Origin of the sequence: Dactylosporangium sp. NPDC000555 (assembly GCF_040300025.1) — a bacterium.
Taxonomy (GTDB): Bacteria; Actinomycetota; Actinomycetes; order Mycobacteriales; family Micromonosporaceae; genus Dactylosporangium.
In genome coordinates this window covers 57,672-114,793 of sequence record NZ_JBEPDB010000007.1, presented here as the reverse complement: position 1 = coordinate 114,793, position 57,122 = coordinate 57,672, and the positions used below count along the sequence as shown (strand labels likewise).

General features: G+C 70.6%; 50 protein-coding genes (2 of these 50 cut by a window edge). 26 read left to right on the top strand and 24 right to left on the bottom strand.

What is annotated here, in order from left to right; all coding sequences use genetic code 11:
* Positions 1–1,817, bottom strand: the 5' portion of a protein-coding gene (locus tag ABT297_RS07415) for an ABC transporter ATP-binding protein (RefSeq protein WP_502885517.1). Its footprint begins 67 nt before the window's first position; the window shows 1,817 of its 1,884 coding nt (coding positions 1–1,817); the start codon lies at positions 1,815–1,817; the stop codon falls past the left edge of the window.
* A gap of 182 nt (positions 1,818–1,999) precedes the next feature.
* Positions 2,000–3,340, bottom strand: coding sequence for a PLP-dependent cysteine synthase family protein (locus ABT297_RS07410; RefSeq protein ID WP_350545765.1), 1,341 nt, complete (start codon positions 3,338–3,340; stop codon positions 2,000–2,002).
* A 230-nt stretch (positions 3,341–3,570) separates the two neighbouring features.
* Between ABT297_RS07410 and ABT297_RS07405 the strand changes: the two genes are divergently transcribed.
* From ABT297_RS07405 to ABT297_RS07385, 5 genes are read left to right on the top strand one after another with little or no spacing between them, the layout of a single operon-like run.
* Positions 3,571–4,746: an ABC transporter substrate-binding protein gene (locus ABT297_RS07405; protein ID WP_350545763.1), complete on the top strand. Its 1,176-nt coding sequence runs from the start codon at positions 3,571–3,573 to the stop codon at positions 4,744–4,746.
* 7 nt (positions 4,747–4,753) lie between these two features.
* Complete coding sequence (locus ABT297_RS07400; RefSeq protein ID WP_350545762.1) at positions 4,754–5,845, top strand: ABC transporter permease; 1,092 nt, start codon at positions 4,754–4,756, stop codon at positions 5,843–5,845.
* The gene (locus tag ABT297_RS07395; protein ID WP_350545760.1) at positions 5,839–6,639 is read left to right on the top strand and encodes an ABC transporter ATP-binding protein; all 801 of its coding nucleotides are present in this window, start codon (positions 5,839–5,841) and stop codon (positions 6,637–6,639) included. Before ABT297_RS07400 ends, ABT297_RS07395 begins: the two co-directional genes overlap by 7 nt.
* A gap of 21 nt (positions 6,640–6,660) precedes the next feature.
* The gene (locus tag ABT297_RS07390; protein ID WP_350545758.1) at positions 6,661–7,311 is read left to right on the top strand and encodes a YcnI family copper-binding membrane protein; all 651 of its coding nucleotides are present in this window, start codon (positions 6,661–6,663) and stop codon (positions 7,309–7,311) included.
* Entirely contained in the window at positions 7,308–8,993 is a 1,686-nt protein-coding gene (locus ABT297_RS07385) for a copper resistance CopC/CopD family protein (RefSeq protein WP_350545757.1), read from the top strand. The genes ABT297_RS07390 and ABT297_RS07385 overlap by 4 nt, the downstream gene beginning before the upstream one ends.
* A 29-nt stretch (positions 8,994–9,022) precedes the next feature.
* Here the strand turns inward: ABT297_RS07385 and ABT297_RS07380 are convergent, their stop codons facing one another.
* Positions 9,023–9,685, bottom strand: coding sequence for a response regulator (locus tag ABT297_RS07380; RefSeq protein WP_350545755.1), 663 nt, complete (start codon positions 9,683–9,685; stop codon positions 9,023–9,025).
* Positions 9,682–10,887 (bottom strand): sensor histidine kinase, encoded by a 1,206-nt coding sequence (locus ABT297_RS07375; protein WP_350545754.1) that lies wholly within the window; start codon positions 10,885–10,887, stop codon positions 9,682–9,684. The genes ABT297_RS07380 and ABT297_RS07375 overlap by 4 nt, the downstream gene beginning before the upstream one ends.
* 132 nt (positions 10,888–11,019) lie before the next feature.
* Between ABT297_RS07375 and ABT297_RS07370 the strand changes: the two genes are divergently transcribed.
* Positions 11,020–12,036 carry an alpha/beta hydrolase gene (locus ABT297_RS07370; RefSeq protein WP_350545751.1) on the top strand — a complete coding sequence of 339 codons (1,017 nt, stop codon included), beginning with the start codon at positions 11,020–11,022 and terminating at the stop codon, positions 12,034–12,036.
* Positions 12,033–13,124: an acyltransferase family protein gene (locus ABT297_RS07365; protein WP_350545749.1), complete on the top strand. Its 1,092-nt coding sequence runs from the start codon at positions 12,033–12,035 to the stop codon at positions 13,122–13,124. Before ABT297_RS07370 ends, ABT297_RS07365 begins: the two co-directional genes overlap by 4 nt.
* A gap of 6 nt (positions 13,125–13,130) precedes the next feature.
* Here the strand turns inward: ABT297_RS07365 and ABT297_RS07360 are convergent, their stop codons facing one another.
* From ABT297_RS07360 to ABT297_RS07340, 5 genes are all read right to left on the bottom strand, one after another.
* A complete protein-coding gene (locus tag ABT297_RS07360; RefSeq protein WP_350545851.1) occupies positions 13,131–14,291 on the bottom strand; it encodes an epoxide hydrolase family protein in 1,161 nt (386 codons plus the stop codon).
* Positions 14,292–14,301: 10 nt separating this feature from the next.
* A complete protein-coding gene (locus ABT297_RS07355) occupies positions 14,302–14,637 on the bottom strand; it encodes a hypothetical protein (RefSeq protein WP_350545748.1) in 336 nt (111 codons plus the stop codon).
* Between the two features lie 87 nt (positions 14,638–14,724).
* The gene (locus ABT297_RS07350; RefSeq protein ID WP_350545746.1) at positions 14,725–15,480 is read right to left on the bottom strand and encodes a GNAT family N-acetyltransferase; all 756 of its coding nucleotides are present in this window, start codon (positions 15,478–15,480) and stop codon (positions 14,725–14,727) included.
* Positions 15,477–16,001, bottom strand: a complete 525-nt coding sequence (locus ABT297_RS07345; protein WP_350545744.1) for a flavin reductase family protein — start codon at positions 15,999–16,001, stop codon at positions 15,477–15,479. Before ABT297_RS07345 ends, ABT297_RS07350 begins: the two co-directional genes overlap by 4 nt.
* Before the next feature lie 367 nt (positions 16,002–16,368).
* A complete protein-coding gene (locus ABT297_RS07340; protein ID WP_350545743.1) occupies positions 16,369–17,838 on the bottom strand; it encodes a ketol-acid reductoisomerase in 1,470 nt (489 codons plus the stop codon).
* Between the two features lie 74 nt (positions 17,839–17,912).
* On the opposite strand from ABT297_RS07340, the gene ilvY reads away from it, so the two are divergent.
* A complete protein-coding gene (gene ilvY / locus ABT297_RS07335; RefSeq protein ID WP_350545741.1) occupies positions 17,913–18,800 on the top strand; it encodes an HTH-type transcriptional activator IlvY in 888 nt (295 codons plus the stop codon).
* A 7-nt stretch (positions 18,801–18,807) separates the two neighbouring features.
* Here the strand turns inward: ilvY and ABT297_RS07330 are convergent, their stop codons facing one another.
* The 3 genes from ABT297_RS07330 to ABT297_RS07320 all read right to left on the bottom strand — a co-directional run bounded on the left by ABT297_RS07330 (position 18,808) and on the right by ABT297_RS07320 (position 21,770).
* A complete protein-coding gene (locus ABT297_RS07330; RefSeq protein ID WP_350545740.1) occupies positions 18,808–20,031 on the bottom strand; it encodes an LCP family protein in 1,224 nt (407 codons plus the stop codon).
* 216 nt (positions 20,032–20,247) lie between these two features.
* A complete protein-coding gene (locus tag ABT297_RS07325; RefSeq protein WP_350545737.1) occupies positions 20,248–21,249 on the bottom strand; it encodes an LLM class flavin-dependent oxidoreductase in 1,002 nt (333 codons plus the stop codon).
* Complete coding sequence (locus tag ABT297_RS07320; RefSeq protein WP_350545734.1) at positions 21,246–21,770, bottom strand: nitroreductase family protein; 525 nt, start codon at positions 21,768–21,770, stop codon at positions 21,246–21,248. The genes ABT297_RS07325 and ABT297_RS07320 overlap by 4 nt, the downstream gene beginning before the upstream one ends.
* 382 nt (positions 21,771–22,152) lie before the next feature.
* Here ABT297_RS07320 and ABT297_RS07315 point away from each other — a divergent pair, with 382 nt between their 5' ends.
* Complete coding sequence (locus tag ABT297_RS07315; RefSeq protein WP_350545732.1) at positions 22,153–23,145, top strand: alpha/beta fold hydrolase; 993 nt, start codon at positions 22,153–22,155, stop codon at positions 23,143–23,145.
* A gap of 55 nt (positions 23,146–23,200) precedes the next feature.
* Here the strand turns inward: ABT297_RS07315 and ABT297_RS07310 are convergent, their stop codons facing one another.
* A complete protein-coding gene (locus tag ABT297_RS07310) occupies positions 23,201–23,497 on the bottom strand; it encodes a VOC family protein (protein WP_350545731.1) in 297 nt (98 codons plus the stop codon).
* Positions 23,498–23,791: 294 nt separating this feature from the next.
* Here ABT297_RS07310 and ABT297_RS07305 point away from each other — a divergent pair, with 294 nt between their 5' ends.
* From ABT297_RS07305 to ABT297_RS07295, 3 genes are all read left to right on the top strand, one after another.
* Complete coding sequence (locus tag ABT297_RS07305; protein WP_350545729.1) at positions 23,792–26,374, top strand: pectate lyase-like domain-containing protein; 2,583 nt, start codon at positions 23,792–23,794, stop codon at positions 26,372–26,374.
* A 108-nt stretch (positions 26,375–26,482) separates the two neighbouring features.
* The gene (locus ABT297_RS07300) at positions 26,483–27,124 is read left to right on the top strand and encodes an ABC transporter ATP-binding protein (protein ID WP_350545726.1); all 642 of its coding nucleotides are present in this window, start codon (positions 26,483–26,485) and stop codon (positions 27,122–27,124) included.
* Positions 27,121–28,635 carry a DUF6297 family protein gene (locus ABT297_RS07295; RefSeq protein ID WP_350545724.1) on the top strand — a complete coding sequence of 505 codons (1,515 nt, stop codon included), beginning with the start codon at positions 27,121–27,123 and terminating at the stop codon, positions 28,633–28,635. Before ABT297_RS07300 ends, ABT297_RS07295 begins: the two co-directional genes overlap by 4 nt.
* Positions 28,636–28,707: 72 nt before the next feature.
* Here the strand turns inward: ABT297_RS07295 and ABT297_RS07290 are convergent, their stop codons facing one another.
* Positions 28,708–29,208, bottom strand: coding sequence for a YfbM family protein (locus ABT297_RS07290; protein WP_350545722.1), 501 nt, complete (start codon positions 29,206–29,208; stop codon positions 28,708–28,710).
* A 776-nt stretch (positions 29,209–29,984) separates the two neighbouring features.
* On the opposite strand from ABT297_RS07290, the gene ABT297_RS07285 reads away from it, so the two are divergent.
* Complete coding sequence (locus tag ABT297_RS07285; protein WP_350545720.1) at positions 29,985–31,586, top strand: methyl-accepting chemotaxis protein; 1,602 nt, start codon at positions 29,985–29,987, stop codon at positions 31,584–31,586.
* Positions 31,587–31,667: 81 nt separating this feature from the next.
* Here ABT297_RS07285 and ABT297_RS07280 read toward each other — a convergent pair whose 3' ends face one another.
* Both ABT297_RS07280 and ABT297_RS07275 read right to left on the bottom strand, forming a co-directional pair.
* Positions 31,668–31,850, bottom strand: a complete 183-nt coding sequence (locus ABT297_RS07280) for a hypothetical protein (RefSeq protein ID WP_350545718.1) — start codon at positions 31,848–31,850, stop codon at positions 31,668–31,670.
* A gap of 48 nt (positions 31,851–31,898) precedes the next feature.
* Entirely contained in the window at positions 31,899–33,290 is a 1,392-nt protein-coding gene (locus ABT297_RS07275) for a metallophosphoesterase family protein (protein WP_350545716.1), read from the bottom strand.
* A gap of 236 nt (positions 33,291–33,526) precedes the next feature.
* On the opposite strand from ABT297_RS07275, the gene ABT297_RS07270 reads away from it, so the two are divergent.
* From ABT297_RS07270 to ABT297_RS07245, 6 genes are all read left to right on the top strand, one after another.
* Positions 33,527–34,045: a signal peptidase II gene (locus ABT297_RS07270; RefSeq protein WP_350545713.1), complete on the top strand. Its 519-nt coding sequence runs from the start codon at positions 33,527–33,529 to the stop codon at positions 34,043–34,045.
* Between the two features lie 104 nt (positions 34,046–34,149).
* A complete protein-coding gene (locus tag ABT297_RS07265) occupies positions 34,150–34,485 on the top strand; it encodes a PadR family transcriptional regulator (RefSeq protein ID WP_350545711.1) in 336 nt (111 codons plus the stop codon).
* The gene (locus tag ABT297_RS07260) at positions 34,473–36,428 is read left to right on the top strand and encodes a hypothetical protein (protein ID WP_350545709.1); all 1,956 of its coding nucleotides are present in this window, start codon (positions 34,473–34,475) and stop codon (positions 36,426–36,428) included. The genes ABT297_RS07265 and ABT297_RS07260 overlap by 13 nt, the downstream gene beginning before the upstream one ends.
* Before the next feature lie 463 nt (positions 36,429–36,891).
* Positions 36,892–37,857 (top strand): ABC transporter ATP-binding protein, encoded by a 966-nt coding sequence (locus tag ABT297_RS07255; RefSeq protein WP_350545706.1) that lies wholly within the window; start codon positions 36,892–36,894, stop codon positions 37,855–37,857.
* Positions 37,854–38,627 (top strand): ABC transporter permease, encoded by a 774-nt coding sequence (locus ABT297_RS07250; protein ID WP_350545704.1) that lies wholly within the window; start codon positions 37,854–37,856, stop codon positions 38,625–38,627. The genes ABT297_RS07255 and ABT297_RS07250 overlap by 4 nt, the downstream gene beginning before the upstream one ends.
* Positions 38,624–39,409 (top strand): ABC transporter permease, encoded by a 786-nt coding sequence (locus ABT297_RS07245; protein ID WP_350545703.1) that lies wholly within the window; start codon positions 38,624–38,626, stop codon positions 39,407–39,409. Before ABT297_RS07250 ends, ABT297_RS07245 begins: the two co-directional genes overlap by 4 nt.
* A 34-nt stretch (positions 39,410–39,443) precedes the next feature.
* Here the strand turns inward: ABT297_RS07245 and ABT297_RS07240 are convergent, their stop codons facing one another.
* Positions 39,444–41,117, bottom strand: coding sequence for a methyl-accepting chemotaxis protein (locus tag ABT297_RS07240; protein WP_350545701.1), 1,674 nt, complete (start codon positions 41,115–41,117; stop codon positions 39,444–39,446).
* 239 nt (positions 41,118–41,356) lie between these two features.
* Here ABT297_RS07240 and ABT297_RS07235 point away from each other — a divergent pair, with 239 nt between their 5' ends.
* The 4 genes from ABT297_RS07235 to ABT297_RS07220 all read left to right on the top strand — a co-directional run bounded on the left by ABT297_RS07235 (position 41,357) and on the right by ABT297_RS07220 (position 44,980).
* Positions 41,357–41,956: a TetR/AcrR family transcriptional regulator gene (locus tag ABT297_RS07235; RefSeq protein ID WP_350545699.1), complete on the top strand. Its 600-nt coding sequence runs from the start codon at positions 41,357–41,359 to the stop codon at positions 41,954–41,956.
* 86 nt (positions 41,957–42,042) lie between these two features.
* Complete coding sequence (locus ABT297_RS07230) at positions 42,043–43,221, top strand: acyl-CoA dehydrogenase family protein (protein ID WP_350545698.1); 1,179 nt, start codon at positions 42,043–42,045, stop codon at positions 43,219–43,221.
* Positions 43,218–44,249, top strand: coding sequence for a phosphotransferase family protein (locus ABT297_RS07225; RefSeq protein ID WP_350545696.1), 1,032 nt, complete (start codon positions 43,218–43,220; stop codon positions 44,247–44,249). Before ABT297_RS07230 ends, ABT297_RS07225 begins: the two co-directional genes overlap by 4 nt.
* Entirely contained in the window at positions 44,246–44,980 is a 735-nt protein-coding gene (locus ABT297_RS07220) for an SDR family NAD(P)-dependent oxidoreductase (RefSeq protein WP_350545694.1), read from the top strand. The genes ABT297_RS07225 and ABT297_RS07220 overlap by 4 nt, the downstream gene beginning before the upstream one ends.
* Before the next feature lie 159 nt (positions 44,981–45,139).
* On the opposite strand, the gene ABT297_RS07215 is transcribed toward ABT297_RS07220, so the two are convergent.
* The 6 genes from ABT297_RS07215 to ABT297_RS07190 form a co-directional block, all read right to left on the bottom strand.
* Complete coding sequence (locus ABT297_RS07215; RefSeq protein WP_350545692.1) at positions 45,140–45,973, bottom strand: mycofactocin-coupled SDR family oxidoreductase; 834 nt, start codon at positions 45,971–45,973, stop codon at positions 45,140–45,142.
* A 20-nt stretch (positions 45,974–45,993) separates the two neighbouring features.
* Positions 45,994–46,830, bottom strand: a complete 837-nt coding sequence (locus tag ABT297_RS07210) for a mycofactocin-coupled SDR family oxidoreductase (protein ID WP_350545691.1) — start codon at positions 46,828–46,830, stop codon at positions 45,994–45,996.
* Positions 46,827–47,849, bottom strand: a complete 1,023-nt coding sequence (locus ABT297_RS07205; RefSeq protein ID WP_350545688.1) for an ABC transporter permease — start codon at positions 47,847–47,849, stop codon at positions 46,827–46,829. Before ABT297_RS07205 ends, ABT297_RS07210 begins: the two co-directional genes overlap by 4 nt.
* 8 nt (positions 47,850–47,857) lie before the next feature.
* Positions 47,858–49,336: a sugar ABC transporter ATP-binding protein gene (locus tag ABT297_RS07200; RefSeq protein WP_350545849.1), complete on the bottom strand. Its 1,479-nt coding sequence runs from the start codon at positions 49,334–49,336 to the stop codon at positions 47,858–47,860.
* Between the two features lie 85 nt (positions 49,337–49,421).
* On the bottom strand, positions 49,422–50,735 hold the full coding sequence (locus ABT297_RS07195) for a sugar ABC transporter substrate-binding protein (RefSeq protein WP_350545687.1): 1,314 nt from the start codon (positions 50,733–50,735) through the stop codon (positions 49,422–49,424).
* Positions 50,736–50,865: 130 nt separating this feature from the next.
* Positions 50,866–51,936, bottom strand: coding sequence for an alpha/beta hydrolase (locus ABT297_RS07190; RefSeq protein WP_350545685.1), 1,071 nt, complete (start codon positions 51,934–51,936; stop codon positions 50,866–50,868).
* 190 nt (positions 51,937–52,126) lie between these two features.
* On the opposite strand from ABT297_RS07190, the gene ABT297_RS07185 reads away from it, so the two are divergent.
* The 3 genes from ABT297_RS07185 to ABT297_RS07175 all read left to right on the top strand — a co-directional run bounded on the left by ABT297_RS07185 (position 52,127) and on the right by ABT297_RS07175 (position 56,384).
* The gene (locus tag ABT297_RS07185; RefSeq protein WP_350545684.1) at positions 52,127–54,088 is read left to right on the top strand and encodes an alpha-ketoacid dehydrogenase subunit alpha/beta; all 1,962 of its coding nucleotides are present in this window, start codon (positions 52,127–52,129) and stop codon (positions 54,086–54,088) included.
* Positions 54,082–55,647 (top strand): AMP-binding protein, encoded by a 1,566-nt coding sequence (locus ABT297_RS07180; RefSeq protein WP_350545681.1) that lies wholly within the window; start codon positions 54,082–54,084, stop codon positions 55,645–55,647. The genes ABT297_RS07185 and ABT297_RS07180 overlap by 7 nt, the downstream gene beginning before the upstream one ends.
* A 158-nt stretch (positions 55,648–55,805) precedes the next feature.
* Positions 55,806–56,384, top strand: a complete 579-nt coding sequence (locus tag ABT297_RS07175; RefSeq protein WP_350545846.1) for a helix-turn-helix domain-containing protein — start codon at positions 55,806–55,808, stop codon at positions 56,382–56,384.
* A 114-nt stretch (positions 56,385–56,498) separates the two neighbouring features.
* Here the strand turns inward: ABT297_RS07175 and ABT297_RS07170 are convergent, their stop codons facing one another.
* Positions 56,499–57,122, bottom strand: partial view of an NPP1 family protein gene (locus ABT297_RS07170; protein WP_350545679.1) — the 3' portion only. Its footprint extends 129 nt past the window's final position; only the last 624 of its 753 coding nucleotides appear in the window; the start codon falls outside the window, past its right edge; it ends in the stop codon at positions 56,499–56,501.

Here is a 57,122-nt window from a genome sequence, read left to right as displayed (position 1 = left end):
GACCACAGCGCGGCGTACAGGCCGTCGCGGGCGAGCAGATCGGCGTGGCTACCCTCCTCGACGATCCGGCCCGCGTCGAGGACCACGATGCGGTCCATCCGCGCGATCGTGGACAACCGATGCGCGATCGCGATGACCGTGCGGCCCGCGAGCATCTCGTCCAGCGTGTCGTGGACGGCCGCCTCGACCTCGGAGTCCAGGGCGGACGTGGCCTCGTCCAGGATGAGCACGGGCGCGTTCTTGTACAAGGCTCGAGCGAGCGCGATGCGCTGCCGCTGGCCGCCCGAGAGCGTCACGCCGCGCTCGCCGACGTGCGCGTCGTACCCCTGCCGGCCCTCGGTGTCGCGCAGCGCGGCGATGAAGTCGTCGGCCGCGGCCCGGCGTGCCGCCGCCCGGACCGCTGCCTCGTCCGCGGGTGACCTGTCGCCGGGATCTGAGACGCCATGCGCGATGTTGTCGCGCACCGAGCGATGCAGCAGCATCGTCTCCTGGGTCACTACGGCGATCTGCCGGCGCAGGCTCTCCTGGGTGACCGAGGTGATGTCCTGGCCGTCGATCTCGATCGTGCCCGCCTCCGGCTCGTGGAACCGCAGCACGAGGTTGACCAGCGTGGACTTGCCCGCGCCGGAACGCCCGACGAGTCCGACGCGCTCGCCGGGCGCGACGTCGAGCGATATCCCGTTCAGCCCGCCACCGTCCGGGCGGCCGTAGTGATGGCTGACCCCGGTGAGCCGGATGCGGCCGCCGCGCACGACGAGTGGGCCGGCGCCGGGCCGGTCGGCCACGGCCAGCGGCTGTGAGATCGTGCGCAGCGAGCGCCGCAGCGCACCGACCGCGCCGAACACCGACGACACGCCGTCGAGCAGCCATTCGGCCATCGCCGTGATCCGGAAGCTGAGCGCGAGTGCGGTGGCGATCAGGCCGATCGGCGCCGCGCCGGACTGCCACAGGACGATGCCGTAGCCGATGAGGCCGACCATGAGCAGGCTGTTGAGGGTCATCATGCCGGCGTTGATGGTCACCTCGACGCGCTGCACGTCCAGGTGGGCGCGGCGAGCGGCGGCGAGGACCCGCTGGTTCTCCCGGTCCTCGCGAGCCCGGTCGGCGAACAGTGCCATGGTGTCGACGTTCGCGTACACGTCGACGAGCAGCCCGGTCAGCGCCGAGTTGGCATGCTGCAGCCGGTCGGAGGCGTCCCGGTAGCGGGGCACGACATACGCCATGAGCGCCGCGTACAGCGCGATCCAGCCGGCCAGCGGCAGCAGCAGGCGCGGGTCGATCGAGGCCATCAGCCCGAGCGAGCCCAGGACGTACGCGGCGACGAACGCGAGCGCGTGGATGGTGTTGTAGACGGCTCCGGTGGCCGCGGTCGCGCCGTCACGCACGTACGTGGCGACACGTCCCGCCAGTTCGCCGCGGAACCAGCCGACGGACTGGCGCGACACGTACCGATGCATCCGCCACAGCGCCAGCGTCAGCGCGTTGGGCCGGAACGCGACGTCGTCGAGACCCTCGCCGACCAGCTGGACCAGCGGCCGGACGACGAGGACGAGCAGCGCGACGGTCACGAGTTCGGCGCCGTGGGACTGCCAGAGCCGCGCCGGCGACGTGGCGGCGAGCGTGTCCACCAACCGGCCGGCGTAACCGATGAGCCACACCTCGATGCCGGCACCGATGACGGTGAGCACGAGGCTTGCGGCGATCACGCCGCGCAGCGGCCTGAACGCACGGAACAGGAAGGCACGCACGCCCGATGGCGGCGTGCTCAGATCGCGTTGGTCAAACGGGTCGACGAGGTTCTCGAGCAGGCGGAACAAGCGAGACAAGGATGCTCTCCCAGGAGGACAAGAACGATCGGCTGATGGACGGAGAGGTGCCTGCGGTCCTCATCGCTTGATCTCCTGAGTGTCGTCGTTCCTTGGGCGTGGGGGAGCGTATCCAAGTCCGCCGGTCGCGGCATCCGATTTCGGTACCGCGAGGTGAGGGGACGGAAGCTGAGTCAGGCGGGCCGGGGCAGGATCGCGCGGCACCGGCCGTCGGCGAGGACCGCGAACCAGTCGCTGTCGACACGGGCGAGAGCGGCATCGACGGGTTCACCGATGCCGGCCGTCGGCAAGGCGGCTGCGATCAGGGGTGCGATCGACTCGCCTCGCAGCGAGTCGCGCCACAGCGCGCCGACGACGTCGCCGGCCGCCCGGGACGGTGCGCTCGACGAGCGGTCGAGGACGACGAGCGCCACCTCGGCGCCGGTGCGGTCGAACACCTCCCGCGCCTGGGCCACACTCGCCGTGGCCGGCACGGCGGCCGGCTCCGGCGCGTCGGCCACGAGGTCGCCGAGCACCGGCCGGGTCCGGTCACCGTCGAGGAACCCGTTGCGCAACAGCCAGTCGTCGTCGAAGTACTTGGAGAGATAGTTGCGGCCGGAGTCGGGTGCGACCACCACGACCAGGTCGTCGGGGCCGAGACCGCGGGCCACCCGCAGCGCGGCGGCCACGGCCGCACCGCCCGACGCGCCGACCAGCAGGCCCTCCCGGCGGGCGAGAGCACGGGTCGCCGCGATCGCCTCGCGGTCGCCGATCCGCTCGATCGAGTCGAGCACGTCGGTGCGGTACGACAGCGGCCAGACGTCCTCGGTCGTGTCGGGGTGCAGGTAGTGGCCGATGCTCTCGACGTAGTACGGACTTCCGTCACCGCCGCCGTAGGTCGAGTGTTCGGGGTCGGCGCCGATCACGCGCACCCGGCCGTCGCTGACGCGTTTGAGATGGGCGCCCGCACCGGAGACGGTGCCGCCGGTGCCGATGCCGGCGACGTAGTGGGTGACCCGGCCGCCGGTCTGCGCCCAGATCTCCGGGCCGGTGGTGTCCACATGCGCCTGTGGGTTCGCCGGGTTGTCGTACTGGTTGGCGAACCACGCGCCGGGCGTCTCCTCGGCGATGCGCCGCGCGATCTGGCTGACGTGTGCGGGATCCTCCCGTGCGACGCCGCCGGCGGTGACGATCACCTCGGCGCCATACGCGCGCAGCACGGCGAGCTTGTCGGTGCTGGTCTTGTCGGGCACCACGGCGATCGCCCGGTAGCCGCGCTGCGCGGCGACGATCGCGAGCCCGATGCCGGTGTTGCCCGACGTGCCCTCGACGACGATGCCGCCCGGCCGTAGCGTTCCGTCGCGCTCGGCGGCCAGCACCATGTGCAGCGCCGCGCGGTCCTTGATGCTGCCGCCCGGGCTGAGGAACTCCGCCTTGAGGTACACCGGCGTGCTGATGCCCTCGGTGACCCGGTTGAGCCGGATCAGCGGCGTGTGGCCGACCGCGTCGAGGACCGACTCGTAGACGTGTTCCATCGCGATGGTGACCTCCCGGGCCGGCTGGGCTTTCCTATCAAGGATATAGGCAAGATGGGATTTGCCCCACCCCGCCCGTGTGACGATATCGGTCCATGGCTAAATATATATTTAACAGATAGGAATAGTTGCCCTTTCGGCGCGACGCGCGCTACGGTCCAGATGTTCCGGGCCGCCACGCGGCCCGTGCAACCACAAGCGGTCCAGCGCGGCATAGAAGGTGGTCCACGATGACGGATAGCCCTCCGCAGGAACCTCAGGAACCTCAGGAACACGGGCCGGAGCAGCCGGATCCCACCCCGGTCGGTGACGCTCTCGTCGAGGCCAACGTCGACCTCGACGCACCGCAGGGCGTCTCCCGCCGGCGCTTGCTCACCGCCGCCGGTGTCGGTGCCGGTGTGCTGATCGCGGGTGGCCTCGCCGGTTGGGCCTTCGTGCGCAGCCGTGACAAGGACGCCAGCTCGGCCGACGGGCTGACCGTGACCAAGTCGTGGGCCGACCGCGAGCTCGCCATCACCACTCCCAGTGGCGTCTGCGAAGCACCGCTGGTCATCGCCTACGAGAAGGGCTTCTTCCAGCAGGCGGGTCTCAACGTCGTACTGAAGAAGACCGGCACCGACGAGGACACCACCGCGGCCGTCGGTTCGGGCAAGTACGTCGCCTCCAACGGCATCTTCTTCAACTACCTCGGCCCGATCTACAACGGGACCCCCGTCAAGCTCAGCGGTGGTCTGCACCACGGCTGCCTGGACCTCTACGTCCGCAACGACGGCTCGGTGCCCACGGTCGCCTCGCTCAAGGGCAAGAAGATCGGCGTCAGCAACCTGCAAGGCTCGGCGACCAACTTCTTCTCCCTCGACCTGCTCGACGTCGGCATCAACTCCAGCCCGTCCGCCAAGCAGGTCGAGTGGGTCGTCATCGAGCAGGCCCTGCTGCCCCAGGCGCTGAAGGACGGCAAGGTGGACGCCATCGCGACGGGCGGCGGCTTCCTGCCGATCATTCAGGGCGTCCAGGAAGGCTGGGCGAAGGAGCTCTCGAACAACCGGGACATCAGCGCCAACGCCAACCAGCCCTGTTGCGCAGTGGTGCTCAACAACGAGTTCGTGAGCCAGGATCCGGTCACCGCCGGCAAGCTTGTGACCGCCTGGGTCAAGGGCTCCCGATGGGTCGGCGCCAACCTCCAGGAGACCGCCGAGATCGAGTCGAGCAAGAACTACGTCGCGGGCAAGCCCGACGAGATCCTGCAGGTGCTCAAGACGCTCACGTTCGACCCGTCGCCGAAGAACCTCCGCGAGTCCCTGCAGCCGGGCATCGCGAAGTACGTCAAGACGGGCTTCCTGCCGGCCGGCGTGGACGCCCAGGCGCTGGCCGACAAGGCGTTCGTCGACCTCGGCCTGAACTTCTGAGACGACCGTGGCCGCCGACACCACCACTGCCGCCCCGGCCCCGCTCAAGGCCGAGGCGACCGTCCAGGGCGCGGTCCGCATCCATGCCGCCCTGGAGAAGGTCACCAACCCGGCTCGGGTCAACCCGATCCTCATCGGCGCCGGCATCCTCGCCTGGATCGTCTTCTCCGTCGTCGCGACAGTGGTGCCCAACAGCGACAAGCTGCCGATGCGCGACACCCAGTCGATCCGGGCGACCACGACCTTCACCGTCATCGCCGGCCTCGTCGTGGCCGCGGTGTGGGTGGCGATCTGGGCCCTGACGGCCGCGCGCGGGCGCACGGGCGCCTGGGCCGTCGACCGGGTGTCGCACGGCGCCGCCTGGCTGTTCGGCTCGGGCATCTGGGTGCTCTTCTGGGAGATCTCGACGGCCAAGACGGTCGTGCTGGCGCCGCCGTACTTCGCCGCTCCCCAGCAGATTGTCGACCGGATGTGGGCCGACCGGGGGATCCTGTCCGAGAGCCTCGGCAACTCGCTCCTGCTGCTCGCCTGCGGCTACGCCGTCGGGCTGGTCGCCGGCCTGCTCACCGGTGTGGTGATCGGGTGGTTCCAGGCGGCCAACTACTGGGTGCACCCGATCCTGGTGTTCCTCGGCCCCGTGCCGTCGCTGGCCTGGGTGCCGATCATCTTCGTGCTCTTCCCGACGGCGTACTCCGGCGCGGTGTTCCTGATCGCGCTCAGCGTGTGGTTCCCGATCACGGTGCTGACCCGGGCCGGGATCCTCAGCGTCCCGCGCTCGTACTTCGACGTCGCGCAGACCCTGGGGGCGCGCAACTGGTTCCTGGTGCTGCGGGTCAGCCTTCCGGCGGCGCTGCCGAGCATCTTCACCGGCGCGTTCATGGCTCTCGGCGTGTCGTTCGTGACCCTCACGGTCGCGGAGAACTTCGGCGTCAACTCCGGCCTGGGCTGGTATCTCAACTGGAAGAAGGGCTGGGGCGACTTCCCCGCGGTGTACGCCGGCATCGTCGTGCTCGTGATCGTCTGCGGGATTCTGCTCACCCTGCTGTTCCGCGCCCGCAACTGGGTGCTGCGCTGGGAGAAGGAGCTGACCAGATGGTGAGTGCGGGCACCGGTTCCGCGATCGACATCGTCCACGTGACCCAGGCTTTTCGCAGCGGTGGCCGGGACCTGCCGGTGCTCGACGACGTCTCGCTCTCGGTCGAGCCGGGCGAGTTCGTCGCCCTGATCGGTCCGAGCGGGAGCGGCAAGTCCACCCTCATTCGGTTGCTGGCCGGGCTCGACAAGCCGCTGTTCGGCACCGTGAACGTCGGCGGCCGCCGCGTCAGCGGCCCCGATCCGAGCCGGGCGCTGGTCTTCCAGGATCCGACGCTGCTGCCGTGGCGCACCGTGCGCGGCAACGTGTCGATCGGCCCGCAGGCGCGCGGGCTGTCCACCCGGGAGTCCCGGCACCGGGTCGACGAGTCGCTCGGACTTGTCGGCCTCACCGAGTTCGCCGACGCCTGGCCGTCCCAGCTGTCCGGCGGCATGGCGCAACGGGCCGCGCTCGCCCGCGCACTGGTCAATGACCCGTCGGTGCTGTTGCTGGACGAGCCGCTCGGCAAGCTCGACGCGCTCACCCGCCGGGCGTTGCAGAACGAGCTGCAGCGGCTGTGGCGAAGCCGCGGGTTCACCGCCGTGCTGATCACCCACGACGTGAGTGAGGCGCTGACCCTCGCCGACCGGGTGGTCGTCTTCTCGCCGCGCCCGGCCCGGGTCCGGCAGGTGATCGAGGTCGGCCTCGACCGTCCACGGGACCAGTCCGACGGCGCGTTCGTCGCGCTCCGGGAACGGATCCTGGGACTGTTGGACGAAGAGGCGACGACATCGCCCGACGAGCTCGCGCCCGCCCGCTGACCGTCTACAAGGGAACGATCGATGTACAGGTTCGTCTTTGTCGTGTCCGCCGTCCTCGTCCTGACGCTCGGGCTCGCGACGCCGGTCGGCGCCCACGTCACGGTGTCCGCATCGTCGACGCAGCCCGGCTCCTGGGCGACCCTGACGTTCAAGGTGCCGACCGAGTCCGACACGGCCGGCACGACGGGCCTCACGGTACAACTGCCCACGGACACCCCGTTCACGTCGGTACTGACCCAGGCCGTCGCCGGGTGGACGGTCAAGACGTACCGGACGCCGCTGCCGACGCCGCTGACCGACGGCGACGGCGACACCATCACGTCGGCGATCACCAAGGTGGAGTGGACCGCCACCGGCGACGGCATCGGCCCCGGCCAGTTCGGAACCTTCGCGCTCGCCGTGGGGCCCTTGCCGGGCAGCGGCACCGTGTATCTGCCGGCGATCCAGCACTACTCCGACGGCACGGACGTCGACTGGGTGCAACAGGCCCAGGGCGACGCGAAGCCCGAACACCCGGCCCCCAGCATCGTGGTCGGCGCGCCGCTGCCCACCACGGTGGGCCCGTCCGCCGGACGGGACGGGTGGGGCATCGGGCTGGGCGTCACCGGGATCATACTCGCGCTGCTCGCCGGGGCAGCGGCGGGCGCCGCCCTCGCCCGAGGCCGCCGGTGACACGTGCCGCGGCGGTGCTCGCGGTCCTGCTGACCCCACTGGTCGCCGTGCTGCTGTGGGCCACCCCGGCCCAGGCCCACGCGTACGTGCTGTCCGTCGACCCCGCCCACGAGTCGCAGCTGCGGACGGCACCGTCCGCCGTGCGGGTCACGTTCAGCGAGCCGGTGACGCTGCCGTCAGCGCCCGATGCCGCGAGTGTGATCGACGAGGAAGGCCGGCGTGTCGACACCGGCCCGGCCCGGCTGGAGCCCGGCCGCCACACCCTCGTCATCGGACTCCGCGCCGGCCTCCCACATGGCGTGTACATCGTCAGCTGGTCGGTCGTCTCCGCGGACACACACCCGGTCGGCGGCTCGATCGAGTTCGGCTACGGCGTGCCCGCGACCGCGGCCTCCGCCCCGGCGGCCGGCGGCGCACCGAGCACCGGATGGGAGCTCGCGGTGGCCGCCGCCAAGGCCCTGGTGTACCTCGGACTGGTCGCCGCCCTGGGACTCGTCCCCGCGGCCCTGGTCCTGGGCGCCGACGAGCGCGAACGGCAGGTCCTGTGGCGGGCGGCCCGGATCGGCGCGGCCGTGGTCGCGGCTGGTTCGCTGCTCCAAGCCGTGGCGCAGTACCTGTGGCAGTCCTCCGCCACGCGCAGCGGGGCGAGCTGGACGGGCCTGGCCGGGTTCGCCGAAGCCTCGTACACCGCGGCGGTCTGGGTCAGGCTCGCACTGCTGGGCGCCGCGCTCCTGGTGCTGCCGCCCTGGCGCCGGCCCGCGCTCCGGCGGACCCGCTGGACGGTCGCGGGCCTGCTCGCGCTCGCCACGCTCGGCAGCGTGGTGCGCAACGGCCACGGCGGCAGCGGGGCGTGGTGGCAGTTCGCGCTGACGCTGCTGCACGTCGCCGCCATGACCGCCTGGCTGGGCGGACTCGCCACCCTTGGCTGGCTCCTGCTGCGCGGGCGCATCACCGGTGAGCGGCTGCACCGGCTACCGCTGTGGTCGGTGTACGCCGCCGTGGCGGTGGCCGTCATGCTGACCTCCGGCCTGCTGCAGTCGGTCGTCGAGGTCCGCTTTCCCGGTGCCCTGACCACCACGACGTACGGGTTCGTGCTCGTGGTGAAGGTGCTCCTCGTGAGCGGGGCGCTGGCGTTGGGCTTCACCGGCTACCGTTGGATTCGCCGGCAGATCGCCCTGGCCGGCTCCCTGGACGCCGACGCCCGCCCCGCTCCCGGGCAGACCGCCCGGCTGCGCGGACGGGTTCGCCTCGAGGCCGCTGCCGGCGCTGTCGTCGTGGTCGTGTCCGGAGTGCTCTCCTCGATCACACCGGCCGAGGCGGCGTATGCCCCGCAACTGCGGATGCGCACCGCGATCGGCCCGTTCGCCGTGACCATCGCCGTCAAGCCGTTGCGGCGCGGCCCGGAGAGCTTCCGGATCACCGTCGCCGGGCACACCGACGCCACGCCGCCGGCCGAGTCGCTGCACCTCGTGCTGAGCCAGCCCGACGGGCCGGTGCGGGCGCTCGAGGTCCGCTTCCCGTACCGGATCCCGGGTGCGATCCAGCCTGGCGTACCCACCCCGATGACGTTCTCCAGCACCTCCGTCACCGTGCCGTCCGCCGGCACCTGGACCGGCACGTTGACGGTCGTGGCCGGACGCACGCGACAGTACACGGACGCCTTCGATTTCCGGGTGTACTGAAGGGCCCGCGATGAGCAGCCTCTTCGAGGCTACGCGACCAGCCCCATCTCGTACGCGATGATCACAAGGTGGACGCGGTCGCGCGCGGCCAGTTTGGTGAACAGGCGGGCCACGTGCGCCTTGGCAGTGGCTACGCTGATGAAGAGATCCTCGGCGATCTCGGCGTTGGAGCGGCCCCGTCCGACGAGGGTCAGCACCTCCCGCTCCCGATCGGTCAGGCCCGCAGCCGGGCGCCGGGGAGTGTCGGGCGCCGTGGCGGTGGCGAACGCCGCGATGAGCCGCCGCGTGACGCGGGGCGCGATAAGCGCGTCGCCCGCGGCCACGACTCGGATCGCGGCGAGGATGTCGTCCAGGGCCATGTCCTTCACGAGGAAGCCGCTCGCGCCGGCCCGCAGGGCGCCGTACACGTACTCGTCGTCGTCGAACGTGGTGAGGACGACGACATGAGGGCCGGCGCGCCCATCGGCCGACGATCCGGCGACGATGCGGCGGGTCGCCTCGATGCCGTCCATGCCGGGCATCCGCACGTCCATCACCACCACGTCCGGCGCGAGCCGGCCGGCCAGCGCGACCGCCTCCTCGCCGCTGCCGGCCTCGCCGACCGTTGTCAGGTCGCCGGTACTGTCGATGAGCACCCGCAAGCCGCTGCGCACCAGTGGCTGGTCGTCGACGAGCACCACCCGCACCGTCATGACAGCTCCTTCCCGGACGAGATCCCCGCGTCGGCGGGCAGGGGGAGCCGCGCCCGCACCAGGAAGCCGCGCCCGGGTCGCGGTCCCGCCTCGAAGCTGCCGCCGAGCAGCACCGCCCGCTCCCGCATGCCCGGGATCCCGTAGCCGGCACCAGGCGTGCCGCCGCGCCCGTCGTCGCTCACCTCGACCGTGAGGACGTCGCCGCGGTCGACGCGCACCGTGCACCGGCCGGTGCCGGCGTGCCGGATGACGTTGGTGACCGCCTCCTGGACGATCCGGTACGCCGCGAGGTCGATGTCCGGCGGGACCGCGCGACCGTCCCCCGTCGACACGACGGTCATCTCGACCCCCGCGTCGCGGGTCCGGGCGACCAGCCGTTCCAGGTCGCCGAGGCCCGGCGCGGGGTCGCGCGGCGCCTCGACGGGATCCGTACGGCGCAACGAGCCCAGCATGCGGCGCAGCGCGGCGAGGGTGTCACGGCTGCTCTCCTCGATGACGGCGAGGGCGGTCCGCGCCTCGCCCGGCTGGGTGTCGATGACCCGGCGCCCCATGCCGGCCTGGATGGCGATGACGCCGATGCTGTGGGCGACCAGGTCGTGGACGTCGCGGGCGATGCGCAGCCGCTCGGCCTCGATCGCCCGCTGGGCGGCCTGCGCCCGCTGCGCCTCGGCGAACGCGCGCCGCTGCCGCAGCGAGTCGCCGACCACCCACGCGGTGACGAGCGCCAGCAGCTGCGCCGCGGCGGTCGTGACGAGGTCGTCGTGCTGCGAGATCCGGAACGCCGCTGCGACCCCGACCTGCACGAGGAACGCGGCCACGGCGGCCGGCACCGAAACCCCTCGCCGGCGCGTGCCGGCGAGATAGCACACGACCAGGTCGAGCGCGGCGACCTGGATCAGGCGCAGGTCGCCGACGTAGGCCGGAAGCCGGTCGAGCCTGGGCCCCACCACGGGGTCGAGCGTTGCGAGGTCGACCAGCAGCAGGCCCAGCACGGCGAGCGGGCGGCGCCGCAGCACGCCGATCAGCATCAGCATGGCGAGGACCGGCGATGCGAACCGGATCGCTGGGCCGACGTTGCCGTACCCCCCGACGAGCCAGCCCTGCAGCACGAACGGCGACAGCGCGAAGCCCGTCCAGGCGAGCGCCGTGCGCACCCGCGCCGGCACCCGCCCGAGCAGGGAGGCGCGGGTCGTGGTGGTCATGCCTCGACCCTAGCGGGCGGCGACGACGCGGGCATCGGCCTGCGGATGTAAGCCGGCGGGCTACCTCGGTGGGCGTCAAGTGTGGTCCGCGGCCCGATGCCCACACCGGCCCGGTCCGGGACCGTATTCCAGGTGACCCGTCTCCTGTTGCCGTACGCGCTGGTGGTCATCGCCCCGGCGCTCGCGCTCGTACTCGCCGCTCCGGCCCAGGTCTCACCGACGGCGCCGATCGGCGCCGACGGCTGGGCCGCCGATCCGCGCCACCTTCCCGACCCGGTCAGCACCCCACCCGCCGCCGTACGCGACGCCCTCGCCCAGGTCGGCGCGCCGGAGGACCTCGTCCACCGGTACCCCGGCGTCGTCGGCAACCTCGACGGCGCACCGTTCGCGCTGCGGTACGAGGCGAACGCCCGAGCCATGGCGACGGCCGGCGAGGCGCATCCCGGCCGGTACCTGCTCTTCGACCCGCGCGGGAACGGTCACGTCGCCCAGGTCTACGGCGAGCTCGATACCGCCGACCGCGTCGCCGTGCTGGTCCCAGGGGCCGGCAACCGGCTGTACAACTTCTGGCACGGCGTTGGCGGCGTGGCGATACGCTCACCCTCCCGCCAAGCGGCGAATCTGTACACGGCGGCCGGCGCCCCCGCGGGCCTCGCGGTCGTGGCCTGGCTCGGCTACGACCCGCCGCGCGCGCTCGACGCGGGCGCCGCTCGGGAGGACCTGGCCCGCGCCGGCGCCGACGCGCTCGTCCGGTTCGTCGCCGGAATCATCGCGCTCCGTCCACATGCGACGGTCGCGCTGATCGGCCACAGCTACGGCTCGACGGTGATCGGCCTCGCCGCGCCCGGGCTGCCCGGCCAGGTGACCGACCTTGCCGTCGTCGCGAGCCCGGGCATGGGCGTGACCCGCGCCGGCGACCTGCACACCACCGCCCGCGTCTGGGCCGGGTTGGCGGACCGCGACGTCGTCCGCCTCGTCCCGAACGTGCGGCTCCTCGGGCTCGGCCACGGCCGCGCGCCGACGGACCCGGCGTTCGGGGCTCGGGTGTTCGCCGCCCGCGACGTCGCCGGCCATGACCACTACCTCGATGTAGGTACCGACTCCCTGCGCACCCTCGCCGCCATCGCCTCGGCCGGCGGCGCGTCATGACGACCCTGGCTTCCGTCGCGGCAAGGATCGACGCGGTCACGCCGCAGCGCCGCGACCGCACCGTCGACGGCCTGCGGGCGTTCGCGATCGCCGGCGTGGTACTCGGACACTGGCTGGTCTCCGCGGTCGTCAGTGCACCCGACCAGCCGATGGCACTGCACGGCGACAGCCCGCTACGCCACGCCCAGTGGTACGCCCCGGCGACCTGGCTGCTGGAGACGCTCGGCCTGTTCTTCGCCGCCGCCGGCTACGCGGCCGCGCGCGGGCTCGCCGACCGGCCCGCGCTGCCGTGGCTGCGCGCGCGGCTGACCCGCCTGCTGCCGCCGGTCCTGGCGCTTGCGGCGGTCTGGCTGCCGGCGCTGGGCCTGCTGCGACTGGTCGGCTCTCCGGACAGCACCCGGCACCTCGTGCTGTCGCTGGTATCGCACCCGCTGTGGTTCCTGCTCGTGTACGCGGTGCTGACGGCCTGCGCACCGCTGCTCGTCCGGTGCCCGCCATGGGCGGTCGTGGTCGCCGTGGCGGCGATCGCGGGTACCGACGCGCTGCGCCCCCACGGGTTGCCGACCTGGCTGGGGCTGATCGCCGTGCCGGTGGGCTGGGCGGCGCCGTACCTCTGCGGCACGGCCCTCGCCGCCGGCCGTCTGCGCCGCGAGCACGGCCTCGCGCTGCTGGCCCTCGGCGTCGTCGGCGGTGCCGCCCTCGTAGCGCTCGGCTACCCGGCCAGCGCCGTCGGGGTGCCCGGGGATCGTTGGTCGAACCTCGACCCGCCGTCGCTGTTCGCCCTCGCGGTGGCGGCGGCCCAGTTCGGCGTCTTCCTCGTGGTCCGGCCGTCGCTGGCGCGGATGCTGGCCAGGCCGCGGTACTGGCTGCCCGTCGCGACGCTGAACCTGGCGGCGATGACGGTCTTCTGCTGGCACCAGACCGCGCTGCTGCTCGTCACGTTCACCGCGCTGCCGACCGGCCGGCCACCGGGCCTGCTGGACGCGCCGAGCGGCTTGTGGCCGCTGTACCGGCTGCTCTGGCTCCCGGTGTTCGCGACCGTGCTCGTTGGCCTGGCGCGCACGTTCCATCGCTTCGAGCGGCGATGATCGCGTCTAGGCCAGCCGCTGCGGTCGTTGGCGGAGCGGGCGGAAGAAGGCGCGGATGTCGTCCACGAGCAGGGCGGGCTGTTCCATGGCAGGGAAGTGGCCGCCACGGTCGAACTCGCGCCAGTGAACGATGTGGTTGTCTCGTTCGGCCAGCCGCCGCACAGGCAGCGCAGCGTCGCGGGGGAAGACTGCGACCCCGGTCGGTGTGCTCGACCGCCGGTTGGCCGGGGGTGTAGCGGGGTGGTAGGTCTCGTAGTACAGGTTGGCCGAGGAGCCGGCGGTGCCGGTGAGCCAGTACAGCGTCACGTTGGTCAGCAGCTGGTCGCGATCGACGGCGTCGTCGGGCGACTGCTCCGAGTCGGTCCACTCCATGAACTTCTCGACGATCCAGGCGAGTTGGCCGACCGGGGAGTCGGTCAGTCCATACGCCAGGGTCTGCGGCCGGGTGCCCTGGATCTTCGCGTAGCCGGCCAGCTCCGGCTCCGCCCGAGCGAACTGCTCCAGCCGGGCCCGATCCGCATCGTCCAGTGTCGCTGCCTCGCCGGGGTCGCCCGACGGCAGGGTCAGCACGGTGTTGAGGTGGACCCCGGCCAGCCGGTCGCTGTCGATGATCCCCAGCTCCCGGGTGATGGCGTGCCCCCAGTCGCCGCCCTGCCCACCGTAGCGGCGATAGCCCAGCCGCCGCATCAGTTCGGCCCAGGCCCGGGCGATGCGCGGCACGCCCCACCCCGGCTCGCGGACGGGTCCGGACAGCCCGAAGCCGGGGATGGACGGCGCCACGACGTGGAAGGCGTCGGCCGGGTCACCGCCGTGCCGGCCGGGATCGGTGAGCGGGCCGACGACGTCGAGGAACTCCACCACCGAGCCCGGCCACCCGTGGGTGATGATCAGCGGCAACGCGTCCGGTTCGGGCGAACGTGCGTGCAGGAAGTGCACGTCGACCGCGTCGATGGTGGTGGTGAACTGCGGGATCCGGTTGAGCCGGACCTCCTGCGCCCGCCAGTCGTAGCCGGTGCGCCAGTATTCGACCAGCTCCTTCAGGTAGCCGACCGGCACGCCGCGGCTCCAGCCGGTGCCGGGCAGCTGTTGCGGCCAGCGGGTCCGTGCCAGCCGGTCCCGCAGGTCCGCCAGATCCGCCTCAGGTATCGCCAGCCGGAACGGACGCACGGTCGTATCGTCACTCACCGGGCTCCTCCTGCTCCTCCAGCCACCGAAGGTGGGTCTCCCACGCGGACTGCTTGCTGATGCTCAGCGCGGAGCCGATCTGCGACCACGAGGCGCCGGTGGCGCGGGCCGTGCGCACCGTGAGCTGCCGCCCGTAACCCGCCTTGCGGATCAGCACCTCGCCCAGCGCGAGCAGTTCCAACGACTCGTCCCGGGTCAACGGCGCCGCCTGCGGATCCGGATCTTCCACCCCTGGCGGCGCCAGCGCGTCGCGGCGGCGCAGCTCGTCGAACCGCGCCGCCGCGGTCAGCAATGTGAACCGCCGCTCCACCTCGTCCGGTGTGACCATGCGTCCAGCATCGCGTCAGATCACCCTGACGTCAAGTTGATCTGACGCGCCGGGTGCCGCTGACCGGGTCGAGGATTCCGGGCGCGGTTATGCCTTCGGGTTCTCCGGCACCTGCACCACGCTGAACGTGGTACGCCGGCGCAGCTTGAAGCCGATGGACTCGTACAGCCGGATGGCGTTGGTGTTGGTCGCCGCGGCGTGCAGGAAGGGTGTCTCGCCGCGGCGGCGGATGCCGGCGGCGACCGCACGGACGAGCCGGGTGGCGAGTCCCTGCCCGCGATACGCGGGATCGGTGCAGACGGCGCTGATCTCGGTCCAGCCGGGCGGGTGCAGCCGTTCGCCGGCCATCGCGACGAGCACGCCGTCCCGGCGGATGCCCAGGTATGTGCCGAGCTCGATGGTGCGCGGGCGGAACGGCCCGGGTTTGGTCCGCTCGATGAGGGCGAGGATCTCCGGCACGTCGGCGGCGGTGAGCGGCACCGCCTCGGGGTCGTCGGCGACGTCGAGGGCGATGTCGACCAGTTGGACGCCGGCGTCGCGGGAGACGACGTCCCAGTCGTCCGGCGGGGTCAGGCTGGTGCCGGTCAGGGCGAACGTCGCGCCCGGGCCGACGAGTCCGGCGAGGTCGTCCCACACCCGCTCGTCGGCCTGGCCCGAGACGGTGACGAACGGCGCGACGTCCGGGTGGTAGCGGGCGGCCTGTCCCCGGATTTCGGCGAAGGGCCAGTGGTGCGGCCCGGTGACGGACGCCCAGACGACGCTGTCGAGGATCTCGCTCTTCGTGTCGCCGATCGGCGGATCGGGCGGGTTGACCTCGGGCGCCGAGGAGGACACCAGGCTCATCGGTGCCGGCCGTGGTGCAGGGTGCCGTACCGGCCGGCGTGGTAGACCAGCGGCGGCGTGAGCTCGTTGTCGGCGTGCTGGCCGGCAATCGGCGCGGCCAGCACGATGGTGTGGTCGCCGGCCGCGATCCGGTCGGTGACCCGGCAGATCAGGCGGGCCGGCACGCCGTCCAGCAGCGGCACGCCGTCCGGGCCGGGCTCCCACGGCACGCCCGCCGCGAAGCGGTCGATGCCACTGGTGGCGAACGTCCGGGCGATGTGCTCGTGCTCGTGGCCCAGGACGTGGACGGCGATCGTGCGGGCGTGCTCGACGGTGGGCCACGCCGACGCGGTGCGGGACAGGCTGAACGACACCAGCGGCGGGTCGAGCGAGACCGACGTGAACGACGTGGCGGTGAAGCCGGCCGGGGGAGAGCCCGCCGCGGTGATCACGACGGCGGACGCGGCGTGGTGGCGCAGCAGCCGCCGGAACAGGTCGGCGTCCACGGTGGATGCCTCGGGTCGGACGGGGGCGATGGTCATCACGAACCTCCGAGCGTGATGTACGGACAGCCCGGACCGATCGGCCGGCGTCATGCCGCACCGGGATGGCCTGCTGTTGGTTCGACGGGGGAGTGGGCCTGTCCGGACGCGCCGGAACGCAGCCGGTGAGCGCGGGTCAGCCCGAACAGGGGGACGACCGCACACGACCGCCGTCGATGTGGCCGCGGATCGCCAACCGTAACGCTGGTGCCATGGCGCAAGTGCAGCAGCACCGGTCGGCGGTGTCAACGCACAGTGGTCCGTCCTGTCGCCCTTGTCACGACCGGGGCACAAACCGTGGACTAAACCATACTTATTACATAGGATAGCTGGGTTACGTGCCTGCCCGGCCCCTCCGGCCGGGCGCTCAGACCGAGATGTCCACCGGCGGGCGCAGCGGAGCGAGGGCGGCGAGGGCATCGTGCACCGGGTGCTTGGCAAACGCCTCCACGGCGCCGCGGTCCGCCGGCCCCGGGCCGCGGTCGAACGCGGGGAACGCCACCTGCTCGCACACCGCCTGGAAGCGCGGCCCCCACTTGCGCGCGCCGAGCCGGGCGGTGACCGAGCAGTTGTCCACCATGTAGGCGACGTCGCGGGCGTGCATGTACGGCAGCAGGGAGTCCACCGCCTCGATGACCGACTCATTGACGATCTCCGACCAGGGGTGCCCGCGCTCGGCGAACAGGTCGACCTGGGCGATCAGGACGGCAAGGAAAGCACCCGCGGTGAACGGCTCGATCGGCAGGTCGCGACCGGCCCGCCGAGCCCGCACCGCCGGGCCGGCCGCCCACATCGGCGAGCCGCCGATCGGCGCCATCGGCCGGCCGGCCAGCCGGTCGGCGGCCGACACCACGCTCCGCTGCTCGTTGCCGGAGTCCACCTCGTCGTAGATCTCGGCGATCAGGTCAAGGGCGGGGCGGTAGGTGGCGGCGTACGCCCGGTCGAAGACACCCTGCCCGGCCGCGTCGAGCCGGTCGCGCACCGCCGCCGGCCCGCGCGCGGAGATCGTGCGCGCGATCGGCCCGGTCACGTTCTCGCACGAGCGCTCATACGCGGTGTGCGGGTCGTCGCCGGCCAGCCGGAAACGCTGGTACAGACTCTCCACCAGGCCGTGCACGGCGCCGAGCAGGATCGCCCGCTCGCCGACGAGGTCGGATCGGTACTCGTGGCCGAGGGTGGTGCCGAACGTGTACGGCGCGCCCAGACCGATCGACCAGGCCAGCGCCCGCTCGACGGCCCGCCCGTCGTGGTCGCGGTGCACCGCCACGGAGCTGTTGATCCCCGCGCCGTTGACCCGGGCGCCCTGCAGGTACAGCCGCCGCACCGAGTCGCCCATGCCCTTGGGGCAGACCGCGACGACGCTGACGCCGGCCGGGAAGTCCCCGCCGGTCTGCTCGAGGTGACCGAGCAGGAAGCCGTGCGAGAGCCCGAGGGTGGTGCCGGGACGCAGCGCGGCGAAGAGCTCCCGGTGGTGTGCGACCAGGGCCGCGTCCGAGACGAGCGCGATGACCAGGTCGCTGCCGCCCGCCACGGTCAGCCAGTCGCCCAGCGATCCGTCGCCGGGCTCGAACCCCTCCGCGCGCGCCGCCGGGACCGACGCGGAGCCGGGCCGCAGCCCGACCGCCACCCGGATCCCGCTGCCGGCGAGCGAGTCGCGCAGGTTCAACGCCTGCGCCCGCCCTTGCGGGCCCCAGCCGAGCACGCCGATCGTGCGCACGCCGGCGAGCGCGGCCGGCAGCAGAGGAAACAGGTGTCGCCCGCCGGGCACGACGGGCTCCGGGCCGCCGGGCAGGTCGACGCGGTGGACGGGGAAAATCTGCGAGGTCAGTACGGTCATGACCCCGTTCTATCGGCGACAATGTTCTTCCGGCAATCGCAACCTTCGCAACGATGCGTTGCAGGAAGTGAAATATGGAGTCGTTGGAGCCGCTCAGGGTGTTTCTGCACCTCGCCGACACCCTCAACTTCGGCCGCACCAGCGTGGAGCGGCACCTCAGCCCGGCCACCCTCACCCGCACGGTCCAGCGGCTGGAAACACAGGTCGGGCGGCGTCTGTTCGACCGGGGGCCGCGCGGGGTCGCGCTCACCGACGAGGGCCGCCGGTTCGCCGACTACGCACGGCAGGCCGTCGCGCTGTGGGAGCAGTACCGGGAGGCGGGGCGCGATGAGGTCGGCCTCAGCGGTACGCTGCGGATCTTCTCCTCGGTGACCGCCGGCCAGGCGATCCTGCCCGACCTGCTGGCCCCGTTCCGCCGGGCCCACCCACAGGTGCGCCTGGAGCTGCAGACCGGCGACGCGGCCGGTGCGATCGGCCGGCTCGACGAGGGCGCGGTCGACGTGACGGTCGCCGCGCTGTCGGCCCGGGTGCCCGAGCACCTGGCCAGCCTGCCGGTGGCCGAGACGCCGCTGGTGTGCGTCGTCGCGCACACAGCCCGGGCGCTGCGGGCGGCGGCACAGGCCGGCGACTGGGCGGCGGTGCCCTTCGTGCTGCCCCGCGGCGGCCTGGCCCGCGACGCCGCCCGGCGCTGGCTGCGCCGGCGGCGGCTCGACCCCGCGATCGCCGCCGAGGTCGACGGGCACGAGGCGCTGCTCACCCTGGTCTCGCTCGGCATCGGGGCCGGTGTCGTACCCCAGCTTGTGCTCGAGACCAGCGCGGTCAAGGACCGGCTCTCGGTCGTGCCGGTGGAGCCGCCGATCGGGACCTTCGTCATCGGGCTGTGCGCACGCCGCATCGACCTGCGCCGGCCGATCCTCTCGGCGCTATGGGCCTCGGTGGTCGCCGCCCGGCCCGGCGGCTGACCCGGTGCTACTTCCGCGCGGCGGGCGCGGCGTTGCGCAGCGAGTTGACGAACTGCGGGTGGGCCGCGGCCCAGCCGCCGAGCGTGTCGTCGCGGATCGCCTGCCACAGCTCGTCCATGCCGGGATCGCCGATCACGTACGAGGTGTCGCCGATCATCTCCGGATGCGACGGAGTCTTGAGCCCGACCAGCGAGTCTGCCGTGATGCCGCGCAGCGCGAAGACGAAGTCGGCCACGGACGTGCCGTTGGTGTCCACGGTCAGCGAACTGCCGATCGCCCGCAGGACCCGGTCCAGCTTGACCGGGTCGGACAGGGTGCCGGCCGAGGTGGTCTGCTTGAGCACGGCCATCAGGAACTGCTGCTGGTGCCGCTGCCGGTCGTAGTCGCCGTTGGGTAGCAGCTCCCGCTGCCGGACGAAGTCGAGGGCCTGCCACGGGGCCAAGTGCTGGCAGCCCGGGTAGTACACCTGCGGCGTGACGCCGGGCACCGGGATCGGCTCGGCCTCGGTCTCCGTGTACGGGGTGGCGAGCTTGCCGTCCTTGTCGTGGCCGACGTGGATCGAGACCGTCTTCTCGTCCACGCACATGTCGACCCCGCCGAGGGCCTCCACGGCCTTGGTGAAGCCGTCGAAGCGGGCCTCGACCGCACCGTCGAACCGCACACCGATCAGGTCCGCGACGCTCTGCGACATGAGCGGCATGCCGCCGAAGTTGAGCGCTGCGTCGATCTTCTCCGTGCTGCCCCCGAAATGCGTCGGCGGGTACGGCTTGATCATGTAGTACAGGTCGCGGGGCACCGAGACCAGGAAGACGCGGTCCATGCTGCGCGGCACGTGTACGACCAGGATCGAGTCGGCGCGCTCGCCGTTGCTCGGGTCCCAGGTGCGGTAGTTGGACCCGATGAGCAGGAAGTTCAGCGGGCCGGCGACGGCCTGGCGCGGCCCGGACCGGGCATCCCCGAGCAGGTCGGCGTGGTTCACCGCGCGATCGAACCGGCTGGCGAGCACCGCGGCCGCGGCCACCGTGCCGCCGCCCAGGAGCACGGCGGTGAGCGCGCACGCCAGCAGCACCCGGTGCAGGCGGATCCGGCGGCGGCGCGCCGACCCGATGTAGACGCCAGGAACGGCGCGGCGGTCGCCCTGCACGGTCGCCCGGCGGTCGTCCAACCCGGGCCCGCGCGCGCGGCCCACCGCCGGTGCTGCCGCGACCTCGCTTGGTGGGTCGGCCTTCACACGCCGTGCACGATTGCTCGTCCGTCCCATCTCACCCGCCCGTACGCGCCGTCACCCGCCCACGCGCGCCGTACGCGGCGTCGGCACGGTCCGTCAACGTACTCTGGCACCTCCGCCGCCGCGCCGTACGCTGGGGCGGCGCGCCTCACCTGCGCGATCCCCCGGTGCCCGACCACGACGACGAGGGCGCGCCAGCGACAACCGACTACGCGACGCTCACGAGGACTGCCAGCCCAGCGCCGGCGCCACCGAGTGCACCACGTCGTGCAGGATCTGCTCGTACTGCGACCGGTCGAACTCGTACGGCAGCTCGAGGCGCAGCTCGTCGACCGCCTGCACCGCGGCGTCCCCACGCAGCCGGTCCACGATCTCGTCGCTCGTGCCGATGATGTCCGGGGCGAACAGCGTGCGGCGCTCGCCGTGCGGCTTGAGGGTGCGTTCGCGACGCGATTCGGCGTAGGTGAGGTACCGCTGCCGGGTCTTGCGATCGGCGCTGTCCAGCGGGACGATGACGCGGCCCACCGCGATCCGGGCCGGGCGGCCGATGACCGAGCGGTACTCGCTGATGTGCGCGAGCTGCGCCGTCACGAAGTCGTCGGTGCCCTCGCCGGAGACGATGTTGCCGGCGAGCAGGTTCAGTCCGGCCGACGCCGCCCAGCGGGCCGACCGCAGGCTGCCGCCGCCGTACCACAACCGGTCCACGAGGCCCTTGCTGTACGGCTGCAGGCGAGGGCGCTGAACGTTGCCGGGGGAGTGGATGACCGTGTCGGGACCGCCGATGAACTCGCCGCGCAGGTTGTCCCGCAGGCGAGCGATCCGGTTGTAGGACAGGTCGAACGAACGCCAGTCGCCGTCGAAGACCAGGTCGCCGATGAGGTCGGCGTGCGGCGGGGTGCCGGCGCTGAACCCGACCTGGAGCCGGCCGTGCGACAGGACGTCGGCCATCGACAGGTCCTCGGCGAGGCGGAACGGGCTCTCGTAGCCGATCGGGATGACCGCGGTGCCGAGCTGCAGACGGGTCGTGCGCTGGCCGGCGGCGGCGAGGAACACGGCCGCGGACCCGACGCCGTGCTCGAGGTGGCGCTGCCGAATCCAGGCTCCGTCGAAGCCCAGATTCTCACCGTACTCGAACAGCTGCAGCGTCGCCTCGAGGCCCGCGTGCGGATCGTCGTCGGGAAAGTTGCCCGGCGTCAGGAAGGACAGGGTCCGGACGGTCACCGCGACCGCCAGTTGCCGTGGTGCACGACCTCCTCGAGCGGGCGGCGGTCGGGTTTCACGATCGGGCGTAGCGGCCTGTCGGCGGGGTAGCCGACGCCGACCAGATACCAGATCGTGTGGCCCGGCGGCACGCCGAGGATCGCGCGCGCCTCGTCCTGGTCGCCCACGGACGAGTGGCCGGTGCCGATGCCGAGGTCGGCGGCGGCGACCAGGATCGCGAAGGTTGCCTGGCCGAGGTCGAACTGGTCGATCAGCCGGGTGCGCTCGTCGTCGGTGTCGGGCACCACGAGGGCGATGGCGGCCGCCGCGCCGGCGATGTGCTGGGCGCCGCGCCACACCGTCGCCAGGCGCCGCAGCTGCTCCCGGTCGGTGACCACGACGAAGTCCCGGTGCTGGCGGTTGGACGCCGACGGGGCGCGCCACCCGGCCTCGACGATGCGGCCGAGGTCCGCCTCCGGGATCGGATCCGGACGGTACTGCCGGACGTTGCGCCGTGCCGCCAGCGCGTCCCAGGTTTCCATGCCGGGGACAATATCATACTTAACCTATAGTTTTGCAGGGATGCTGTGAGCCGGATCTCCGTCTTCCTGCCGCATTCGCGACTACGCGCTGGCGTCCTACATCAAGGAACGGACCGCGCCGGTCGGGCCCGATGACGCGCAACAGGCGCTCGAAGTGCTGCGGAAGGTCGTTGCCGGACGGTTCGGCAGCCAGGTGGAGGCCGCGTAGGTTCGGCGGCGCGGCTCGTCTGCCGCGGGCTCCCTTGCTCGCCGAGTAGCCGGCAGGTGGACGCCCTGGCCTCGGTCGTTCGAGGGCATGCTCATCGCAAGGATGCCGCGTCTGATCGTTGATCGAGCGCGTAGCGGTGGGGCTGTCCCCCTTCAAGGACGGGGGGATGGCTGGATGTTCGCGTGCCAGCTTCGCCGACAGGCTTCACGTATGTCGATTTCCACCTCTCGTCGTGGCTTGGTCAAACTCGCGGCGGCGGCACTCACCGGCGTAGCGGCCGTCGGCGTCGCCGGTGCCGCACCTGCCGCCAGTGCGCTCGCCGGAGAGCGGCGGGGCATCTCCAGGATTCGTATCCGGACCGCTGCCGGTGCCTTCGACGCCGTCGCCGCCGGGCCGGTGCACGGCAGGCCGGTGCTGCTGCTCCACGGGTTCCCCGAGTTCGGCATCGAGTGGGAGCATCAGTTGCGCGGACTTGCCGCGGCCGGCTATCGAGCGGTTGCGCCCGACCAACGCGGCTACTCCCCGGGCGTCCGTCCGGTCGGTGTCGACAAGTACCGGCTCGATCACCCGGTCACGGACGTCCGTGCGATGGCCGACGCCTTGGGATGGCGAAGGTTCGACCTGGTCGGACACGACTGGGGCGCGGCGGTCGGTTGGATCGTGGCCGCGCGGTACGCCCACCGGGTACGGAGTTTCACCGCGGTCTCCGTGCCGCATCTCGGCGCATTCGCCGAAGCGTTGCGTGAGGATCCGGTGCAGCAGGAGGCGTCGAAGTACATGGACACCTTCCGTCAGCCGAGCCCGATCCCGGAGGACAAGATCCTCGCGTCGGGCCCGCCGGCACTCCCCGGCGTTCCGGCGCAGAAGTGTGCCGAGTACTTCCGGCGCCTCTCCGAACCGGGCGCCCTCACGGCGGCCCTGAACTGGTATCGGGCCAACGACTTCCAGGGCTACTCGGAACCGGTGCGGGTCCCGACCCTGTTCGTCGCGAGCACGCGCGATCCGTTCGTAGCGCCGTCCGGCGTCCAAGCGACACGTCGGTGGGTCACGGGGCCGTATCGGCTGGTGAACCTCGACGGAGTGGGCCACAACATCCCGGAACAGGCCGCCAAGACGATGACCACCCTGCTCCTGACTCACCTGACCGGCGGCGGTTCCTCCCGTTGACGCGTTCCAATCGCCGTGGTGACGAGTCGGTGCACGGTGGGCCAGATATCGATCTTTAGGTAGCTGGGTCGAAGCCCGCCGCGGCGTTGCCGTGGGTGACTCGGACGTAGTACCCGTCCGGATCGATGAGGCGGAAATCGTGCAGTCCCCATGATTGGAGTGCGAGCGGTTCGCTGATCGCAGCGCGCGCCAGACAGTGAGCGTAAAGCGCCTGGAGTTCGTCGAGCACCGAGTACGGCGAGCCCGCGTACGGAACGATCGCCCGGTGACTGCCACGGAGGCGCTCGACCGGGCTGGCGTCGAGAAGGTCACTCGCGACCACCTGGAGGCAATCGACGATCTGGCCAAACACCGCTGGTTTGGACGTTGCGCGGTTCTACACGATGCCGTCGGCACGCCGACCGAGATCTACTTCTGGGGTTGGTCCGGGGACTGACTGCCCGCGCACTCATACCGCGATCCGCTCTGCGGCCATTGCTCGTGTGTGGAGCTGAGCTCCGTGTCCGGAGCGGTTTTCATCCATGGGGATGTTTCTGGCTTGTAAACCTTCCGTTGCCAGTGTTGCCAGTCTATCGTCTCGCCACAGAGAGCGCTCTCACACGCCTGTCCGTCCGCCCGGATTTCCATGCTTGGAGGCGTCCACCCGATGAATCACAGCTCTCGAGACATCGTCCATCATCATTCGCGCTGGCGCACCCGCCTCGGCAGGATCGCCGTCGCCGCATCCGCCGTCGCCGTTGTCCTCGCCGGCACCGCCAGCCCGGCCGCCGCTGCCGACGACTATGCCCAGAGTGTCACGCAGCTGAACGCGACGCAGGCGCAGATCTCGTTCACGCCGACGACGGTCGCGCGTTATGTCGACGTCCACTATCTCTCGCCCAACTCGGGCCAGCAGAACTTCCGCATGACCGAAAACGCCGGGACCTGGCAGCGGACCGTCAGCTCGCTGACCAGCGGCTTCGTGATGGAGTACTGGTTCACGTACGAGAAGAACGGCCCGCAGTTTGACACGCCGCACTTCTTCTACACGCACGGCGGCACCGCGGCGGTCGCGACGCCGACGTTCAGTCCGGCGGGTGGGACGTACAGCACGGCGCAGTCGGTGTCGATCGCGACGACGACGGCGGGGGCGAGCATTCGGTACACGCTGGATGGTTCGACTCCGACGGCTTCGTCGGCGTTGTACGCGGGGCCGATTACTGTGTCCGTGACGACGACGGTGCGGGCGATCGGTATCGCGGCCGGTTTGAGTAATTCCGCGGTCGCGAGCGCGACCTACACGATCAACACCGCGGCGGTTGCGACGCCGACGTTCAGTCCGGCGGGTGGGACGTACAGTGTGGCGCAGTCGGTGTCGATCGCGACGACGACGGCGGGGGCGAGCATTCGGTACACGCTGGATGGTTCGACTCCGACGGCTTCGTCGGCGTTGTACGCGGGGCCGATTACTGTGTCCGTGACGACGACGGTGCGGGCGATCGGTATCGCGGCCGGTTTGAGCAACTCCGCGGTCGCGAGCGCGACCTACACCATCGGCGCGGCGACGTGCACGACCCAGCCCGACATCCCGAACTTCGGCCCGAACACGCGGATCTTCGACCCGAGCATGTCCACCGCGTCCATTCAGGCGCAGCTGGACGCCGACTTCAACGCGCAGAAGAGCACGCAGACCGCCCAGATGGCCAACGGACGGGTGGCCCACCTGTTCAAGCCGGGCACGTACAGCGTGCGCGACGACGTCGGTTTCTACACCTCGGTCGCCGGTCTCGGCCAGAACCCGGGCGACGTGGTCATCAACGGTGACGTGACAGTCGACGCCTTCAACGCCTCGGACGCCGGCAACGCGACGCAGAACTTCTGGCGCTCCGCCGAGAACCTGACCATCAACCCGAGCAACGGCTCCAACCGCTGGGCGGTGGCGCAGGCCGCCCCGTTCCGCCGGATCAACGTGAACGGCAACCTGATTCTCTACCCGGCGAGCTTCGGCTTCGCCAGCGGCGGCTACATCGCCGACACGCGAGTGTCCGGGCAGACCTCCTCGGCCTCGCAGCAGCAGTGGTACACCCGCGACAGCACCTTCGGCAGCTGGAACGGCAGCGTGTGGAACATGGTGTTCTCCGGCACCACCGGTGCCCCGGCGAACAGCTTCCCGACCCCGCCGTACACCACACTGGCCACCACCCCGGTCTCCCGTGACGTGCCGTACCTCTACATCGACGGCACCGGCAAGTACCGGGTGTTCCTGCCGTCGCTGCGTACCAACGCCGCCGGCCCGAGCTGGGCGGGCGGCAGCACCCCGGGCACGTCGCTGCCGATGAGCCAGTTCTACGTGGTGAACGCGGGCGACACCGCCTCGACGATCAACTCCGCACTGGCCTCGGGCTGCAACCTGTTCTTCACCCCGGGCGTCTACCACCTCAACCAGACGCTCAACGTGACGAAGCCCAACACCGTGGTGCTGGGCATCGGTTACCCGACGCTGATCCCGGACAACGGGGTCAACGCTATGCAGGTCGCCGACGTCGACGGCATCCGGATCAAGGGTCTGCTGTTCGACGCCGGTACGGTCAACTCGGCCGCGCTGCTGACCGTCGGCCCGTCCGGCTCGACCGCCGGCCACGCGGCCAACCCGGCGACGGTGCAGGACGTGTTCTTCCGCATCGGCGGCTCGATCGCGGGTAAGGCGACGACGAGCCTCATCGTCAACAGCAACGACGCGATCGTCGACCACACCTGGGCCTGGCGCGCCGACCACGGCAACGCGGGCACCTACGGCTGGACGATCAACACGGCGGACACCGGCGTCATCGTCAACGGCAACAACGTCCTGGCGACCGGCCTGTTCGTCGAGCACTACCAGAAGTACGAGGTCGTCTGGAACGGCCAGAACGGCAAGACGATCTTCTTCCAGAACGAGATGCCGTACGACGTGCCCAACCAGGCGGCGTGGATGAACCCGAGCGGGATCAACGGGTACGCCGCGTACAAGGTGGGCGCCAACGTCACCACGCACGAGGCCTGGGGATTGGGCAGCTACTGCTTCTTCAACGACAACCCCGCGGTGAGCTCCTACCATGCGTTCGAGGTGCCGAACACGGCCGGCGTGCGGTTCCACAGCGTGCTGACCGTGTCGCTCAACTTCAAGGGCACCATCACCCATGTCATCAACGACACGGGTGCGACCACACCCTCGGGCACCACCCCGGTCAAGGTGGTGAGCTACCCCTAGGCTGACACACCCCGGCCGGGCGGGCTGAACGGCTCGCCCGGCCGGAACAGCCAGGCCACGGGACCGTCAGGAGCGTCGTGGAGCGGCCGCGGCATCTACACTCGGCCGATGCTGGAGGTGGATGGGCTCAAGGTCGGATACGGCGACCGAGTCGTCATCGAGGAGCTGACGCTCACCGTCGAGGGCGGCGAGGGGGTGGCCCTGCGCGGGCCGAACGGGATCGGCAAGTCGACGGTGCTGCGCTGCGTTGCCGGGCTGCTGGCGCCGATGGACGGCGCTATCCGGGTCGATGGCGAGCGGGTCGACGAGCGCAGCGCGGCGTTCCGCCGGGCGGTCGCGGCGCTGCTGGACTCGCCCGCCTGGTATCCCGGGCTGTCCGCCCGGGAGCACCTGAGCCTGGTCCGGCTGGCGAACGGGCCCATCGACGACGGCTGGTTCGCCGAGGGCGAGCTGAGCGAGCGGCTCGGGGTCGACGGCTTCGCGGACGCGTCACCGTCGAGCCTGTCCTCGGGGCAGCAGCAGCGCCTGGCCCTGGCGATGGTGCTCGACCGGCCCAGCCGCCTGCTGCTGCTCGACGAGCCGGAGCGCCACCTCGACCAGGACGGCCGGGCTCTCGTCGCCGCGCTCGTCGGGGAGTACCTGGGGCGCGGCGGTGCGGCGCTGCTCGCCTCGCACGATCCGACCGTGACCGAGGGCTGCGCGGTCGTCGAGCTGGGCTACGACTGGTACGACGAGACGGCCGAGGCGTGACGGCGGCCGCGCAGGTGGGCATCGGCGTCGGCCGGGTGCGCCGGTGGATCCGTCGCCGGCAACGCGCCGCCGCGCCGGGGTCGGACCGCTTCGAGACGATATACACGCTCGTCCTGCTGGTCGCCATGGTCGGGTACGCCGTCTGGGCACAGCTGCAGTCCATCCTCAGCGGACAGACGGCGGCGTCCGCCGGTACCAGGGAAGGTGTTCTTCTCGCCGCCGGTCTCGGCTGGACGGCGGCGCTGCTCGCGGCCGCGGCGGCGCTCGGGCCGGTCTCGACCTCGGCCCCGGCGCTGCAGTGGCTGTTCACCACGCACCTCGACCGGCGGGCGCTGCTGGCGCCGGCCGGCGCGCAGGTGGTCGGCATCGGACTGCTGGCAGGGCTGTCGCAGGGCCTGCTGACCCTGACCCTTTCGACCGCGGGAGCCGGTGCGGTGCTGCTGGCCGCGCTGGGCGGCGGGGTCCTGAGCGTCGGCGCGACGGTCGGCGTGCAGGCCGCGAGCCGCCGCCCCGCGCGCGTGCTGTCGCGGTGGGCCACCGTCCTGGTGCTGGCCGCCGCGACCGTCGCCGTCGGCTCCGCCGCCGGTCTGCCGGTGGGTGCGGTCGCCTACACCGGCCCGTGGGGCTGGCCGCTGCTCGCCGCGCACCACACCTGGGTGGCGGCGCTCGTCGGCGCCGGTGCGCTGGGAGTGCCGATTTTCATCTGGTACCGGCTGCGGGCGCTCACCCTGGCCAACCTCACCGACGCCGCACAGAGCAGCGGCGCCGCCACGGCCGTGTTCGTCACGCTTGACCCTGGGCTCGCGTCGCGCGCGGCCGAGGACCGCCGCTGGCGGGGGCGCCGCTTCGGACCCGACCGGCTGCCCCGCCTCACCGGTCGGTTCGTCGCGACCGGCCAGGATGCGCTGCTGCTGGCGCGCTCGCCGGTGCGGCTGCTGCTTGCCGCGGCGCTCGCCACCGTGCCGGTCCTCGCCACCGGCCTGCCCGTGTCACGCTGGGTGATCGCCGGCGTGTGGCTGCTGTCCGGGGTCGCCGCCGCCGCGTCCAGCACGGCGAACGCCCGCCGCGATCGGGACGACCGGGCCCTCGCCCGGCTGCTCGGCCTCACCGACGCCCAGTTGTTCACCGGCCGGGTGACCGTGCCGGTCGTGGTCTGCACCGTCTGGTGCACGGTCGCGCTGCTGGCGGTCGGGGCGACGGCGACGTCCGGCGGGCTGGGCATGTGGGCCCTGCTCGGCGCGTGCGCGGGTCCGGGCCTCGCGGCGGGTGCGCTGCGCTCGGCCCGCCGCCGGCAGGTGCGGCACGACATCGCACCGGTCGTCTCGCCCGCCGGAACGCTGCCGACCGGGCTGTTCATGTGGGTGTTCGGCGGCGTCGACCTCGCCGTTCTCGGACTCTGGCCGGCGTTGTTCGCCATCGTCAGCCAACAGCCGCAGGCCGCGCTCGCCAACCAGGTGCTGTTCTCCGCCGGTACGCTCACCGGAATGATCGTCAACGCCCGGCGCGGCTGAGCGCTGGATCGGCGCGAACCCGAACCGGCTCCCGCCGGCCAGGTGGCCACGGCCCGTGGTCCGTGTCGCCGGTCAGGTGATGGCGAGCAGCACTGCCTGGCCGCCGGCCGCGGCGGTCCGGTAGAAGCTACGCAGCTCGGTGAAGTGCGGCGCGAGGTAGCTGTCGAACTCGTCGATGCCGTCTGCCCAGATGGTCGGATAGATGTCCGCGGCCGTCATCGCCTGCGGGTCGAAACGGGCGCGGAGAACCTCGATACTCAGCCCATCCAGCGCTGCGGCGATCCCGCGGACGGCGTCGGGGCGCAGCAGCCGGGCCGGCCCGTAACCACCGTCCTCGCCGATCTCGTCGCCGCCGAGGATTGCCGCGCCGGCCGCGTCCGAACCGATTTCCCACGGGGTGCCGGTGAGCAGGTAATGGATGCCGTGCCAGGACTTGTCCAGATCCAGTGCAGGATCGGGCATCTCGGCCTCGTCGTCATCGAGGTCGCCGTACAGCAGTTCGTCGACCTTCGCCGGATCCTCCAGCACTTCCCGCAGCTCATCGGCGGATAGCCGACGCCCGATCCACACCATGCCCACAGCTTCGGTTCCTCCCGTCGATCACAGCGCGCCGTGTCCTCAGACGGCCGTGGTCGCACAGTCTGCGTGATCCGCCGCGGCGCGGCAACTGGATGCGGTGCGCGGGTATCGGAAGCCGGCCAGGTTCGGACCGGTCCGCGGTTGTCAGCCGTGGCCGATCGTCTTGCGCAGCGTGCCGGTCGGGGTCGTCGCCGTCACACGCGTGGCGTCGGCGAGGCGGGCGGACTGGGGCCGGGCAGCCAGGCCGAGTACCACTGCCCGTCGAGGGTCGCCACCGTCGGCTCACCGGTGGGGAAGGCGATCTCGACGCGGGTCGTGCCGCATCCCCGCCGCCTCGGGCCAGGGCAGCGGGGGTGCGGCGGAGGGCCGGTCAGCTGACGCCGGTGGCGGCCTTGACCAGGTTGATGCCGAAGTAGATCACGAATGCGGCGGCGACCGCCCACATCAGCGGGTGGATCTGGCGGGCCCTGCCTGCGCCACCCGGATCGCCACCCAGCTGACGAAGCCGGCGCCGATGAGCTGCCCCGCGCGTCGCCCCGATTGGCAAGGTACCGGCGGCCGGTCGTGGCGGTGTGTCGTCGAAACGCCCTCACCGCGGTCTTTATCGTCGTATCCTCATGATCAGTGACTCGCAGGCAACGGTCGATGCGGGTTGTCCGATCCGCGGTTCGTCGCCGGCACCGACCGGCGGGAACCGCTTCGTGCGCAGGTGTCACGGCGTCCCCCGCAGCAACGTGACCTCCCCCGGCACGCGTGTGAAGGGTACGTCCATGGGAGCTTCCACGGGACCGACCCGGTGGTTCGCCAACCGCCGGGTCGGAACGAAGATCTTCACGGCCGTCGCCGCCGTCGCCGTCGCGGCGGTGGCCGGCGGCATCGTGGCCACCGTCGCGCTGTCGAACACATACCAGCGCGGGCAGGACATCAACACGCAGAACCTTGTCCCGTCAATGCACCTGGCCGAGACCCGAGTGCAGGCCAACACGGTCCGCATCGCCATCCGCGACACGGCGCTGGCCGCCGACAAAGCGGCGGTCGACGCGGCCGAGCAGCGGATACGCACCGCCGACGCCGCTGTGGACGCGAACATCAACACGTACCTTACGGCCGCCTCCGACCCGGCGGCCGTGCGGCGGTTCATGGACCTCTGGCAGCAGTACCGCGACGTGCTGAACAATCAGATGCTGCCGGCGGCGCGGGCGAACGACTTCGCCACCTTCGTCGAGGTCAGCGCGCAGGTGGGAGGGCCGCTGTCCGCGAAGGCCCTGGCCGAGCTCGACACCGCGACCCGGGCGGAGGCGAGCCAGGCCGAGCGCACCGTCGCCGCCGCCAACTCCACCTACCGGCAGGGCCGGACCGTGCTGTTCACCGTGCTGGGCGTCGGCATCGCGATCGCGCTGCTGCTGGGCTGGTGGGTTGCCCGCATGATCACCGGGCCGTTGCGGCGGGTGAACGAGGTGCTGGCCGGGGTGGTCGCCGGCGACCTGACCCGGCTGGCCGGAATCGACTCGGGCGATGAGGTGGGGCAGATGGCGAAGGGCCTCGACGCCGCGACCACCCGCACCCGGCAGACGATCGCGGCGGTCGCCGAGACGGCGGGCAGCGTCGCCGCGTCGTCGGAGGAGCTGTCGGTCACCAGTGAGCAGATCGCCGCGACGGCGGAGGAGACCAGCGCCCAGGCGGGCGTGGTGGCGGCGTCGGCGACGCACGTCTCCGGCAGCGTGCAGAGCGTGGTGACCGGTGCCGAGCAGATGGCCGCCTCCATCAAGGAGATCGCGCAGAGCGCCGCCGAGGCCGCCGCCGTGGCCGGGCAGGCCGTGCGGGACGCCCGCAGCGCCAACGAGACCGTGGGCAAGCTGGGCTCCTCCTCGACGGAGATCGGCAACGTGCTGAACCTGATCACCTCGATCGCGGAGCAGACCAACCTGCTGGCCCTGAACGCCACCATCGAGGCGGCACGGGCCGGTGACGCGGGCAAGGGCTTCGCCGTGGTGGCCAGCGAGGTCAAGGACCTGGCCCAGGAGACGGCGAAGGCGACCGAGGACATCTCGGCCCGGGTCGCCGCGATCCAGGCGGACGCGCAGGCCGCCAGGGTGTCCATCACCGGGATCGCGGAGATCATCGAGCGGGTCAACCAGTACCAGTCGACCATCGCGGCCGCCGTGGAGGAGCAGACCGCCACGACGGGCGAGATGGGCCGCAACGTCACCCAGGCCGCGAGCGGTACCAACGAGATCGCCGACAACATCAACGGCGTCGCCGAGGCCTCCCAGGCGGCCGCGGCGAGCGTCACCGAGGCCCAGGCCGCGAGTCAGGAGCTGGCCCGCACGGCGGCCGAACTGCAGCAGCTCGTGTCGCACTTCCGCTTCTGACGGCCTCTGACGCGTCCACGGCCCCGCCCGGCACGATATCCCGGTACCGTGCCGGGTGTGCGGGCGGGGCCGGGGCGGCGGTCAGCGGCTTGCCTGCGGCCTGGCCACCTCAACTTCGTTGATCTGCTTGCCGGTGAGCACGTCGAAGGCGCGCACGATCGTGCGGTCCGGGTACACGGCGACGGTGAGCACCGCCGGCGACTCGGGCCGGTCGGTGGCCGAGTCCTCGTCCCACGGGTCGTCTGGGCTGGGCGCGAACTCCATCGCCAGCGCACCGGTGTTGATCGCGGTGTAGCCGTCCGGGTGCCCGCCCTAGGTGACGACCCGCGCCGACCAGTCCCGCCGGTACGGCGACCAGTGCGTGTGCCCGCTCAGGAAGATCACGTTCGGGTACTTGCCGACGACCGCCTCGAGCTCGAAGTCACGCGGGCCGTTGCCGTAGAAGTTGCCGTACGTGCCGGAGACCGTCCACTCGAACGGGTAGTGCTTCATCACCAGCACCTGCTTGCCCTGGCGCGCCCAGTCCGCGAGCCGCTGCTTCAGGAACGCCACCTGAGCGTCGCTGATGGACTGCTTCTCCTGCTCCGCGACCCCGCTCTCCTCGCCGAGCACGATCACCGGCACACCGCCGACGACCTTCTCGTAGTACGGCTTGTCGATGCCCGCGCCCCACCGGTTGGCGAACGCGAGGAAGTTGTCCTGCTGCTGCTGAGGGGTCAGCACCCGGCTGCGCCTGTCGTGGTTGCCGATCGCGGGCAGCACCGTGGGCAGCCGGTGCCGGGCGAACACGGCGCTCACATCGGCGTACTCCTTGACCTGCTGCTCCTGGGTCTGATCGCGCGGCCCGCTGATGATGTCGCCGTCGAGGAGCACCGCCTTCGCGCCCGGCGCCTCGCGCCGCAGCAGGTCCAGCGCACCGTCGGTGTACGGCAGTCCCTCCACCTGGATGTCGCTGAGCACCTGGAACGTGGTCGCCTTCGCGCCGCGAGGCAGCGCCGGCAGCGGAGTGCGAACCACCACGTCGTCGACCGCCCAGTACATCTGCGGGCGGTTGTTGCTGTAGGCGAAGCGGAACACGGCGCTGCGGGCGCGGCGCGGCACGTCGACCCGGATCACCTCCTGACCGGAGACGACGTCGCCGCCGCCGTTCGCGCTGATCCGGGCCGCGGAGTAGCGCAGGATCTCCTTCTCCGCCCCGCCGTCGAACGCCACGGTCACGCGGGCGACCGCTTTGTGCGCCTGGCGGTAGTGCGAGGAGAAGACCAGCTCGACCGCGCTCTTGCCGCCGACGGGCACGCCGGGGCTGACGAGCGTGCTGTTGACCGGGTGATCCCCGTCGACGGCGGCGCCCTTGGCCGCCGCCACGCCGTTGTCCGCCACCGCGAGCACGCCGCGCGAGCGGGAGAACTGGTTGCGCCCGTCAAGGAAGCAGCGGGAGTCGAGCGGCCGGTTCTGCTCCGGATCGCAGCCGACGCCGGCCGGCGCGGCCGCCGCGAACCAGTCGTTGCGCTGGGTGAACGTCCAGCCGCGCCAGCCGGCCGCCGGGCCGTCGGTTCGCACCGTCCAGGCACTGCTTGCGCCGTCGAAGTCGCCGCGCCAGAGCGTCTGATGCCCCGTCTGGCCCTGGCCGGGCTCGCCGGCCTGCGCGGCGGGTGTCGCGGCGGCGGGCAGGAGGGCGAGCGCCGCGGCGCCCACGATCAGCACATGTCGGGTTCTGGGTCGAGCCATCATGTCTCCCCTGACTGAAGCAACAGGTAGGCACACGTTGACGAGATCGATCGACATGCGGGTGAACACCGCGCTCCGGCCGAATGAGGAGAAGATGGTTAGGTTAAACGGCTCTGACCCGCGCGGAGCCTGTGATCTTGCTCGTGCTGCGGTTCTGCCACTACGGTTTGCTCGTTCGTAGTTCGGATATCGCTACAGCGTGGAGGCCATGCATGATGCGGTCAGAGCGGGGTTCGAGGCGGCTGTACGGCATGATGCTCATGCTGGCCGCGGTGGTCCTGCTCGTGGACCAGCTCACCAAGCTCTGGGCGGTCTCCGCGCTGTCCGACAGTGAGCGCGTCGCCGTGATCCCCCCTCTGATCCACTTCCGGCTGCTGTACAACCCCGGCGCCGCGTTCTCCATGGGCACCGGTGCGACCTGGGTGTTCGCCGTGGTGGCGGCGGTCGCAGTGGTCGGCATCCTCTACACCGCGCGTCGGCTGGCCTCTCGCGGCTGGGCACTCGGACTGGGTGCGCTGCTCGGCGGCGCGGTATCCCACCTGGGCGACCGGCTCTTCCGCGAGCCCGGCTTCGCCCGCGGGCATGTCGTGGACTTCATCGACTACGGCCTGTTCGTGGGTAACGTCGCCGACATCGCACTCACCTGCGGGTGTGTCGCGATGGTGCTGCTCAGCTTGCGTGGTGTGCCGCTCGCCAAGGTGCTGGGCGAAGAGGGCGAAGAGTCCGCCTAGTTTCTGGCCAGGACCACCCGCCGGCCACACCGAGCGATACGAGGAATCTGCATCTCTCGACCCTATGTAGCGTAACGACGCCACCCTATGTAGCATAAGCCGCCATGACCCAGCCGTTACGGATCACGACTACCCTTGTGCAAGTCGTCGAGGTGTTCCTCGCCGACCCCACGGTCGAGCGCTATGGGCTCGACGTCATGCGCGCCACCGGCTGCCCGAGCGGCACCGTATATCCCATCCTCGTCCGGCTGCAGGGGATCGGGTGGCTGCAGGCGCGCTGGGAGGAAATTGACCCGGCGGAGGCCGGCCGACCGGCCCGTCGGTGGTATCAGCTCACGCCCCACGGCGTGCAGAGCGCCCGTGCCGAGCTCGCGGCCTATCGGCAGCGGCGCGCTTCGCGGCGCGGCGCGGTGAAACCGAGGCCGACATGGGACTTCTGACTCGCCTCACCCGCGGCTGTCTGCGGATCGGGGGTCGTCGCTGGCCGGCCGAGGTGCGTGACGACCTGACCCAGGAGTGGCTCGCCGAGCTGGCGGCGCTCGAGCGGGAAGACCGCAGCGCGTGGCGACGGTTGACGTTCGCGGTGAGCTTGGCTGCCAGTCCCGTGGCATACGACGAACACGGTTTGCCGAGCAGGCGCTGGGAGTGGTGGCGCGGGCCCGGTCCGGTGCTGCGCGCGTCGGTCGGGTTGCTGCTCGCGGGTGGGTTCGGCGTCGGGTTGGCCATGCTGCTGCAAAGCCTGCTGTTCGACCTGCTTTCGGACCTCGAGATTCGATACCTGCCTCTCCTCGCCGCCGCCTTGGCCGCCGCGCTCACGTCGGTCTACGCAGCGGTGGTCGGCCGGTGGCTGGGCGGCGGTGCCGCGGTGAGCACTCGCGGAGCTGGGGTCTGGAGGCGCGCCGGCCTGGCGGTCGGCGTTCTCGGCGTCGTCCTCGTCGGGTGGCAGGGCGGACGCGAAGCCGCGATCACTCATTACGGCGCGGTGGGTTTCGCGACCATGATCCTGGCCTGGGTGCTGGTCACCTTCGCGGTGGTCGTCGTCGCGGCCGGCCGTGACGCGGCCGGGCAGACCCGCTGGAGCTGGGGCGTTGCCGGGGCTGGGGCGCTGCTTGCGTCCGTGCTCGCCCCGGTGGTGGCGGCGCCGATGACGGCGCTCGGTGACGGCCCGGTGCGGTGGCAGATCGCGCTGATTGCCTGCCGGCTGCTGCCGTCGACGGTGTGCGCGGTGTCGTTCGGGTGGGCCGCGTCCCGGCCACGGCCGGCCGGCGCGGCCGAGGCGGGGGCGACCGTGGCGCCGAGCGCCGGCGCCGTGGTCTCCGCGGCCGGCGAGCGGTCGCCGCTGGACGGCGAGGTCCGGACCTGGCGGTTGACCACGACACAGGTGGCGGTGGCCGTGGCGGCGGCGGGCGCGGCGGTGCTGTGGGCGATCGGTCTGGTGGTGCTGCAGCCGTTGAGCGAGCCGCTAGCCGGATCGGAGGGCCAGAACAATACCTACTGGGCGAGGGAGCTGCGCTGGGACGCCATCGTCGCGGTGGTGCTCGCGGTTGTCGTGTGCGCCCGTGCGCGGCGGCGGGCCACCGCGGAGGCTCTGCTCGGTGGGCTGGTCTGGCTGGCCGTCGACATCGCGCTCGACCGGGCCGAACTGTCGAACGGGACCGTTCCCTTGGCGGTTGTCGCGGCCGTGGTGGCGCTTGCCGGCTGCTACCGCGGCGTCACCAGCCGGGGCACTGCGCACCGCGCCGGGCTGCTCGTCGCGGCGGCCGTTGCCGCGGTGCTGTCCAGTATGAGCCTGCTGACCGAGTCGCCGACCGACACCGAGCCCGCGCTCAACCCTGGCAGCGCCGGGGCCAGTTGCGTGCTCGCGCTCATCGCGGTCGGCGCGGCCTTCAGCGTCGCGCCCCGCGTCTCCCGGATCCGGTACTTGGTCGGCTGTCTCGGCGGCGCGGTCGCGGCCGCTACACCCTGGCTGCTGCGCCACACGTATCCCAAGCCAGGCCCGGAGCGCTTGCTGCTCGGGCTGGGCCTCACCGTGCTGCTGGTGGTCTGCGTCGCGATCGTGGCCTGGCGACGGCCGGAAAAGCCGAGACAATGGCTGTGGTACCCGGCGGTGGCCGCCGCTGCTGCGCTGGTCTTTCCGCTGGTGTTCATACCCGCTGTCCTCGCACTGGCGTACTTACACGTCGGCGACGTCTTCACCGCACTGGCCGGCAACCCACCGATCAACGTATCTGATAGCGACATCATCGGGACGATGCCGGCTGTCCTGGCCGGGATCGCCCTGGGCGGACTGCTGGCGCTTGGCGAAACGAGGCGGAGCCGCCCCGTTGAGGTGAAGATGACCAAGGACGTTCGACCGGCGGAGACCTCGTTGACAGCACGCTGAAGCGTGTGTCGATGCCGGAGTTGGTGGCGCCGGGGCCGGTTCTCCATCATCACGGAGTGAAAATGCACAAAGAGCAGCACGTTCGCTCCGTGATCATGGGGAACCCGGCGGTACTGCCTCGGCCCCGGCGTACACGCCGGGGCCCAGGATGATCAGCCGGTAGTCGGGACGCAGTCGCAGTTCCATGGGGCAATCTTCGTATCGGCGCGAAGATCACGGGACGGGCGGGCCGAGCCGTGCCACGGCCACTCCTTGGCCGGGCCGTCGGCGGTGGAGGTCGACGCCGACCAACCCTCCGGAGGTCCCCATCGTGGACGGCCTGGCACATCGCGTCGAGCGGGAGCAATAGGAAGCGGCCCGGGACTCCCGCGCGGGACATCGCGACCCGGCCGGCGGTGTTATGTTCGATGCTCGCGAATGTTTCAGGCAGCTGCGCCCATACGTGGGTGCACGAGGGAGCTGTATGCCCGTCATCGAAGTGGCCGACCTGACGCGCACCTTCCGGTCCCGTTCCCGGTTGCAGCGCACCGAGCGAGTGGTCGAGGCGGTGCGCGGGGTCAGTTTCGGCGTCGAGCGCGGCGAGCTGTTCGGGCTGCTCGGGCCAAACGGGGCGGGCAAGACGACAACCATCAAGATGCTCATCACGCTGTTGCTGCCGACGAGTGGGCGGGTGCGTGTGCTCGGGTATGACGTCGTGGCGCAGCCGCGGGAGGTGCGGCGGCGGGTCGGGTATGTGTTCGGCGGCGACCGGGGGCTTTACGACCGGTTGTCGGGGTTGGACAACCTGCGGTATTTCGCTGAGCTCTATGCGGTGCCGGTCCGCGAGCAGCGTGGGCGGATCGGCGAGTTGCTGGAGCTGGTGGGGCTCAACGGGCGGGAGCGGGAGCGGGTCGAGGGCTATTCGCGGGGCATGCGCCAGCGGCTGCACATCGCGCGCGGGCTGCTGCACCGGCCCGAGGTGCTGTTCCTCGACGAGCCGAGCATCGGCATCGATCCGGTCGGCGCCCGTGAGCTGCGCCAGACCGTCAAGTCGCTCGTGGAGATCGGCACGACGGTGCTGCTGACCACGCACTACATGTTCGAGGCCGATGAGCTGTGCCACCGCATCGCGGTCATCAGCGGCGGGCGGATCGTGGCCGGTGGCACTCCGGAGGAGCTCAAGCAGCGCGTCAGCGTCGGCAACGTCGTGGAGTTCGAGGTGTTCGGGATGGCGGCGGACACTGGCGACCGGGTGCGGGCGCTGGGCGGGGTTCGCTCGGTGAGCGTGGAGGAGCGGGGGCCGGCGCAGGTGCTGCTGGTCCACGGGGAGCCTGGCGTTGAGCTGACCCCGGCCGTGCTCGGCCTGCTCGACGGGGCGCGGGTCGGGCGGGTCGCGACCCGGCCGCCGACGCTGGAGGACGCCTACGTCGAGCTGGTGGGACAGTCGTGAGGTATGTGCGCATCGTGACCGTCGCGTGGGCGCTGCAGCTGAAGCTGCGCAGCCGTTCGGCGTTCGACGGCATCCTCGGGGTGTTGTATCCGCTGTTCTTCGCCACCACCGTGTTCCTCATGTACCGGGGCGCCGGCGCGTCCGGCCCGGCGCTGCTGTCGGCGGCGGTCGGGGCGAGCATCATGGGCGTGTGGTCGTCGACGAGCACGACCGCCGCCGCGTCGCTGCAGCAGGAGCGCCGCCAGGGCACCCTCGAACTGCTCGTCGCCGCGCCGACGCCGTTCCCGCTGCTGATACTCCCGATGACGCTGTCGATGGCCACCGTCGGCGCGTACAGTCTCGTCGCCACCCTGCTGTGGGGCCGGTTCGTGTTCGGCATCGAGATCGCGGTGCGGCACCCGGTGGCGTTCGTGGCGGCGTGCCTGGCCACCGTGGTCGCGGTCGGCGTCCTGGGCTTCCTCGTCGCCGTTTCCTCCGTGCGGTATCGCACGGCGTGGGCGCTCGGCACGGCGCTGGAGTTCCCGGTGTGGCTGCTGTGCGGCTTCCTGGTGCCGCTGTCCCTGCTGCCCGGCTGGACCCGGCCGGTGTCGTGGCTGCTTGCGCCGACCTGGGGCATCGAGGCGGTCCGGGCCGCGGCGCTCGGCGACAACCCGCTGCCGGGCATCGCCGCCTGCCTCGGTCTCGCCGCGGTGTACGGCATCGCCGGCACGCTGCTCGCCCGGCGGCTGCTGCACTCGGCCCGCGCCAACGCGACCCTGGCGCTGTCGTGAACGCCCTCCGGCTGTTCTTCATCGGTGGGCTGACCAGCTACCGGGCCCTGTTCGCCTGGCTGAGCCCGTGGGTCCTCGTGCCCACGTTCATCCTCGGGCCGATCTTCCAGATTCTGTTCTTCGCCTACGTCGGGCGGGCCGCCGGCGTCGAGGACGACGCGTTCTTCGTCATCGGCAACGCGGTGCAGTATGCCGCGATCCCGTGCCTGTTCGCGATGGGCAACACCATCAGCGGTGAGCGGCAGCAGGCGACCCTGCCGCTGCTGCTGGCCTCGCCGGCCGCCCGCCTTCCGTTGTTCCTCGGCCGGGCGCTGCCCGTCATCGTCAACGGGTTCGTCGTGTCCGTCGTCGCGCTGTTCGTGGGGGCGGTGCTACTGGGGGTACACCTGCGGCCGGAATCCGCCGTCCCGCTCACGCTCGTCGTGGCCGTGTCGGCGTTCGCCTGCACCGGGCTGGGCCTGACCAACGCGGCGCTCGCGCTGCGCGTGCGCGAGACGGCGGTGCTGCCCAACATCCTGTTCGGCATCCTGCTCATCTTCGCCGGCGTCAACGTGCCGCTGTCGAAGCTGCCGGCCTGGATGGCCGCGGTGGCGCACTGGTTGCCGCTGACCCACGGCATCGACGCGGCCCGACGGGTGGCGGCCGGCGCCACGCTCGGCGCGGTGCGCGGCGACCTGCTCGCCGAGGCCGGGCTCGGGCTGCTCTACGCCGCCGCCGGCCTGGCCTTGCTGGCCTGGTTCGAGCGGGAAAGCCGCCGCCGCGCCACCCTCGACGTCGCCTGATGCCGCTTCGTGTCGTCGTCGCTCCGCGACAAGATCAGTAGTGGTAGTCCCGGATCAGCCCCTGCAGTTCACCGCTCATCCGGGCCAGGTCGGCGCTGGCCCGCTTGGCCTCGGCGATGCCTGCCGCCGCGGTCTGGGTGGCCGTCGCGATGCCGGAGATGTTCTCGGCGATGTGACCGGAGCCGGTCGCGGCCTCCGAGACGCCGCGGTTCATCTCATTGGTGGTCGCGCTCTGCTCCTCGACCGCGCTCGCGATCGTGGTCTGGTAGTCGTTGATCCGGCCGATCACCTTGGTGATCTGCTCGATCGACGCGACCGCCGCCTCGGTGTCGCGCTGGATCGCCTCGACCCGCCGCGAGATGTCCTCGGTCGCCTTCGCCGTCTCGTGCGCCAGCTCCTTGACCTCGTTGGCCACCACGGCGAAGCCCTTGCCGCTCTCTCCCGCGCGGGCCGCCTCGATCGTGGCGTTGAGCGCGAGCAGGTTCGTCTGCTCGGCGATCGACGTGATCACCTTGACCACGTTGCCGATCTCCACCGAGGACTCGCCGAGCTTCGCCACCGTCTCGTTCGTCCCGGTGGCGACGGTCGCCGCGTCGTGGCCGACCCGCGCCGCCTCGTTGGCGCTCTGCGCGATCTCCCGGATCGACGCGCCCATCTCCTCGGTACCGGCCGAGACCGTCTGCACGTTGTGCGACACCTGCTCGGCGGCGGCGGAGACCAGGCCCGCCTGGTCCCGGGCCTGCTCGGCGCTGGCCGACACCTGCTCGCTGGTCGCGGAGAGCTGCTGCGCGGCCGATGCCAGCGTCTCGGCGTTGCCCGCCACGGCCCGCACGAGGTGCAGGGTGCGGTCCAGCTCGTCGTTGAACGCGCCGCCCAGGGCGTGCAACTCGTGGGTCCCCGCCGGCGCCAGCCGGAAGCTGAGGTCGTTCTGGTCCCGGGTGCGCAGCGCCCTCGTGTAGCGCACGACGACCTTGCCGACCTTGGCGCTGTACAGGTAGACCACCGCGCCCATCGCCAGCGGCAGCAGGACGGCCAGCCCGACCAGCAGCCCGACCGAGGTCAGCGTGGCGTTCCGCGCGTCGCGCACCGCCTGCTCCGCGCGGTCGTTCATCAGCGTCTGGAACTGCCGGATGGGCTCGGCGATCACGCCCCTGTCCTGGTCGTACTTCGCGTCGAACATGATCGACCGGGCGAGGTCGCGTTTCGCCTGGCCGCTCAGCGCCCGATCCTCGGGCGTGAGCTGGAACCGCGCGATCGCGGGCGGCATGTCGTTCACGGGGATCCCGGCGGCCTCCAGCATCAGCCGCTGCGAGCGGGACTCGGTCTGTACCAGCGCGTCGGAGTTGGCCTTCGCCTTGTCCATCAGGGCCAACTCGTCGCTGTCCGCGCCGAGCTGGCGCAGCTGGGCGACCACCCGGTCCTGGGTCTTCGTCTCGTTGATCTCGCGCCAGTAGTTGTCGAGGTGCTTGCGGTCGCCGGTGGCGGCGTAGCTGCGCGCCTCGGCGGTCAGCAGGTCGGATGCGCCGTTCAGCTCGAGCGCGAGCGCCTTGAACTGCGCCTGGCGCTCGTACGCGGCGGCCTGACGCTGGACCGCGGCGTTGACCATCCACACGGCCAGCACGAGCAGGCCGGTGATCAGCAGGAGGATGCCGGCGGCGGCGCGGTTGACCGTGGACTGCCGCAGGCTCCGGTGGTGCGACGTCGCCACAACCAGCGCCTTTCGGTAAGCGCGTCCGTTCCGGAGCGGACGCGGATACTCCGGTATTCGGCCACGCCGCCGGATATGTGAGGAGAGTGCGGCATTGTTCCAGGTGACCGGCCCGCAACACGTCCCGCGCCGGATCGTAGAGTTGGCGGCGTGAGTGGTCCGGAGCGGAGTGGAGGGGCCGCTCATCATGGGCGCAGGTTCAGCTCATGCCGCTGCCGGAGCGAAGCGGAGGTGACGGCGTGAGCGGCGCGAGTTGGCGTGAGTACGGCGTTTCCGGCCTCCCCCCGGTGCTCGAGGCCGCGTTGCATCTGTTCGCCGAGCGCGGCTATCACGGCACGAGCATCCGCGACCTTGCTGCGGGTGCCGGCCTGTCCGTCCCGGGGCTGTACCACCATTACCGGTCGAAACAGGAGATTCTCCGGGCCCTGCTGATGTCGGTGATGGGCGACTTGCACGAGCGGAGCCGGGCGGCGCTGGCGTCGGCGGGGGGCCGGCCGTCGCGGCAGTTCGACGCGCTGGTGGAGTCGTTGTTGCGGTTTCACATGTTTCGGCGCCCGCACGCGTTCGTGGCCTCGAGTGAGATTCGGAGCCTGGACGATGCGTACCGGGCCGAGTATGTGGCGCTGCGTGACGAGCAGCAGCGGATGGTCCGCCAGGTCGTGGAGGCCGGGCGGGGTGCCGGGGAGTTCATGACGCCGTACCCGCGGGAGGCCGCCCGGGCGGTTGCGACGCTGTGCGTCGGGGTGGCGACGTGGTATCGCGAGGCCGGCCCACTCACTCCCGACGAGTTGATCGAGCGCCACATCGTCCTGGCGCGGGGGCTTGTCGGCGCGCTGTGACGCATGCCCTGTTGACCTTGTGCGACGCGGGGCGTCATGCTGACCGAGCGAGCGATCGGTCGGTACGACTCAAGGTGGTGTGCGGCGTGCGTGACGTCGATGCGTTGGTGACGGCGACGAGCGAGTTCATCCGCGAGACAGTGCTACCGATCGACGACGAACACGACGGCGACGTGGAGGCCGCGGGAGGCGACGAACTGCGGCTGCGGCTCCAGGCGGCGGCCAGGGAGGCCGGCCTGCTGTCGCCGCACGGGCCGGTCGACTGCGGAGGCCTGGGCCTGTCGATGGTGCAGCGGGCGCCCGTCTTCGAGGCCGCGGGCTACTCCCTGTTCGGTCCAGTGGCACTCAATGTCAACGCGCCCGATGAGGGCAATGTCCACCTGCTCGCCCACGTAGCCTCGGCGGAGCAGCGCCGGCGGTACCTGGTGCCGCTCGTCCAGGGGGCGGTCCGCTCCGCGTTCGCGATGACCGAGCCCGCGCCGGGCGCCGGCGCTGACCCGAACATGCTCATGACCCGGGCGACGAAGGTCGACGGGGGCTGGCTCATCAACGGCCGGAAGTGGTTCATCACCGGCGCCGACGGGGCCGGGTTCTGCATCGTGATGGCCCGCACGAGCGGCGAGCCGGGCGAACCAGGGGGCGCGACGATGTTCCTGGCACCCGCCGGAACGCCGGGTGTCGAGGTGGTGCGCCACATCGGTACCGTCGACCGGTCGATGATCGGCGGGCACTGCGAGATGACGTTCACCGACGCCTTCGTCCCCGACGAGGCCGTGCTGGGTGGCATCGACGAGGGCTTCCGGTACGCCCAGGTGCGCCTCGGACCGGCGCGCATGACGCACGTGATGCGGTGGCTGGGCGCGGCCCGCCGCGCGCACGAGGTGGCTGTGGAGCACGTCGCAGGGCGGGCGGCGTTCGGGTCGCGGTTGTCCGACCTCGGCATGATCCAGCAGCTGATCGCGGACAACGAGATCGATCTCGCGGCGACCCGGGCGCTGCTGCTCGACGCCTGCCGGGAGCTGGACGCCGGCCGTCGTGCGGCCATGTCGACCTCCATCGCCAAGACCTTCGCCGCCGAGGCGCTGCATCGGGTGGTGGACCGTGCGACGCAGATGTGCGGCGGCCTCGGGGTGTCCCGGGACCTGCCGATCGCGAAGATCGCGCGGGAGATCCGGCCGTTCCGCATCTACGACGGGCCGTCCGAGGTGCACCGGTGGTCGATCGCGAAGCGTGCGGTCCGGGCCATCGCGGGGCGGGACCGGTGACCGGCCTCACCGCGACGGAGCTCGCGGCGGTCACCGGCTTCCTCACCACGCAGGGTGTGGCGCCGGCCGGTCCGCTCACGTCGACGCGGATCGCCGCCGGCCGCTCGAACCTCACCGTCCAACTGGACGACGGCGTGCGTCGATGGGTCCTGCGCATGCCTCCCCGCGCGGGCCGTACCCCTTCGGCGCACGACGTGGCGCGGGAGTACCGGATCATCGCGGCATTGGCAGGCTCCGACGTGCCCGTGCCGCCCGCCACCGCGTTGTGCGAGGACCTGTCCGTGATCGGCTGCCCGTTCGCCGTGGCGGAGTACGTCGAGGGCCGGACCATCCAGTCACGATCCGACCTCGACACCCTGGACGACGCGACGCTAGCCGCGGTCGTCGACCGGCTCGTCGCGGTGCTGGCCGCGCTCCACCGCGTCGACCACGACGCCGTGGGTCTGGCGGGACTGGGTCGTTCCGGCTCCTACGCCGAACGGCAGATCCGCCGCTGGTCACGGCAATGGGAGCTCGTCGCCGGCGATGACCCGGCCACGCGCCGGGACGCCGAGGAGCTGAGCCGCCGGCTCGCCCGCGGCGTCCCGCCGCAGCAGGCGACCGGCATCGTGCACGGCGACTTCCGCATCGACAACACCCTGCTCGTCCTCGACGATGCGCCCGCGGTCGCGGCGGTCGTCGACTGGGAGCTGTCCACCATCGGCGACCCGGTGGCCGACGTCGCCACGATGTGCGCGTACCGGCACCCGGCCTTCGACCTAATCGTCGGCAGCCCGGGCGCGTGGACGAGCCCACGGCTTCCCGGCGATGACGGCCTGGCGGCGGCCTACGCGGCAGCCGGCGGGGTCCCGCTCACCTCCTGGGATTTCCACCTGGCGCTGGCGCACTTCAAGATCGCGGTGATCGCGGCCGGCATCGACCATCGCCACCGGGTCGGTGCCGCGAGTGGGCCGGGGTTCGACACGGCCGGCGCGGCGGTGGGGCCATACCTCGCCGCCGGCCTGGACCTGCTGGGCGGGCACTCATGAGAACCGCGCTCATCACCGGGGCCTCGCGCGGCATCGGCCGAGGTATCGCACTCAGCCTCGCCCAGCAGGGCTACGGCCTCACGGTGACTTCGCGCAGCGAGTCCGGCATCGCGACGCTGGCCGGGCAGCTCCGCGACGCCGGCTCGCCCATGACGGTCCACCGGGCGGCGGACATGGCCGACCGCCAGGCGTTGCCGGGCCTGGTCGCGCTGCACGGCGAGACGTTCGGCTCGATGAACGCGCTCATCGTCAACGCCGGCGTCGGCACCGCCGGGCCGGTCGACAGCTTCCGCACGGACCGGCTCGACAAGACCGTCGAGGTCAACTTCACCGCCGCGTTCGTCCTCATCCAGGCGGCCCTGCCATTGCTGCGTTCCGCCGCGGACGCCGACCCCGCGCTCGGCGCCAAGGTCATCGCGATGTCCTCGATCACCGGGGCGTACGCCGAATCGGGCCTGGCCGTCTACGGCGCCACCAAGGCGGCGCTGCTCTCGCTGATGGAAACCGTGAACCTGGAGGAGGGGGCCCGCGGGGTGACGGCCTCGGCGATCGCGCCGGGGTACGTCGAAACGGACATGTCGGCATGGGTCACCGACACGGTCCCGGCCGACACGATGATCCGGGTCAGCGACGTCGTCGCCGTGGTGAACATGCTCCTCGGCCTCAGCCGCAACACGTCGATCACCAGGATCGTGATGTCGCGCAGCGGCGCGTCCGGCTACCACGCATAGCCGGCGGTCCCGCACCCCCGAACGGTCTCGGCCCCCGGCCGTAGCGTCAAGCGGTGGGCAGACGGTCGATCGGAGAAGAACAGCACGCAGGCACGGTCTTCCCTCGCGAGAAGCCGTGCCTGCGCTACGCTCCGGCGCCATCTCCGCAGCGCCCACCGGTCACATCGTCAGGGCGCCCGCATCGATCGGCAGGGCGACGCCGGTGATGTAGCGCGCCTCGTCCGAGGCGAGGAACAGCACGGCATTGCTCACGTCGATCGACTCGACCCAGTCGACCGGCAGGAGGATGGTGGCCGCCGACGCGGCAGCGAAATCCTTCCGGGTCGGGTTCTCGACGTCGGGGCAGAACAGGCGGTACATGCTGTCGTGCTGGATCATGTCGGTGTCGACCTGGGTCGGGTTGACCGTGTTGACGCGGATGCTGTGCGGCGCGAGCTCCTGCGCGAGCGTCTTCATCAGCCCGACCACCCCGTGCTTGGCCGACACGTAGTGCGATACGCCGTTGTAGGAGCGCAGGCCAGCGACCGAGCTGGTCAGCACGATCGAGCCGCCGCGGCCGCCCGCGATCAGGTGCGGGATCGCGGCCTTGCAGGTGCGCCAGACGCCACTGAGGTTGATGTCGATCATCTGCCCCCAGGTCTCCTCCGACAGCTCGTGCGACTGGCCGTTCGACAGGATGCCGGCGTTGGCGGACACGATGTCGAGCCTGCCCAACTCGGCGACACCGGCGTCAACCGCGACCTTGAGCGACTCGAAGTCACGCACGTCGGCATGGGTCGCGATGATGCGCCGGCCGAGGGCTTCGACCTGACGGACGGTCTCGGCCAGGTCTTCCTCGGTAGCCATCGCGTAGCCCACGGTGTCGATATCGGCGCAGTGGTCGACCGCGATGATGTCGGCCCCCTCCTGAGCGAGCCGAATCGCGTGGCTCCGTCCCTGTCCACGCGCCGCTCCGGTGATGAAGGCAACCATGCCCTCGACGCGACCAGCCATCTTCGTACCTCCAGTTGTTGTCATTTGACGAGTACGCCGGCGTCCACCGGCAGAGCGACCCCGGTGATGTAACGCGCCTCTTCCGAAGCGAGGAAGAGTACGCAGTTGCTGACGTCCCTTGCGTCGACCCACGGAATCGGCAGCGCGTGCATCGCCTGCGACACCGGTGCGAAGTCGGCGCGGCCCGGATCTTCCAAATCTGGGCAGAACAGCCTGAACATCGGCTCGTTCATGATCATCGGTGTGTCGACCTGGGTCGGGTTCACCGTGTTCACACGGATGCGATGCGGTGCGAGTTCCTGGGCAAGTGTCCTCATCAGCCCGACCACACCGTGCTTGGCGGCCGTATAGTGCGCGATGTTTGCATAGGCCTTCAGTCCCGCCGCGGAACTGGTCAACACGATGGCGCCGCCGCGCCCTCCGTCGATGATGTGCGGGATGGCAGCCTTGCACGTCCGCCAGACGCCGCTGAGGTTGACGTCGACGACGTCAAGCCACACGTCCTCCTCCATGTCCTTCGCCGGCGACGGCTTGTTGATCCCGGCGTTGGCGCACACGATGTCGAGGCGGCCGAGGCGGGCGACCCCGTCGTCCACCGCGGCGCGAAGCGCGGTGTCATCGCGCACGTCGGCTTGCCTGGCGACGATTCGCCTGCCGAGCGCCTCGACCTGACGTACCGTCTCGGCCAGGTCTTCGGCGGTGCCGAGCGGATACGGAACGCTGTCCATGTCCGTGCACAGGTCGACCGCGATGATGTCGGCGCCCTCCTCGGCCAGGCGCACAGCATGGCTGCGCCCCTGTCCGCGAGCGGCCCCCGTGATGAGCGCGACTTTGCCTTCGACCCGCCCCGCGCTCATTTGATCAACCCGTAACGGCGACGGTCGATGGTGAGCGCGACGGCCGCGATGACGACGGCACCCTTGACGATCAGCTGCGTGTACGGCCCTACCGACGTGATGTCCATGCCGGAACCGAGGATGACGATCACCAGCGTCCCGAGCAGCGTGCGGTGCGGGCCGCCGACTCCGCCCGAGAGCGCCGTACCGCCGACGACGATCGCGGCGATGGAGTTCAGCAGGCTCGGGTTGGCTCCCAACGGGACGCCCGTGCTCGCCTGGCCGGTGAGGATGATGCCGGCCACGGCCGCGATCACACCCGAGAGCGCGAACACCGACAGCTTGACAGGCAGTACCCGCACGCCGCTCAAGCGGGCCGCGCGCTCGTTGCCGCCCACCGCGTACAGGTGGCGACCGTAGGAGGTGGCGAACATCAACACGGTGAAGCCGGCGGTGAGCACGAGCGCGATGAGCGCGCCGTTGGGCAACCCGGGAATCGTGGACTTGTTCACCAGCGAATCGAGCAACCCGGAGCTGTACGATACCGGGCCACCATCGGAGATCGTGTTCGAGATCCCGTCGAGCACCGACATCATGCCGAGCGTGACCAGGAACGACGGTACCTTGAGCATCGTCGTGATGACACCGTTGAGCAAGCCGACCAGGCCGCCGATCAGCAGGACGAGGACTATCGCGAGCGGACCGCCGAACGAATCCAGCCACTTCGCGATCAGGATGCCGGCCAACGTCGCATTGGCGGCCACGGACAGGTCGATGCCACCGATCAGAATGACGAACGTGCCCGCCAGCGCGAGAAGGGTCAGGAAGGCCATCTGCCGCGAGATGTTCTGCGCTGAGCCGACCGAGATGAATGCCGAGTTGCGTGACCCGAAATAGGCTACGAGAACGGCCAGCGCGACGATCGGAACCAGGATGTTGCGGTAGCGGGCGAGGTAGGACGTCGCCGCCGCATGCGGCGGCCGGGATGATCGCCCGGTTCCCCCCTGCGGTTTGAGCAGGTTGACCGAGTTCTGGGTCACTTCAAACCTCACATCATGTAACGGACGACGTCGACTTCGGTCGGCTTGGCGGTGGCGGGTGCGGGAATCTCGGCAGCGACGCGCCCGTCTTTGAGCACCAGGATCCGGTCGGCGAGGCCGATGATTTCCTCAAGAGACTCGGCGCACAGCAGCACGCCCACTCCCTGTGCCGCGAGCCCGCGGATGAGCGTGTAGATCTCCTCACGAGTGCCGACGTCGATCCCTCGGGTGGGATCGTCGAGCACCAGCACCCGGCACTCGCGGCCCAGCCAGCGCGCGAACACGGCCTTCTGCTGGTTGCCGCCGGACAGTTCGCCGATCGGGGTGGACAGCGATTGGGTCTTCACGTGCAACCGGTCCGCAAGATCAGCCGTCTTCGACCGCTCGGTCGCCAGCTGTAACAGCCCTGACCACCGCGACGTGATCAGATCGAGGAATCCGATCGAGATGTTCGATCGCACCGGCATCGTCGTGAACAGCGAGTCGTTGGCGCGCTCGGGCGGCACGTAGAGGACACCGTTCTTCACGGCGTGCGGAACCGTCCATCGCGAGCGTTGGGTGCCGGCGACGACGATCGATCCGGCGTCGAGTTTCTCCGCGCCGGCGAATACTGCCGCGAGCTCGGACTTGCCCGAGCCCACGACCCCGGCAACGCCGACGATCTCACCCGGACGGACGGCGAGATCGACATCAGCGAACACGCCGGACTTGGTGCCCCCGACGACCTGGATGATCGGCTCGGGCGATGACGCGCCTCGCTGCTCGTGTCCGCGGTAGTAGTCGACGCTGCGCTCACGGCCAACCATCAGCTCGTGCAGCCGTGCGTCGGTGATTCCTTCGTTGGGCAGCGTGTCGATCACCTCGCCGTCCCGGAGCACCAACAGACGCGTGCTCAGGCGAAGGACGTCCTGCAGGATGTGCGACACGTAGATGAATGCGACCCGCGAACGCCATCGTTCGATGAGCGAGAAGAGCAGTTCGACTTCGTGTTCGCTCAGCGCGCTCGTCGGTTCGTCGAGCAGGATGAGCGGCGGGCGATCTGTGAGCTGGGCCGATGCGAAGGCCTTCGCGATCTCGACGAGCTGACGCTGTGGGTAGGTCAGGTCGGCGACGAGCGCGTCGGCACGGATGTCATCGATGTGCATGTCCCGCAGCAGCTCGCTCGCCGCCGTACGCATCCGGCGGGCTCGTGAGAACCCTCGTCCGGTGACGAGCGCCTCGCGGCCGAGGTAGATGTTCTCGTACACCCGTAGGGACTCGACCAGCGCCTGTTCCTGCACGACCACCGACACGCCCAGCGCCGACAGCCGGCGCGGATCGCCGAGCGGCGCCGGGGCGCCGTCGACGATCATCGTTCCGGCGTCGGGCCGAACCGTTCCGCTCAGCACGCCGATCAGCGTCGACTTGCCGGCGCCGTTCTCACCGATCAGGCCGAGGACCTCACCGGTGCGCACCTCAAGCGATACGTCGCGTAGCGCGCGCACCATGCCGTAGCTCTTGGCGATCCCGGTGAGGGTCACCGTCGACGTCGAAGGCACAACGGTCCAACTTTCGCATGGTCGGGCCTGTTTCTCAGGCGACGAGAGCGCTCTTGTACTCGAACAGCGGCCCCGACTTGAAGGCGGCCGCGTACGTGGATCTCACGGCGGCGATGTCTGCCGTGTCCCAGGCCGAGTTGAGCTTGTACTGCTCCTGCGGGACACCGGCGTAGAGCTCCCTCGGATCGATCGGGTTCAACAGCGTCTGCGGATCCCAGTTGTCCGGGTGGAGCGTCTTGCTCATCTTGGCCCAGTCGAACGGAAGCTGGTTGGCGTAGATCGTGTTCAGCACCTTGTCGGCGCTATCGGGCGTGACCAGCAGCGCACCCTGCGAGAGGAACCTCTCGGGCAGCTCGAACTTCGCTCCGTTGATGACATCGAACACGGTGACGCCGAGCAGGCCGGCGGTCAGACCGCCGATCGTCGCGCTCGTCAGGTACTGCTTGCCGGAGGCGATGTACTGGATGTTCTGCTTGTTGCCGTCGAAGCCGGTGACGACCTTGCCCTTGATGCCCTGGGCGTCGAGTGCCGCGATCACGCCCGCGGCCTCGCTGTCGTTCTGGGCGAACACACCGACGAAGTCCTTCACCGACGGCAGGATGTTCGTGAACGACTTGCGCGCGTCCTCCGCCGTCCAGTTGCCGGGCGTCGCCGTGACGATCTTGATGTTCGGGTAGTCCTTGAGCGCCATGTTCAGCCCGGCGGTCCGCTGATCGTCCGCGGACGAGCCCTTCTGGCCCGGCACGTGGATGATGGTTCCGGATCCGCCGACCTTGTCGAAGAGCGCCTTTGCCGTCGCCGCCGCGATTTTCACCGACGGCGGGGTGATGAAGCGCGCCCACTTGTCCGCATCCGCGGGTGTGTACCACGCGGGGGCCGTGTAGGAGCTCGCGTACACGATGCCGGCTGACTGGCAGGCCTTCGTCACAGCGGCGGCCTGTGCTTCGGTTGCGGGCGTGCCGAAGATGGACTTGCCGCCTGCTGTGCGGACGTTGCCCACCTGGCCGATGGCGGTGTTGACGTTGCCCTGGTCCTCGAAGGAGGCCATCGAGACGCCGAGCGCCTTCATCGCTTGCTTGCCGCCCTCGTTGAAGGCGACGAAGAAGTCGTTGGACAGGGTTGTCACCTGACACCACGTCTTGTCGTACTTGACGTTGCCGCCGCCGGCGGAGGCCTGGCCGCTGGCGGCAGCGCCCGATCCGCCCGGCGAATCGGAGCTGCCGCACGCGCCGGCACCGACGACGATTCCTGCGGCACCGAGCACAGACAGAAACGCGCGCCGGGACATGGGGTGTGCGAACTGACCGTGGTGCGCCATATCGACGAGCCGTGACTCGGTGGAAGCCATTTTCCTCATCTCCCTTTGAGACGGAATGACCTACCACGGCCCGATGGGCCGTGGTCACCTGCTGCTGTTGGAAGGGGCTGACGACTACGCGTCAGTTCGTGGAGTCCCGCACGGGATCACGGCTGCGGTGTCACCGCGCGGTAAGGAGTTGCTCGGCGAACCAGCGCGAAGCCTCTTCGGCGGCGACGGCGAGCTTTGATCGATCGCTGTAGAGCGTCATGTGCGAGGTGTGCGGCAGTACGACGAGCTTCTTCTTCTCCGTCGGGATCCGGTTGTAGCTCTCGATCTCGAGATCCCAGAGCGTCAGGTCGTCGCCCTCGGCGACGATCATCATCGTCGGGGTGTCGTAGATGCGCGTGACGAAGGGGTTGACGTCGTAGTTCAACAGCAGATCGACCGACTCCATGGTGCTGGAGTTCTGATAGAGCGGTGCCTCGGTCTCCCGCAGGCGTGCGAACGTCTCCCGCGTTTCGGGGAACGGCCAGGCCGACAGCTCCTCGTCCGGGGTGCTGCTGGCATGCGGCAGGTACAGCCGCTTGGCCGGGTCTTCGTAGCGCAGGCGGCGATCCTCGAGAATCGCTTGCCAGAGGCGGCGGTAGCCGAGCGTGCCGTGGACACGTCGCATGTTGCGGTAGCCGTCCACCACCGGGATCTGGCTGACGATGGCCTTCACCCGTGGGTCCGTCCCCGCGAGGATCAGGACGTGCCCTCCGGAGTACGAGATTCCCCATGCACCGAGGCGTTCGTTGTCGATGCCCTCGGTCTTTTCGAGGAAACTCAGCGCGTTCTGATAGTCGCGGATCTGCGCCCACGGATCGAGGTGTTGCCGGGGCTCGCCGTCCGACAAGCCCAGATTGCGGTAGTCGAAGACGAGGGCGGCGATGCCGGCCTTCGCGAAGGCCTCGGCGTAGTAGGGCATGACGAGCTCGCGGACGTAGCACCAGCCTCCCGCGAGCACTACGGCGGGAACGTCGCCGGCCGCGTCGTCCGGTCGGTAGAGCCAACCTCTGACGACGGTGCCCTCACTGTAGAACTCGACGTCTTCTCGGCTCATCACGGCCTCTCTGACGAAATGATTGGAGCGATCGGGGAATCGAGTGTTCGCCGGCCGGAGTTGAGCCGTAGGCTGCGGCGGGCGCGGACGGAACAAGGTTCTCGACGGTTGACCAGACCAGCGCTGGTGTGGCGAGGTGCGGACCATGTTGGATCGCCCGGAGCGAGCTTGTCAAGCATCACTTAACGCTTCGATTTGGTCGGTCCCCTCGGCGGGACAACCCGTTCGACCCGAATTGGGTGTCAAGTAGAGCTGGACACCGGCACGACGGCTCGTTACATTGCCGAAACAGAGAGCGCACCGTGGAGATCGTGTGCGCGCCCCACAGGAGAGCCGCATGAACCGCGCGCAGTTGCTTGACGCCTACCGGCGGATGGCCGTCATCCGCCGGATGGAGGAGCGCATCTCAACCCTCTACCGCGACGGCCTCGTTCCGGGCTTCGTGCACACCTCGGTAGGCCAGGAGGCCTGCGCGGTCGGTGCGCTGTTCCACGCCAGGCCCGACGACATCATCACCTCGACGCATCGCGGCCACGGGCACGTTCTCGCGAAAGGCTTGGAACCGCGCCGCATGCTCGCCGAACTGATGGGCAAAGAGACCGGGTCCTGCCGAGGTCGCGGCGGTTCCATGCACGTCGCCGATCCGAGCATCGGCATCTTCGGCGCGAACGGGATCGTCGGCGCCGGTCTGCCCATCGCGATCGGCGCCGCACACGCACTCGCCTCAGGCGGCCAGGACGGTGTGGTTGTCGCGTTCTTCGGCGACGGTGCCGTGGCGACCGGGGCGTTCCACGAATCGGTCAACCTCGCGGCACTGCGGGGCTTGCCCGTCGTCTTCTTCTGCGAGAACAACCGCTACTCGGAGTTCTCCCGCTCGATCGATCAACATCCCGTGCCGATCGCGCAGCGCGCACTCGCCTACGGCATCCCCTTCCTCGAGCTTCCAGGAAACGACGTCGCAGCGGTCGCGGACGGCATGGCCGAGGTCTTCGACAAGGTTCGTGCCGGCCACGGCCCGTTCCTGGTCGAAGGCGTGACGCTGCGCGTCCGGGGGCATTACGAGGGTGACGAACAGCGCTACCGTGAGCGCGCGGAACTGGCCGCGCTGACCGCCGGTGATCCGCTGCTGCTCGCGCGCGAGCGGCTGCTGGAGCTGGGAACGCCGCCCGGAGACATCGACGAGCTCGACAGTGCGGCTGACGCGGTCGTCGCCGAGGCCGAGGCGTTCGCCAGCGACTCCGCCGAACCCCCGGCGGCGAGTGCGACCGACTACGTGTACGCGCCGCACCGCGCGTACACCCCCGAACCCGCACCGGCAGCATCCGACGAGAAGCCCTCGTCGGGCTCGCGCATCCTTCGGCAGGCCCTGCGCGACGCGCTCGCCGACGACCCGGCAGTGTTCCTGGCCGGCATCGACGTCGCGGGCGGCAACGTCTTCGGCATCACCCGAGGATTGCGGGAGCAGTTCCCCGGCCGGGTGCTCGACACACCGATCGCGGAGACGGCGATCATGGGGTTGGGCGTTGGCGCGGCCATGGCCGGGCTCAGGCCGGTGGTCGAGCTCATGTATCTGGACTTCCTGGGCGTCTGCTTCGACCAGATCCTGAACCAGGCCGCGAAGCTGCGATTCATGACGGGCGGAGCGGTGACCGTTCCGCTGGTGATCCGCACGCAATTCGGCTCGGGCCGCTCATCCGGCAGCCAGCACTCGCAGAGCCTCGAGACGTTGCTGGCTCACGTGCCCGGTCTGACCGTCGTCATGCCGAGTTCGGGTGCCGACATGTACGGGCTGCTCCGCTCCGCCATCGAGGACGACAACCCGGTCGTGTTCATCGAGAACCGCCTGTTGTACGAGCAGAAGTCGCCGATGCCGGCGAGCGGTCATCGCGTACCACTGGGGCAGGCCCGTGTAGCGCGGCAAGGCCGGGACGTGACGATCGTGTCTTGGTCGCGCATGCTTTTCGATGCGCTCGAGGCGGCGGAGACGCTGCGCCACGAGGGCATCGAGGCGGAGGTGATCGACCTGCGCACGATCGTGCCGCTCGACCGCGAGACCGTGCTGCGATCGCTGCAGCGCACCAACCGCCTGGTGATCGCCCACGAGGCGGTGGTGGACTTCGGCGTCGGCGCCGAACTGGCCGCGCTCGCCGTACGCGAGGGATTCTGGTCGCTCGACGCGCCGGTGGCGCGCGTGGGTGCCGCGTACTCTCCCGCGCCCTACGCCCCGGTGCTCGAACAGCAGTGGCGAGCGGGGCCGGCCGACATCGTGCGAACTGTCCGGGAGGTGGTCGCATGCTGAGCGCGACACACCGGCATGCCCTCGACTACGACCTGCCACAAGAGACTTTCGGCGAACGCCTGCGCCGCTCCGCGCTGGCATACGGCGACGCACCGGCAGTGTTCGACGGCGACACGACGCTCACCTATGCCGAGCTCATGTCGGCGGCCGAACGCATCGCGGCCGGTCTCCGCGAGCGTGGCGTCTTACCCGGTGACCGCGTCGTCACACAGCTGCCGAACTGGTGGGAAGCGGTCGCCGTCGCCTGGGGCGTGTTCCTGGCAGGCGGCGTCCTGGTGCCGGTGGTACCCATATACCGCGCCCACGAGCTGCGCTTCATCCTTGGCCAGGTCCAGCCGAAGGCCGTGGTCGCGCCGTCCGAGTTCCGCTCGTACGCGCACGCTCCCGAGTTGCGCGCCGTGCTCGCCGACATCGGGTCCGACGCGACGGTGATCAGCGTGCGTGGCAACGTCACCGGGACCGAACCGCTCGATCGGCTGCTGCAGACGACGCCGGGTGGTGCGCTGGACGCATCCGCGCGACCGGACGAGATCGCGGTCGTGCTGTACACATCAGGCACCACGTCTCAACCCAAGGGCGCGTTGCACAGTCATCAGACGCTGCTCGCGGAGGCGCGCGACGTCGCTCGCTGGTGCCGGCTGACCGATAGCGACCGGGTGTTCATGGCCTCGCCGCTGAGCCACATCACCGGTCTCAGCTACGGCATCGTGATGCCCGTCGACCTCGGCTGCGCTGTCGTCCTCCAGGAGCGGTGGGATGCTGCCGCCGCGGTCGAACTGATCGAGTCGACGAAATGCACCTTCACGGTCAGCGCCACGCCGTTCCTGCGGGGGCTCGCGGAGGGCTACTCCGGCCGCGGGCGGTCGAGCCTGCGTGTCTTCGTCTGCGGTGGCGCCGACATTCCCGCCGACCTGGTGCGTCACGCCCACGAGGTGATGGGAACTCGCGTGGTGCGCACGTATGGGTCCACCGAACTGCCGACCTCCTCCATGGCTGACCCGTTCGGTGACCTCGACGACGCCGCTTCCGGGGAAGGTCAACCGATGGGGCGCAACGAGATGGTGGTTCGCGAGGACGACGACCACGCACCCGAGCTGCTCGTGCGCGGACCTGAGCTCTTTCTCGGCTATCTCGATCCTGAACTCAACAAGGTGGCGTTCACCGCCGACGGCTACTTCCGCACCGGTGATCAGGCCCGGATCGAAGCCGACGCGACCGTGCGCATCGTGGGCCGGATCAAGGACATTATCAATCGCGGAGGCGAGAAGTTCAGCGTCGCCGAGATCGAGTCGGTATTGATGAGGCATCCGGCGGTGCTCGACGTCGCCGTCGTCGGCTATCCCGACCCCGTCCTCGTCGAACGAGCGTGTGCGTTCGTGGTCCCCGCTCCCGCGACGGAGCCGACGCTCGATCAACTGCGCGAACATCTGGTGGCATCGGGGCTCGCGGTGCAGAAGGCGCCGGAAATGCTGGTGATCGCGACTGAGCTGCCCAGGACTGCCAGCGGTAAGGTGCAGCGATTCGCGCTTCGCAACCGGTTGCGCATGCCCCCGTCCTAGCCAGTGCCGGCCAGCGACTCATCGCGAGCCGCGGATCGGTGAGCCGATGTTCGTCAACGCAGGCCCGCCCTTACGCTCGAAGCCACACCGCATGCCATATCGTCAGGGGGAGTTACGTGGCTGAGTCGCGTAGGGTCGGCCGCGCCGACTCGAACGGAATGAGCGTGTCAGTAGGACAGAACGTCCGACGCGAGCGCGAGCGGGCCGGCCTCTCGGTGCGTGAGCTGGCTCGGCGCCTGGGCGTCTCAGCAAGTTTTCTGTCGCAGTTCGAACTCGGCCAGAGCCAGGCCGCGGTGAGCACGCTGTTCGCCATCGCGACCGAACTCAACCTGTCGCTGGACGAACTGCTGGGCCACTCGGTGGCGCCGGCCAAGGAATCGGCAACGAGCTCAGGCAGCCGCCGCGGAAAGGTAACCGATCCGCCCGAGGTGCCGGAGTACCTCGCGTTCCAGACCGGCGTTCACTGGCGCAGGTTGGCGGACTTGGGCGAAGACCACGTCGACTTCCTGCTCACCGAGTACGAGCCGGGCGCGGACTCCGCGCCCGGAGATCAGCCGCAACGGCACAAAGGAAACGACTACGGCTTCGTACTCGAAGGCACGCTGACCGTCGTCATCAACGGTAGACGCAGGCGGGTCAAGCAGGGCAACGCCATCGCGATGCGCGGCGACCAGCCACACCGGTTGCTGAACGAGACCGATCAGCTCGTACGCGCGATCTGGTTCGTCACTGGCTGACGTTTGATGTGGGCGGTCGCCGTCGCATTCGTGATCTACTTCGGCATCGACGCCGGCCGAGCGTGACGGCCGGAGGATCGCGCGCGAACGGCGGTCCTCCGGCCGTCGTGTTGGTCAGCCCTGTGGGTTGAACGGAATCCCGGCGGGCTTGGACGCGGTGAGCAGCGACTCGAACCGGCCGTCACTGATCTTGATCGTGGCCGCCCCGAAGTCGGCGGTCATCAGCCGGTCGCGCAGCGCCGTGCTGGGCCAGCCGTTCCAGTCCACCAGCGGCGGGTAGCGCCAGTTGTGGTAGTGGTTTTCCGGCGGCTCGTCGTTGGCGTTGGCGAGCCGGAAGAAGTGCGTCGACACGCCGTCCTTGTGGTAGACGGTCTTGGGATGGGTTCCGTCGAAGCGCACCTGCGAGCGCGGGTACGTCACCTGGCTGCTGTGCTGGGTCGTGGTCACGTACTCGACCTGGTTGCTCGCCTGGTTGACCCAGGAGATGACGTGCTCCCAGTCGTGCCGGTGGCCGCCGAGGCTGATGCCGGGCAGGGCCTGGTCCTTCTCGAAGTAGCTGGCATAGACGATCGCACACCAGCCGTTGTTACACTTCGAGCGGGCATACGTCTGCGATCTGTCCAGGTCGGACTGGTCCCGGCAGTTGCCGTTGAGGGCCCCGGTGGGGTTCAGTCCCGGGTTGAGCGTGCCGGTGGGGCTGATGGCCGCGACGGCGTAGCAGCCATCGGTGTCGTAGTC

Excerpts from the sequence above, each read along its gene's own strand:
- ABT297_RS07405 (WP_350545763.1), top strand. The coding sequence starts at position 3,571 with ATGACGGATAGCCCTCCGCAGGAACCTCAGGAACCTCAGGAACACGGG.
- ABT297_RS07290 (WP_350545722.1), bottom strand. The coding sequence starts at position 29,208 with ATGGTGTGGATCGGGCGTCGGCTATCCGCCGATGAGCTGCGGGAAGTG.
- ABT297_RS07365 (WP_350545749.1), top strand. The coding sequence starts at position 12,033 with ATGACGACCCTGGCTTCCGTCGCGGCAAGGATCGACGCGGTCACGCCG.
- ABT297_RS07280 (WP_350545718.1), bottom strand. The coding sequence starts at position 31,850 with ATGGAGTTCGCGCCCAGCCCAGACGACCCGTGGGACGAGGACTCGGCC.
- ABT297_RS07270 (WP_350545713.1), top strand. The coding sequence starts at position 33,527 with ATGATGCGGTCAGAGCGGGGTTCGAGGCGGCTGTACGGCATGATGCTC.
- ABT297_RS07355 (WP_350545748.1), bottom strand. The coding sequence starts at position 14,637 with ATGGTCACACCGGACGAGGTGGAGCGGCGGTTCACATTGCTGACCGCG.
- ilvY (WP_350545741.1), top strand. The coding sequence starts at position 17,913 with ATGGAGTCGTTGGAGCCGCTCAGGGTGTTTCTGCACCTCGCCGACACC.
- ABT297_RS07305 (WP_350545729.1), top strand. The coding sequence starts at position 23,792 with ATGAATCACAGCTCTCGAGACATCGTCCATCATCATTCGCGCTGGCGC.
- ABT297_RS07285 (WP_350545720.1), top strand. The coding sequence starts at position 29,985 with ATGGGAGCTTCCACGGGACCGACCCGGTGGTTCGCCAACCGCCGGGTC.
- ABT297_RS07185 (WP_350545684.1), top strand. The coding sequence starts at position 52,127 with ATGAACCGCGCGCAGTTGCTTGACGCCTACCGGCGGATGGCCGTCATC.
- ABT297_RS07300 (WP_350545726.1), top strand. The coding sequence starts at position 26,483 with ATGCTGGAGGTGGATGGGCTCAAGGTCGGATACGGCGACCGAGTCGTC.
- ABT297_RS07215 (WP_350545692.1), bottom strand. The coding sequence starts at position 45,973 with ATGGCTGGTCGCGTCGAGGGCATGGTTGCCTTCATCACCGGAGCGGCG.
- ABT297_RS07210 (WP_350545691.1), bottom strand. The coding sequence starts at position 46,830 with ATGAGCGCGGGGCGGGTCGAAGGCAAAGTCGCGCTCATCACGGGGGCC.
- ABT297_RS07190 (WP_350545685.1), bottom strand. The coding sequence starts at position 51,936 with ATGGTCCGCACCTCGCCACACCAGCGCTGGTCTGGTCAACCGTCGAGA.
- ABT297_RS07350 (WP_350545746.1), bottom strand. The coding sequence starts at position 15,480 with ATGAGCCTGGTGTCCTCCTCGGCGCCCGAGGTCAACCCGCCCGATCCG.
- ABT297_RS07220 (WP_350545694.1), top strand. The coding sequence starts at position 44,246 with ATGAGAACCGCGCTCATCACCGGGGCCTCGCGCGGCATCGGCCGAGGT.
- ABT297_RS07200 (WP_350545849.1), bottom strand. The coding sequence starts at position 49,336 with ATGGTGCGCGCGCTACGCGACGTATCGCTTGAGGTGCGCACCGGTGAG.
- ABT297_RS07180 (WP_350545681.1), top strand. The coding sequence starts at position 54,082 with ATGCTGAGCGCGACACACCGGCATGCCCTCGACTACGACCTGCCACAA.
- ABT297_RS07265 (WP_350545711.1), top strand. The coding sequence starts at position 34,150 with ATGACCCAGCCGTTACGGATCACGACTACCCTTGTGCAAGTCGTCGAG.
- ABT297_RS07380 (WP_350545755.1), bottom strand. The coding sequence starts at position 9,685 with ATGACGGTGCGGGTGGTGCTCGTCGACGACCAGCCACTGGTGCGCAGC.
- ABT297_RS07255 (WP_350545706.1), top strand. The coding sequence starts at position 36,892 with ATGCCCGTCATCGAAGTGGCCGACCTGACGCGCACCTTCCGGTCCCGT.
- ABT297_RS07320 (WP_350545734.1), bottom strand. The coding sequence starts at position 21,770 with ATGGAAACCTGGGACGCGCTGGCGGCACGGCGCAACGTCCGGCAGTAC.
- ABT297_RS07375 (WP_350545754.1), bottom strand. The coding sequence starts at position 10,887 with ATGACCACCACGACCCGCGCCTCCCTGCTCGGGCGGGTGCCGGCGCGG.
- ABT297_RS07390 (WP_350545758.1), top strand. The coding sequence starts at position 6,661 with ATGTACAGGTTCGTCTTTGTCGTGTCCGCCGTCCTCGTCCTGACGCTC.
- ABT297_RS07195 (WP_350545687.1), bottom strand. The coding sequence starts at position 50,735 with ATGGCTTCCACCGAGTCACGGCTCGTCGATATGGCGCACCACGGTCAG.
- ABT297_RS07395 (WP_350545760.1), top strand. The coding sequence starts at position 5,839 with ATGGTGAGTGCGGGCACCGGTTCCGCGATCGACATCGTCCACGTGACC.
- ABT297_RS07175 (WP_350545846.1), top strand. The coding sequence starts at position 55,806 with ATGAGCGTGTCAGTAGGACAGAACGTCCGACGCGAGCGCGAGCGGGCC.
- ABT297_RS07340 (WP_350545743.1), bottom strand. The coding sequence starts at position 17,838 with ATGACCGTACTGACCTCGCAGATTTTCCCCGTCCACCGCGTCGACCTG.
- ABT297_RS07260 (WP_350545709.1), top strand. The coding sequence starts at position 34,473 with ATGGGACTTCTGACTCGCCTCACCCGCGGCTGTCTGCGGATCGGGGGT.
- ABT297_RS07315 (WP_350545732.1), top strand. The coding sequence starts at position 22,153 with ATGTTCGCGTGCCAGCTTCGCCGACAGGCTTCACGTATGTCGATTTCC.
- ABT297_RS07410 (WP_350545765.1), bottom strand. The coding sequence starts at position 3,340 with ATGGAACACGTCTACGAGTCGGTCCTCGACGCGGTCGGCCACACGCCG.
- ABT297_RS07345 (WP_350545744.1), bottom strand. The coding sequence starts at position 16,001 with ATGACCATCGCCCCCGTCCGACCCGAGGCATCCACCGTGGACGCCGAC.